A 44,664-nucleotide genomic window follows, 5' to 3' on the forward strand; every position below is an offset into this window, starting at 1 on the left:
GAAACGACGGCAATGACCAAATCACAAATTCTATCGCAAGCGTCAAGCTCAATCCTTGCGCAAGCGAAACAAGCGCCAAACTCAGCGCTAAGTCTGCTAGGTTAATTTCAAACCTAAGACGAGAACCTCATTGGCTCGTGGTGAGAGATGAGCGAGTAAACCCAGCTTCGGCTGGGTTTTTTTCTGTCTTTTGGGCCCCCAGGATTTCTGCGAATCACGACATTAGAGCTTCATCACATTTCAGTAAGCCAAAGAAAATAATCGCAAAAAATTGAAAATTTCTTCTAAAGGATATTCATCGGTCGCCGTTAAAGGGACTGAGAGAAATGAGATGTACCTAAGTGAGGTGAGAGACACGACGGTACATTCACTAAAGCCTTAAGGAGATCAATTATGGCGATTAACGTTAATACTAACGTTTCTGCGATGACTGCACAGCGTTACCTAAACCAGGCAGCTGACGGTCAACAAAAATCAATGGAGCGTTTGTCTTCGGGTTATAAAATCAATAGCGCGAAAGACGATGCTGCAGGTCTACAGATTTCAAACCGCTTGAATGCACAAAGCCGTGGCCTAGACATGGCAGTGAAAAACGCAAACGACGGTATTTCTATTGCACAGGTTGCTGAAGGTGCAATGAATGAATCTACCAACATCCTACAACGTATGCGTGATCTTTCGCTTCAATCGGCGAACGGCTCTAACTCAAAAGCAGAACGTGTAGCGATCCAAGAAGAAGTAACAGCGCTAAACGACGAGCTAAACCGTATTGCTGAAACTACCTCTTTCGGTGGTAACAAGCTTCTAAACGGTACTTACGGTACTCAGTCTTTCCAAATCGGGGCGGATTCAGGTGAAGCAGTGATGCTTTCTATGGGTAACCTACGCTCAGACACTTCAGCAATGGGTGGTAAGAGCTACGCAGCAGAAGAGGGTAAAGACGCATCTTGGACTGTTGGTGAGAAAACAGAGTTCAAAATGAGCTACACCAACAAGCAGGGTGAAGAGAAAGAGCTATCAATCAGCGCTAAGCAAGGCGATGATATTGAACAGCTAGCGACATACATCAACGGTCAAAACGATGATGTAAAAGCCTCTGTTGGCGAAGATGGCAAACTACAAGTATTTGCTTCTTCTCAAAAAGTTGAAGGTGATGTTGAGTTTTCTGGCAACCTAGCAGACGAGATCGGCTTTGGTGGTCCGAAAGACGTAACAGTGAAAGACATCGACGTAACCACAGTAGCTGGCTCTCAAGAAGCAGTAGCGGTTATCGACGGCGCTCTTAAGTCCGTAGACAGCCAACGAGCTTCACTCGGTGCTTTCCAAAACCGCTTCAACCACGCAATCAGCAACCTAGACAACATTAACGAGAACGTTAACGCGTCTAAAAGCCGTATTAAAGATACTGATTACGCGAAGGAAACCACTGCGATGACTAAGTCGCAAATTCTTCAGCAAGCAAGTACTTCAATCCTGGCTCAAGCGAAGCAGTCTCCATCTGCAGCGCTAAGCTTGTTGGGCTAAGTGGTAAACCCAGCCTGAGGTCAACACCTTAGTGCTGGGGCACCAAAGCGATAGATTCTATCGTTAGCCCATAAGGTGGAAGGGAGATTGTAATGGATATATCCTCCTACGCATCGAACATCCAGCCTTACGGCACGCCAAATGGCACAAAGTTTGCAAATAAAAATGGCAATGATATAGGCACGTCTAGCCCAGCAAATTCAAATGGTGAGATTTCGCCGCAAAAAGCGAAAAACACCGAATACGACTTCTCTGTTCAAGCTGCGATCGAGATGGCTGAAAGCCGTCAAGAACTGAACAAAGAAGAACGTGAAAAATTGGTCGCACAAATGAATGAATTTGTCACGTCCATAAACAAAGGAGTCGCATTTCGAGTGGATGAAGAATCCGGACGAGATGTGGTGACGATTTATGAAGCCAATACCGGTGACGTGATTCGTCAAATTCCTGATGAAGAAATGCTAGTGGTATTGCGTCGCCTAGCTGAGCACACAGCCAACAGCGGGTTGTTGACTGAAAAAGTGTAAGTCGTTTTTAGAGGTGATTTGATGAGTTTAGGCCCTTTGGGGATGTCTGGCGGCATGGATATTAATTCCATGGTCAGCAAAATTGTGGATGCCGAACGCGTACCAAAGCAGCAACGCATCGACAACGAACGCACGACAATTAATGCCAGTATCAGTGCTTACGGACGACTCAGAGAATCATTGGATACGATGAAAAATCTCATGGCGAACTTTCGTCAGGAGAAAGCATTTGCCGTTCGCACCGTCGAAACGACCAATGACAATATTGTATCTGCCACGGCAACCACAGATGCTATCGCTGGCAAATATGCTATCGATGTGTTGCAGCTTGCTCAGAGCCATAAAGTCGCTTCTGACGTATTGCCAGAAGACGCAAAATTTGGCCCTGGTAAGCTGCAGATTTCGCTTGGTGATGAGCGTTTTAATATCGATGTTCGTTCCCGATCTAAGCTCATCGATGTCGTACGTGGCATCAATGGCGCTAAAGATAACCCTGGCGTTCGTGCATCTCTTATTAACGACGTCGAAGGTCCACGCCTTATCCTTGCTTCTAACCTCTCTGGTAAGGATCATCAAATCAGAGTCAGTGTGGAGGCAGAAAAAGGCAACCCTCTTAAATATTTCGAATACCAAACACTTGAAGACCGCGTCAACGCGCTTGAAGAAGCTCGTTCAGCGGCGGAAGATGTCTTAGGTCCTCTTAAATTTCCGGAACAACCAGCAGAAGAGCTGGATGCAAACGGCAATCCTCTACCTCCAGAAGAGCAAAAAGCGGCAGACGATGTACAAGATGATGCATCGCAAGCGCCAATCTCTGCGGCGGGTGCAGAAGCAGCCAAAGCTGGTCAAGAAGCCATTGATGAAGCCAACCGACGCGCGAGTTTACGCCCTGAAGACAGAATTCCAGGGTGGACAGAAACTGCGTCAGGTACTTTGTTGGACTCTTATGAAGAACCAGAGCTCGAACTCGACGAAAAGGCAATAGAGAAGGCACCAGATGTTCCAGGCTGGAATAATGCCGCATCGGGCACCCTAACCGATTCTTACGTTACGACGAAAGAGGCTAAGCAGCTTCTTGAGCAAGAAAAAGCGGAAATCGAGCAAAAAATTGCGAGTGAAAAGCAAGCGTTAGACGAAAAAGTGGCACGTGGTGAACTTTCCGAAGCGCAAGCTAAGCAAATTCATCGCGCTAAACTTGATCCTCAAGAACGTGAGCGTCTGGAAAAAATTGATGAAGCAGAAGCGAAAATCGCAAAGGCACAATCTGCTTTTGAAGAATACCTTGGGATGACAGAAGTACAAGCAGGGCAAGATTCAGAAGTTCTGCTTGATGGAGTGGCAAAGCTATCTAGCCACAACAATGTGATTGAAGATGCGATCGAAGGTGTTGATTTAACGCTAAAAGGCAAATCAGAACCGAATAAACCGCCTGCTGAAATTGGTGTCGAGTACGACCGTCAAAGTGTACGCAACGATATCGAAAACTTTGTGGCAGCGTATAACTCGTTTTATCAAACCTCCCAAGCGTTGGCGAGTGTGGATCCGGTAACTGGTCAAAAAGGGCCGTTGTCAGGTGACAGCACCGTACGCAGTGCAGATTCACGATTAAAATCGGTCTTTTCTACTCGAATCGATAAAGCACCTGAAAACCTAAAGTCCTTAACAGAATTTGGCATTACGACCACACGTCAAGGCACCCTAGAAATCAACTATGACATGCTAGATCGCCAGTTGAACAATAACTTCAACGAGTTAGAAAAGTTCTTCGGTGGCAACACAGGTTTTGCTAAACGAGTAGAAGATGCGATTCACGGTATCACAGGTATTACAGGCAGTATTCGTACTCGAGAAAAAAGTCTCACAGAACAAAACTACCGTTTGAGTGACGATCAAGCGGCATTAGATCGCCGCATGGAAAGCCTAGAGAAGCGTACTCATGCGAAGTTTACCGCGATGCAAGATGCAACCGGTAAAATGCAAGGCCAGTTAGGCGCTTTGATGAGTGCGTTGGGTTAATAAATGCAAAAAGAACTCATGGAAATTAGTGATATAGATCAACTAATTACGCAAGAATTAGAAAAAATTGATTTTAATGCTGAAGAAATTCTTCGCTTGGTCGATATCAGGGAACGGTTATTGCAAAACCTGTTACCAATTATTCATCAAAATCCTTTGGTTAAGCAGGATGCAGAGTGGCAAGCGTTGCTAACTCGTACCAAAAGAATTGTCGAGCTGATGCAATCGGAAACGTCAAAGGTCGGAAAAGAGCTCCATAAGTTTCGTTATGGCCAGCGTTCACTTCAGCAGTACAAAAAATTTATTTAAAAGAGGATTACTATGCGCGGTTCTTTGCAAGCATACAAAAAGGTATCAGTCGACAGCCAGCTTAGCGCGGCTTCTCCGCACAAAGTCATTCAAATGCTTATGGCTGGTGCGATTGAGCGCCTTATTCAAGGTAAAGCAGCCATGCAAGCAGGCAATATTCCAGCAAAAGGTGAGCGCTTGGGTAAAGCGTTAGACATCATTATCGCGCTACGCAGCTGTCTATCTATGGATGACGGTGGTGATATTGCTTCAAACTTAGATTCACTGTATGAGTTTATGATCACGCAAATTTCTGCTGCTAACCATCAAAATGAGCCTCAGCTGATCGATGACGTTATCGACATTATCCGTGAGATCAAGTCCGCTTGGGACCAAATCCCAACAGAGTTTCATAATCTTACCGCTGCTGAAGTTGGTATTTAATAGTCAAAACAATGCGTTAAGATACTAGACGAATATATTTGTCAATTGCGCAACGAGTTGTGTAGCAAAGTTTCTATCAAGCTCACACCTCTCCATTGCTTGGTTGCCTTATTTTTATATTCAAATAAAATAGAAGCCATTAGTAGCCCTAATGGCTTTTTTGTTGCTGATTTTCCTATTTTGTCTATCGTAAATTGAGTGTGGTGGTTCTGCCTTCTTTAGCACCCAATTGCGCAAATCAAGGTTTGGCCGCAACGCACCTAAAATAAAGGCAATCATTCTTACTTATGCATGGTTTGGCAAAGCTGCTTGTAATTGATGATGACGCATCAAGTCGTTTAAATTTAAGCAATATATTGGAATTTGTTGGAGAAAATTGCGAAGCGGTCAGTTCTGATCAGCTCAGCGATGTTGATTGGTCTAGCGTATGGTCGTGCTGTATTGTTGGTAATATTCCAGCAGGTCAAGCGGCGAGTACGGTTATCTCTCATTTAAACAGCGCTTACCACATCCCTCTTCTAGTCATGGGCCGTTTTCCTTTGCCTGTTGATGATCTTCCAAATTTTGTTGGTGAACTAGAGCTGCCGCTTAATTACCCACAGCTTAGTGAAGCGTTACGCCACTGCAAAGATTTTCTGGGGCGAAAAGGAGTGAATGTTGTTGCTAGTGCACGCAAAAACACGCTTTTTCGCAGCTTAGTTGGTCAAAGTAGAGGTATTCAAGAAGTTCGACACCTGATTGAGCAAGTATCAAACACGGAAGCAAACGTGTTGATCTTAGGTGAGTCCGGTACGGGTAAAGAAGTTGTTGCGCGTAACATCCACTATCATTCTTCATACCGCGATGGCGCATTTGTACCTATTAACTGTGGTGCAATACCGCCTGAGCTCCTAGAAAGCGAATTATTTGGTCACGAAAAAGGCGCGTTTACTGGTGCGTTAACTGCCCGTAAAGGTCGATTTGAGCTCGCAGACGGTGGCACGATCTTTCTTGATGAGATTGGCGATATGCCAATGTCGATGCAAGTAAAGTTGCTTCGTGTATTGCAAGAACGCTGCTTTGAACGTGTAGGTGGCAATAGTACCATCAAGGTAAATGTTCGAGTGGTGGCGGCGACACACCGTAATCTAGAAAATATGATTGAAGAAGGCACGTTCCGAGAAGACTTGTTCTATCGCCTGAACGTGTTTCCAATTGAGATGCCAGCGCTGAAAGAGCGCAAACAAGATATACCATTGCTGCTGCAAGAACTGATGACACGTTTAGAGGCGGAAGGCGGACAACCTATCTGCTTTACACCTCGTGCAATCAACTCACTTATGGAGCATAACTGGCCGGGCAACGTACGCGAGTTGGCTAATCTTGTTGAGCGAATGATTATTCTGTATCCAAATAGCTTGGTGGATGTAAACCATCTACCAACCAAATATCGCTACAGTGACATCCCAGAGTTCCAACCAGAGAGCAATCCATTTGTTTCGGTGGAAGAGCAAGAGCGTGATGTATTCCAAGATATCTTCTCTGAAGATTTTAGCTTTGAAGATCAAGACGACCTTGATCACAGCATGAACGCCCCGCAAGCGCTGCCACCGGAAGGGGTTAATTTGAAAGAACTGCTAGCTGATTTAGAAGTTAATATGATCAGCCAAGCATTAGAAGCGCAGGGTGGCGTTGTAGCAAGAGCGGCCGACATGCTGGGTATGCGACGTACTACGCTGGTGGAAAAAATGCGTAAGTACAACTTACAGCGCTAGGTAAAGTGAAGTTTTAAGACGATATCTGAATTATCACTTGTGCTAGTTAACATCGTTTTTCTGGCATCCAAAACCGTTATCTCTGAGTGTCAACTTATTGTCGATAGCTTAACGTCCTGATAAATATAGAAAATAGCTTGGTACGCTAATTGCTTACCAAGCTATTTTAGTTTTAGCGGCGATATTTCGACAGGCAGTAATGGATAACAACACCAATCAATCCCATTTAGATTCCGTAGAGAATCAGGTTGAGCGCTACAAACAGGTGCTCGATGTGATGCCTGCTGGAGTGATTTTGCTCGATACGTACGGAGTAGTGCGTGAAGCAAATCCAGAAGCGCACCGAATTCTTGAGATTCCACTGGTTAACGAAAAATGGTTCAACGTTATCCAGGCGGTGTTTGACCCACGTGAAGATGATGGCCATGAAGTTTCCCTGCGGAATGGCCGTAAAGTTCGACTCGCCATCTCGGCGTCCACAACAGGTCAATTGATCCTGATTACCGATTTAACCGAAACCCGTTTACTTCAAGCTCGTGTCAGTGATTTACAGCGCTTATCGTCGTTAGGACGTATGGTTGCGTCGCTTGCTCACCAAGTAAGAACGCCGCTGTCGAGCGCTATGTTATATGCATCCAATTTGGGAGCGCCAAATCTTCCTCCAGCGACAAAAGATCGCTTCCAAACCAAATTAATGGATCGACTGCACGATTTGGAAAAGCAGGTTAATGATATGCTGCTTTTTGCTAAAGGTGGTGATAATAAAGTCATTAAGCCATTCACGATTGCCCAGTTGGTAGCGGAATATCAGCCGATGGTCGAAACCGCGCTAAAAAACAACAGTATTGATTACTGCCTAGAAGTTGAAGAAGAACAAACTGAGCTACTAGGCAATGCGAACGCCATTGCATCTGCATTAAGTAATCTGGTCATGAATGCGATTCAAATGTCTGGTAAAGAATCGCAAGTCGATATTTTTTTCCGCCCGGTAAATGGTGAGTTACGCATTTCTGTGCAAGACAGCGGACCGGGTGTGCCCGAAGAACTGCAAGCCAAAATCATGGAGCCATTTTTTACCACACGTTCTCAAGGAACTGGATTAGGGTTGGCAGTTGTTCAAATGGTTTGCCGTGCCCATGACGGTCGATTGGAACTTATTTCAGAGCAGGGTGATGGAGCCTGCTTCACCATGTGCATTCCGCTAGAGCGAGTGCAAACAGAAGCGCAATAAGCGGCTTTTGGTAATAACAATTTCTGGAGAATCATAATGGCGCAAAGCAAAGTGCTGATCGTAGAAGACGATGAAGGTCTTCGTGAAGCCCTAGTCGATACTCTGGCTCTGGCAGGGTATGAGTGGTTGGAAGCGGACTGTGCTGAAGATGCACTGTTAAAGCTGAAATCGAATACGGTTGATATCGTCGTTTCTGATGTGCAAATGGCGGGTATGGGTGGCTTAGCTCTGCTCAAAAGCATCAAGCAGAATTGGCCTAACTTACCAGTATTGCTAATGACGGCGTACGCCAATATTGAAGATGCCGTGTCTGCAATGAAAGATGGCGCGATCGACTACATGGCGAAACCATTTGCACCAGAAGTGTTGCTAAATATGGTCAGTCGTTATGCACCGATAAAAAGTGATGACAACGGTGACGCTATCGTTGCTGATGAGAAAAGTCTACGTTTACTCGCGTTGGCCGATAAAGTGGCACGTACAGATGCGAATGTTATGGTGCTAGGTCCGAGTGGCTCAGGTAAAGAAGTGATGTCGCGCTATATTCACAACGCGTCAAATCGTAAAAATGGTCCTTTTGTCGCAATTAACTGTGCCGCGATTCCTGACAATATGCTCGAAGCAACACTGTTTGGCTATGAAAAGGGCGCATTTACTGGTGCTGTTCAGGCATGCCCAGGAAAGTTCGAACAAGCGCAAGGTGGCACAATCTTGCTTGATGAAATCAGCGAAATGGACTTGAACCTGCAAGCGAAGTTATTGCGTGTTCTACAAGAGCGCGAAGTAGAGCGCCTAGGCAGTCGCAAAAGCATCAAGTTAGATGTTCGTGTGTTAGCGACGAGTAACCGTGATCTTAAGCAATACGTGTCAGAAGGAAACTTCAGAGAGGACTTATATTACCGCCTGAATGTATTCCCAATTGCGTGGCCTGCACTTAAAGAACGTAAAGGCGATATTGCACCGCTTGCCAAGCATCTTGCTGAGCGTCATTGCAGCAAAATGGGCATGCCAGTGCCTCAATTCTCGACCGTTGCGTTAGAAAAACTATTGCAATACCCTTGGCCGGGTAATGTTCGTGAATTGGATAACGTGGTTCAACGAGCGCTGATATTAAGTGAAAATGGCGACATCGATGCAGAGCACATTTTGCTCGAGGGCGTAGATTGGCAAGATGCCAATAGCTTGCAACACGTGGTGCAAAATGCAGATATGGTCGTGCCCAATGTTAAGCCAGTTGCGCAAGCTGAGAGTGTCAGCCGCCCAGTAACTGGTGGAGAAGGCTTAGGCAGCGAGCTGCGCGATCAAGAATACGCCATTATTTTGGAGACTTTGGTTGAGTGTAATGGTCGACGCAAAGAAATGGCGGAGAAACTGGGTATAAGCCCTCGAACCTTGCGCTATAAGCTTGCCAAAATGCGTGATGCTGGTATAGATATCCCGAATTAACACAGACAACGGCCATAAGACAAAAAGTGTAAGTAAATTGATTGCTAATGTCTTATGGCACGTTAATTGCTGTGTCAATAATCAGTTTTGTTAATAGTCAATCTTTTGGCTTAGAGGTGCTAATGAAAATTGATGGTATTCAGGCAGAAATGCGCGCCATGATGGTAGAAGCAACCAATACGGCTCCTACTGCAAGTGGGGCGAAAGTTGGAGCAGATTTTAACGATCTCCTAACTAAAGCCATCAATAACGTAAACACACTTCAAAAAGCATCTGGTGATTTACAAACCCGTTTTGATCGTGGTGATGCCGATGTATCCCTTTCTGACGTTATGATCGCTCGTAACAAGTCTAGTGTCGCTTTTGATGCGACGGTTCAAATTCGCAATAAACTCGTTGAGGCATATAAAGATCTCATGAACATGCCAGTGTAATTTAGGTAATAAGTGTGGCAGACAAGTCTACAGATTTAACCGTCACTGAAGGCGGCTCAGATGGTGCACTGGTAGCAAGTTCCGATGTGGATGTGGAGAGTCAAAATCCAGATCTAGAGGAGCGTAGTGCGTCAAAATTCGATATGGCAGTGGGCGACCTCGATTTACTTCGTCAGGTTGTGCTTGTGCTGTCGATATCCATCTGTGTCGCATTGATCGTGATGCTGTTCTTTTGGGTCAAAGAACCGGAAATGCGCCCACTTGGTGCGTATGAGACCGAAGAATTGATCCCCGTTCTGGATTATCTGGACCAGCAGAAAATCAATTATAAGCTTGATGGCAATACTGTTTCTGTTGAATCGAGTGAGTACAACTCGATCAAACTTGGCATGGTTCGTTCCGGCGTTAACCAAGCTACAGAAGCGGGCGATGATATTTTGCTGCAAGACATGGGTTTTGGTGTTTCACAACGTCTCGAGCAAGAGCGTCTCAAACTCAGTCGAGAGCGCCAATTGGCTCAAGCAATTGAAGAAATGAAGCAAGTTCGCAAAGCACGAGTGTTATTGGCACTGCCAAAGCACAGCGTGTTTGTGCGTCATAACCAAGAAGCGTCTGCGTCGGTATTTTTGACATTGTCGACAGGCACGAACCTTAAGCAACAAGAAGTGGATTCTATTGTCGACATGGTGGCTAGTGCTGTGCCGGGAATGAAAACTTCTCGAATTACCGTCACAGATCAGCATGGCCGCTTACTCAGCTCAGGCTCCCAAGATCCCGCTTCTGCGGCGCGACGCAAAGAACAAGAATTAGAACGCAGCCAAGAGCAAGCGCTGCGCGAAAAAATTGATTCCGTACTATTACCCATTTTAGGTTATGGCAACTATACGGCGCAGGTTGATATCCAAATGGACTTCAGTGCGGTTGAACAAACCCGCAAACGCTTTGATCCAAACACCCCTGCGACTCGCAGTGAGTACGCACTCGAAGATTACAATAACGGTAACATGGTAGCGGGTATTCCGGGTGCGTTGAGTAATCAGCCTCCAGCGGATGCCTCAATTCCGCAAGATGTGGCTCAAATGAAAGATGGTTCTGTCATGGGGCAGGGTTCAGTTCGTAAAGAATCCACGCGTAACTTTGAACTTGATACGACCATCAGCCACGAGCGAAAGCAGACCGGGACAGTGGCTCGTCAGACCGTTTCTGTTGCGATTAAAGACCGTCGTCAAGTTAACCCTGATACGGGTGAAGTGACTTATACCCCAATGTCCGAATCTGAAATCAATGCCATTCGCCAAGTATTAATTGGTACCGTTGGCTTTGATCAAGGCCGTGGCGATTTGCTGAATGTATTGAGTGTAAAGTTTGCTGAGCCAGAGGCTGAGCAGCTAGAAGAACCACCAATTTGGGAGCACCCTAACTTCAGTGATTGGGTTCGTTGGTTCGCAAGTGCATTAGTGATTATTGTGGTTGTGTTGGTTCTGGTTCGCCCAGCAATGAAGAAATTGCTTAACCCTACCAGCGATGATGAAGACGAAATGTACGGACCAGACGGCTTGCCGATTGGTGCGGATGGTGAAACTAGCTTGATTGGCAGTGACATCGAAAGCAGCGAACTGTTCGAGTTTGGCTCAAGTATTGATTTGCCAAACCTTCATAAAGATGAAGATGTATTGAAAGCGGTTCGCGCTCTGGTTGCGAATGAACCTGAACTGGCTGCTCAAGTAGTGAAAAACTGGATGAATGACAATGGCTAACGATATCGTACCTCAAGATGACAACGCCGCGGGAATGCCAGTAGAGCTGGATGTTTCAACCATTACTGGCGAAGAAAAAGCGGCAATTTTGCTACTGAGCCTTAATGAACAAGATGCAGCTGGCATTATCCGTCACCTAGAACCAAAACAGGTTCAGCGTGTTGGTAGTGCGATGGCTCGCGCGAAGGATCTCAGCCAAGACAAGGTATCTGCTGTTCATCGTGCGTTTTTGGAGGATATCCAGAAATACACCAACATTGGTATGGGCAGCGAAGACTTTATGCGTAATGCATTGGTTGCCGCTCTTGGTGAAGACAAAGCCAACAACTTAGTTGACCAGATCCTACTTGGTACGGGCTCAAAGGGTTTGGATTCTTTGAAATGGATGGACCCACGCCAAGTGGCGAGCATTATTGTCAATGAACACCCACAGATTCAAACTATCGTACTGTCTTATTTAGAAGCAGACCAATCTGCAGAGATTTTGTCTCAGTTCCCTGAGCGCGTGCGTTTGGATCTGATGATGCGTATTGCCAACCTTGAAGAAGTTCAGCCATCAGCATTGGCAGAGCTGAACGAAATCATGGAGAAACAGTTCGCGGGTCAAGCGGGTGCACAAGCAGCCAAAATTGGCGGCCTGAAAGCAGCAGCGGAGATCATGAACTACCTAGACAACAACGTCGAAGGTTTGTTGATGGAACAAATTCGCGATCAGGACGAAGACATGGCGACGCAAATCCAAGACCTAATGTTTGTCTTCGAAAACTTAGTCGAGGTGGACGACCAAGGTATTCAGAAGTTGCTGCGTGACGTACCACAAGACGTGTTGCAAAAAGCACTCAAAGGTGCAGATGACTCGTTACGTGAGAAAGTCTTCAAGAATATGTCTAAACGTGCTGCTGATATGATGCGTGATGACATAGAAGCGATGCCGCCAGTACGAGTGGCAGATGTAGAAGCCGCTCAGAAAGAAATCTTAGCAATTGCCCGTCGAATGGCGGATGCTGGTGAGCTCATGCTATCTGGCGGTGCTGACGAATTCTTATAATTTCTATTGCTTCGCAATTATCCTATTGCGGAGCACCCTCACTTCTTAATCGAACACACAATAGGTAACCCATGGCTGGCGATAGAAAACGTGGATTTATCCGTCCTGATGAAGATGATTCGATGATCGAACCTCAACGTTGGGGGCTGCCTGATTATGGCGAGCCTAAAGCCAAACAAGCAAAACAAACCGCGTTCAACTATGACCCGGGATGGGTGCCGAATTTTGATGAGCCTGAAGAAGAGCAGCCACTTGCGCTAACCGAAGAGCAAATTGAACTGATTAAGCAAGGTGCTTATCAAGAAGGCTTACATCAAGGTCAGGAAGCTGGCTTTAAGCAAGGTTACGACAAAGGTAAAGAAGAAGGGTTGCAAGCCGGCCATGCTGAAGGTCTCGAGCTCGGAAAAGCTGAAGGGGTAACTGCAGGGCAAGAATACATTCAGCAGCAAGTTGAAACCTTCATGAACTTGGCCAATCAGTTTGCTCAACCTTTGGAGTTGATGAATGCTCAGGTTGAAAAGCAGCTAGTGGATATGGTGCTCTGTTTAGTCAAAGAAGTGGTGCACGTTGAAGTACAAACCAACCCTCAAATTATTTTAGATACAGTGAAGCAGTCGGTCGAAGCACTACCAATATCAGGCCACCCTATTACCTTGCACCTGAATCCAGAAGATGTCGCGATTATTCGTTCAGCTTATGGTGAAGAAGACCTTGATTGTCGCAACTGGACGTTAGTTGTTGAGCCATCGCTCAATCGAGGTGACGTCCAGATTGAAGCCGGTGAATCAAGCATTATTTATCGCATGGAAGAACGCGTCAAAAGCGTATTGCACAGCTTTTGTGGCGCAAACCGTCATCAAGAGGGTGAGTAATCCATGCAAGCACTCGCTGACCGCTTAAAAAGCTATAAAGTTGAAGGTCTTACGACACGCCCTGTCGCCTCTGGCAAACTGGTGCGTGTGGTTGGATTAACGTTGGAAGCGACCGGCTGTCGCGCACCGATTGGCAGTTTATGCTTAGTGGAAACCATGTCAGGTCAGATGGAAGCCGAGGTTGTCGGCTTTTCAGGTGGCAACCTATTTTTAATGCCAAGCGAACAAATTACGGGCATTTTACCTGGCGCGAGAGTCACCCCTTTAACCAGTGACGCTGGTTTGCCTGTCGGCATGGAGTTACTTGGGCGCGTGATAGACGGGGTTGGGAATCCACTTGATGGACTTGGCCCTTTGTATACCGATCACCGTGCCTCTTTTAATGCTGAGCCGATCAACCCGTTGGCTCGAAAACCAATTTCTGAACCGCTCGATGTTGGCCTAAAAGCCATCAATGGTTTGTTGACGGTTGGTAAAGGTCAGCGTATCGGTCTGTTTGCAGGTTCTGGTGTGGGTAAATCGGTCACGCTTGGCATGATGACGCGAGGCACCACCGCACAGGTTGTGGTCGTCGGCCTGATAGGTGAGCGTGGACGTGAAGTTAAAGAGTTCATCGAAGAGATCTTGGGTGAGGACGGTCGTCGCCGCTCAGTGGTGGTCGCGGCGCCTGCCGATGCTTCACCTCTAATGCGCTTAAAGGGGTGCCAAACGGCATTAACGATTGCTGAATACTTCAGGGACCAAGGGTTAGATGTTCTGCTATTGATGGACTCGTTGACTCGTTTTGCACAAGCACAGCGTGAAATCGCACTTTCTGTTGGTGAGCCGCCAGCGACGAAAGGTTACCCGCCTTCTGTATTTGCCAAGCTGCCAGCGCTGGTCGAGCGAGCGGGTAATGGAAGTGCCGAACAAGGCTCGATTACGGCGTTCTTTACCGTGTTGACCGAAGGGGATGATTTGCAAGATCCGATAGCGGACGCATCGCGAGCCATTCTTGATGGCCATATTGTACTTTCTCGTGAAATGGCGGATGCAGGCCATTATCCGGCGATTGATGTCGAGAAGTCGGTGAGCCGTGTTATGCCGCAAATCACGACCGAAGAGCACGTTCTGATGTCAAAAGCGGTGCGACAGGTCTTGTCTATTTGTCGCAAGAATCAAGATTTGGTCTCGATTGGAGCGTACAAACCGGGTACCGATCCTGCTATTGATGGCGCATTTACTTTGAAACCGAAGTTAGACGAATACTTGCAGCAGAGCATGAAAGAATCGGTGCCATACGATATGTGCGTCAATATGCTTAGAAACATTTTGGGTGGGTGATAGCGCATGAATAATGCGATGGAGTTTCTACTTGAGCAAACTAAGGATCGTGAAGACCAAGCTGTGCTTGCACTGAACAAAGCGCGTTCTGAACTCGAAGATTATTACCGTCAGGTTGAACAAATTGAAAAGTATCGGCTTGATTATTGCCAGCAACTCGTCGACCGTGGTCAGGCGGGCCTAACGGCAAGTCAATATGGACACTTAAATCGATTCCTTACCCAGCTAGATGAAACTTTATCTAAGCAAAAGCAAGCAGAAAGTCATTTCAAAGAGCAGGTTGAAAACTGTAAAGAATATTGGTTAACCGTGCGTAAAGAACGCAAATCCTATGAGTGGATGATAGACAAACGCGAAAAAGAGAAACAACTTGCTGAAGCTAAGCGCGAACAAAAGCAAATGGACGAGTTTTCCACCTTACTTTACAGTCGAAAACCACATCGTTTCTAAAGGTTATCGGTTCGATATTTCATTACGGTGTTGCAGCTGACTACATCTCTACCGATTCAAGTAAGGTAACTTTGATTGAGTCTTGTTCAATTAACTCAAACACCTTCGGTCGAATCTCGCGAACCCACCACTCGTTGTATGTTTTTTCGTAGAGAGCCTGGCGTGCTTGTTCATTGTCGAACTCTCTAAGCCAAACAAAATAGTCATGTCCATCATCACCAGTGTGGACGTAAGTATTCAGTACACGCATGCCTTGTGAACGTTGATAGGGCAACAGTTCTTCCTTCATCCAACTTAGCCACTGTTCTGTTTTGCCTGCTTTGATTCTATATTGGCGTAATTCTGTGATCTTCAAAGTGATTCCTTAATTGTTAAGCCAAGTGTCTGTTTACACTTATCGTTTTTCAAAGTCAATCAAGTAGCTGTACATCATGTTAGGAACCAGGTTCTCGGATAGTACTGTTGATGTTTGTTCCATAAACATGCCATCTATTAGCTTACCGAGAATTGACTCAATATTGTGGTGTGATTTTTGCATTTTAGCTGTCAGTGTCGGGTCTTTTTGACCTTTGTTTGCCGCCAGTATTGCTGTCTGTCAGCGATACGCTCAGAGCCACGAGAACGAGAGTTTCTAAATGAGTGTGAATTTGTCCCATGTATCTGCGACTACCAAGACGCCAGTTTCTGATGTGTCCGCTAAAGCGTCCGCAGAGAGCACTGAGAGCAAGGGATTTTTAGAAACGTTAACCGATGCGTTTGCTGGTAAACAAAAGCCCGAAAAAGTAGCAACAGAATCGACAGTGGTTGAAGAAAAAGAAAGAGCGGATGTAGGCAGTACTTCTTCTGCTAACGTCTCGGACGAATTGTTGGCGCAAGAAAGCCAAGAATCCGTCAGTGACGAGACCCATGGTTTTGATGAAATATCAGCAAACAAACCGAATGCAACCTTAAGTGAAGAAGCAAGTTTACAAAAGGCGGGTAACAGCACACCTTTGGAGAATGATGTTGAAGCTATTGAAAAAGTGAAATCAACATCAATCGATACGAGCAACCCATCAAATACAATGGACGTAAAAAGCACTATGGGCGAAGGACAACAGCTTCTTGGCCGAATTGAACAAGCGAATCAAACCCTGAATGCGAGTAATGCATCCATCAATAGTGGCAAAGTTTTGCCTCAGAGCGCGAATTTAGTGCATTCGTTCCACGAGCAAGCAACCGTTTCGACAAACCTTGATGAGCTGGCTTTGAATGAAACGCCATCAGTTCATTCTCTTGAACAAGCACAGCTGATCCCAGGGCAAGACTTAGAGCCAATTTTAGATAAGAATGGTCAACCTATCGATGTCGACAAACTCTCGTCTGAGTTTGCTGCTTGGCAAGAGCTAGCGAAACAAGCCAGCCATCCGACGACTAAGAGCGCAGTCAGTGGTGAAGTAGCTAATGATCTGTCGCCGTTGTTAACAGATGTTGATTGTTCCAACATCGACGCGCTTCCACGAGTATCCTTGGATGAACTTGAAGTTATAGATACTAAGTTGGCGCAAGGAAAACCACTGACTCAGCAAGAAGCTCAGATCATTGAAGGGTTGAAACAAGGAAGGATCACGGCGGATATTCCTGATCAAGACCTTGCCCAATTTGTTGCGCTCCCTAATGACATTAAACAGATTCTCGCAGAGCAACAAGTACAACATAATTTAACTCGCCAGGCTGGACCTATGGCAGTGTCTCAGCAAATCCAGCATACAGCGGCTCAAGTACCCCAGCCACAAACTGCTCATAGTGGAGAAAAAGTCGCATTATCTCCAACGCCTGATACGTTGATAGCCGCGCAAGTGCCGACGTCGCTTCAAGGTGTGAAAGACGGAGAGATTAGCCAGAAAGTGATGAACGCAGCATTGGAGACTGGTGCGCTAAAGGCGACTGCGGATAAACAAGATAAGCCGGACCTCCAACATGGCTTCGCTGGACAACTTCAGGCTATGGCAGGTCAGCAAGGAATTAATGTGCAGCAACAAGCGCGTATTGATGCTGCACAACAAGCTCAGCTTCCGTTGCAACTAACTAAAGAGCTAGCCAACGAGCAAGTTGCGGAAAAAGTGCAAATGATGATGTCGAAGAATCTGAAAAATCTCGATATTCGTCTTGATCCACCAGAGTTAGGTCGTATGCAAATTCGTATGACCATGAATAACGACGTTGCCAATGTACATTTTACAGTGAACAACCCGCAAGCTCGTGACATTATTGAACAGACGCTCCCTCGTTTGAGAGAAATGCTAGCGCAACAAGGTATGCAGCTGGCTGATTCTTCCGTCCAGCAACAAAACAGCGGGCAACAGCAAGGTAGGTATACTGCTGAACAACATGGTCAAAGCGCGCAAAGTGGCGGTTTTTCTGGACAGTCCGAAGAGGGTTTTGAATCTGATGTCAATCTGGATTTGAATGTCGCTTCAAAGCGTGATGGAATTAGTTTTTACGCATAAAAGGCCGTTTAACGGCAATGGCATACGGTTACCAAGCAACTCACTAAAACGTCTTGGTAACTCAAAAGAACAATAAGAGACAAGAATGGCAGAAGAACAGTTACAAGGGGCCGATGCGCCGAAAGGAAAAAGCAAGTTACTTATCATCATCATCGCTGTTGTAGTATTACTACTTGGTGGCGGGGCAGCGGCATTTTTTCTAATGGGCTCTGATGAACCTGCTCAGGCTGAATCGTCTCAACAGGCTCAAGTGAAGGCATCGGATGCTGCGCCCATCGCGTATGTGAATCTTCCTCAGGCATTTGTATTTAACGTTACTGGGGATAGCCGCGATAGGTTGGTTCAAATTAAAGCGCAGTTAATGGTTCGCGGTGCAGAAAATGAAGAGTTGGCGCGGTATCACTCGCCACTGATTGAAAGCTCTATGCTATCAACATTTGCTTCCGCGACGGTTGATCAATTGCGCTCTCCTACAGGACGAGTGGAATTGCGCGATCGTGCTTCCGAAGATATCAAAGCAGCGCTGAATGCTGCGGTCGGTAAGCCAGTGATTGAAAAAGTACTGTTTACAGATTTTGTTATTCAATAGGTAAAACGTGACCGATCTATTAAGCCAAGACGAAATTGATGCGCTATTGCATGGGGTTGACGATGTTGATGACGTCGATGAACCGATAGAAAACGACACTGAGGGCGCCGTCAATTTTGATTTCTCGTCGCAAGACAGAATCGTACGTGGTCGAATGCCGACGCTCGAACTTATCAACGAGCGCTTCGCACGGCACATGCGTATTAGTCTGTTTAATATGCTGCGTAAAACGGCAGAGGTGTCGATCAATGGCGTGCAGATGATGAAGTTTGGTGAATACCAGAACACATTGTACGTGCCAACCAGTTTGAACATGGTGCGTTTTCGTCCGTTAAAAGGCACTGCGTTGATCACCATGGAGGCTCGTTTAGTCTTTATTCTGGTAGAAAACTTCTTTGGCGGTGATGGTCGATTCCACGCCAAAATAGAAGGCCGTGAATTTACCCCAACGGAACGCCGCATCATTCAGTTGTTACTGAAAATTGTATTTGAAGATTATAAAGAAGCGTGGTCGCCAGTGATGGGGGTAGAGTTCGAATATCTCGACTCTGAAGTAAACCCAAGCATGGCAAACATTGTCAGCCCGACAGAAGTGATTGTCGTGAGTTCATTCCATATAGAAGTTGACGGCGGTGGCGGCGATTTTCATGTCGTTATGCCTTACTCCATGGTTGAGCCTATCCGTGAACTATTGGATGCAGGTGTTCAGTCCGACAAGATGGAAACGGACGTTCGCTGGAGCTCAGCACTACGTGAAGAGATCATGGATTGTCCGGTTAACTTCCGTGTGAACTTGCTCGAAAAAGACATTTCTTTGCGTGATCTCATGGAGCTGCAACCGGGCGATATCATCCCGATTGAAATGCCAGAACATGCGACGATGTTTGTAGAAGACCTACCGACCTATCGCGTAAAAATGGGTCGTTCGGAAGATAAATTAGCGGTGCAAATTTCTGAGGAAATTGAGCGCCCACATGTCGTCAAAACAGATTTAGCTTTCTTAGGTAAAGACATCATGTCCGAGCTTGAGAGTGAAGACGATATAGACCATTAAGATACCTTATTAAACAGACATGCTATGGCATGAGTAAGGCGTAACACAGGATAGAAAAATGGAACCAAGTGACGATCAAAAGCTAGCAGACGAATGGGCAGCCGCTCTTGGCGAAGACCCGTCTGCCCCTTCTGTAGACGTAGATGAAGTATTGGCTGCGCCACTGGAAGAGCTAAAAGACACTTCAAGCCCAATTAGCGAAGATGAGCGTCGTAAACTCGACACTATTATGGATATCCCGGTGACGATTTCGATGGAAGTCGGTCGTTCTCAAATTAGCATTCGGAACCTGTTGCAGCTTAACCAAGGTTCGGTTGTTGAATTGGATCGTCTAGCCGGTGAGTCGCTCGACGTATTGGTTAACGGTACTTTGATTGCTCACGGCGAAGTCGTGGTCGTCAACGATAAGTTTGGTATCCGTTTGACGGATGTGATCAGCCAAACTGAACGAATTAAGAAGCTGCGTTAAGATGAGTCGTTCAATCAAAATGCGATTGAAGCAAATCACTGGAGCACTGAGCTTAATACTAAGTGCTCCTTATGCATTTGCTGCCGCACCAAATAATCTAGATCTTGCGACGACACTTGGCTCGCTTGTGCTTGTAATCGGCGTGATTCTTTTGCTGGCTTGGTTGCTGAAACGTATGCAAGTGCCAGCGATGGGACAACAAAAGGGCTTGCGTATAGTGAGTCAGTTGCCAGTGGGTACAAAAGAAAGAATCGCAGTAGTTCAAGTGGGTGAAGAACAGTTTTTGGTTGGGATTACTAGCCAATCGATCCAAACTTTAGCCAAGTTAGATAAGCCACTGAAAGAGGAAGAGTTGGCGACCAATGCTTTTGCGACTCAATTTAGCCAGCTGATCAAAAAACATGACAAAGGGTAATCCAATTCGTTTGCTCCTGAGTACGTTGTTACTTTTTGTCGGCGTGCTGTTTTCTTCATTTACCTTTGCTGAAGCAGAGGAGTCAGCGCTGCCAGATAACTTAGCCGATGGAAGTAGTGTTACAGTTCAGGCTATGCAAAGTGATACTGGTGCTAGCCGTGCTATGTCCGTTTCTAGTGGCGGTGGTATTCCAGCATTCACCATGACCACGAACCCTGATGGCAGTGAAGACTACTCGGTTACACTACAAATTTTAGCGTTAATGACCATGCTTGGCTTCTTGCCTGCCATGGTGATTCTGATGACCTCGTTCACTCGAATTGTGGTGGTGATGTCGATATTGCGTCAGGCAATGGGTTTGCAACAAACGCCTTCTAATCAGGTTATTATTGGTATTGCGCTGTTTTTGACCTTTTTTGTTATGTCCCCTGTCCTGAACGAAATCAACGACAAAGCTGTTCAGCCTTATTTGAACGAGCAAGTCACGGCGCGAGAAGCGTTTGATGCTGCACAAGCGCCAATGAAAGCATTTATGCTTAAGCAGACCCGAATCAAAGACTTGGAGACGTTCGTAACCATGTCAGGAGAGCAAGTCGAGAATCCAGAAGATGTGTCGATGGCGGTGTTGATTCCGGCTTTTATCACCTCAGAGCTAAAAACTGCATTCCAAATTGGCTTTATGCTCTTCTTGCCGTTTTTGATTATTGACCTTGTAGTCGCTTCGGTACTGATGGCAATGGGTATGATGATGTTGTCACCAATGATTGTTTCGTTGCCGTTCAAGTTGATGTTGTTCGTATTGGTCGATGGTTGGAACTTGATACTCTCGACACTTGCGGGCAGCTTTGCCCTTTAGATAAGCGCAGATAGAGGATAAGACATGACACCAGAAATGTTTGTCGAGCTTTTCCGTGAAGCACTTTGGATGGTGCTTATCATGGTCTGCGCTATTATCATCCCAAGCTTGCTTATCGGCCTTGTAGTCGCGATTTTTCAAGCTGCGACATCCATCAACGAACAAACGTTGAGCTTCTTACCGCGTTTGATTGTCACGCTTTTGGCCCTGATGCTGTTTGGGCATTGGATGACGCAAATGTTGATGGAATATTTCTATGGCTTGATTGAACGCTTACCTCAGGTGCTTTATTAGAGGCGCCTATGGAGTACCCCACTAGCGTTGTCTTAGATTGGATCGCAAACTACTTCTGGCCCTATGTTCGTATCTCATCCATGTTGATGGTGATGACAGTAACCGGGGCCCGATTTGTTTCGCCAAGAATCCGCCTTTACCTCGGTTTAGCCATCACTTTCGCTGTCATGCCAGCTATCCCCGCCGTACCTCAAGACATTGAGCTACTCTCGTTTCGTGGCTTCATGACCATTGCCGAGCAAATGATCATCGGCATAGCGATGGGTATGGTTACTCAATTTATGATTCAAACCTTTGTCCTGCTGGGTCAAATATTGGGTATGCAATCAAGTTTGGGCTTTGCTTCTATGGTCGATCCCGCAAATGGTCAGAACACGCCATTGCTTGGTCAGTTATTCATGTTCTTAACGACAATGTTTTTCCTTGCCACCGATGGACACTTAAAAATGCTGCAATTGGTGGTGTTCAGTTTTAAAACTTTGCCGATTGGCTCCGGCTCGCTCAACGCGGTTGATTTCCGTGAAATGGCAGGCTGGCTTGGTATTATGTTCCAAACGGCATTGAGTATGTCTCTATCCGGCATTATTGCACTACTGACCATTAACTTGTCGTTTGGTGTAATGACCCGTGCCGCACCACAGCTGAATATCTTCTCGCTTGGTTTTGCTTTTGCTTTGATGGTGGGTCTATTACTTTGTTGGTACATACTGGCTGGTCTATACAGTCATTATGAAATGTTCTGGACAGTGGGTGAGGCGCAGATTTGTCGGCTTATTCGCTTGGAGTGCTAAGATTTGGCAGAATCAGACGGTCAGGAACGCACCGAAGAAGCCACGCCCCGACGGTTACAACAAGCCAGAGAAAAGGGGCAGGTCGCTCGATCTAAAGAGCTTGCATCAGCATCTGTGCTGATCGTTGGCGCCATTTCATTGATGTGGTTTGGCGAGGCGTTAGCACGTTCATTGTTTTCCATCATGAGCCGTTTATTTGATCTTCAACGAGAAGAGATTTTCGATACTGCAAAACTGTTTGATATCGCTTTGGGCGCGATGAGTGATTTGTTGTTCCCACTATTTTTGGTGTTAGCGACATTGTTTACCGCCGCCATGATTGGAGCAGCAGGTGTGGGAGGAATCAGTTTTTCTGCCCAAGCGGCCATGCCCAAGCTGTCGAAAATGAATCCGCTTAGCGGCTTAAAGCGAATGGTTGGCATGCAAAGCTGGGTAGAGTTGATCAAATCAATCCTTAAAGTGGTTCTGGTCACTGGTGTCGCCATCTATTTGATCCAAGCATCACAGGCCGATCTGATTCAATTGAGCATGGATGTGTATCCGCAAAACATCTTCCATGCTTTAGATATTTTGCTGAACTTTATTTTGCTGATCAGTTGCTCGCTATTGATTGTGGTTGCCATCGATATTCCATTTCAAATTTGGCAGCACGCCGATCAGTTAAAAATGACCAAGCAAGAAGTCAAAGACGAATACAAAGAGACTGAAGGTAAGCCGGAAGTGAAAGGCCGTATTCGTATGTTGCAAAGGGAAGCGGCTCAACGTCGAATGATGGCGGACGTTCCTCAAGCTGATGTTATTGTTACTAACCCAGAGCACTTCTCGGTAGCGCTTCGTTATAAACAGAAGACAGACCGTGCGCCAGTCGTGATCGCTAAAGGTACTGACCACATGGCGATGAAGATTCGAGAAGTCGCCCGCGAACATGACATTACGATTGTGCCCGCACCACCTTTGGCTCGTGCGTTGTACCACACGACAGAGCTCGAGCAAGAGATCCCCGATGGGTTATTTACTGCCGTCGCTCAGGTTTTGGCATTTGTATTCCAATTGAAGCAATACCGAAAACGAGGTGGACAGCGCCCGAAAATTCAAGATTATGATTTGCCAATCCCGCCCGAGCACCGTCATTGATACGAAAAGCTGTAAAGCCTTAAAAAAGCTCGTTTGATCAAAAGCTAAGCTCTATTTGAGTGTTTAGTCATTATTTTGGCGCTAATTATGGTACATAGATTGCTTAAAACGCTTTAATTATCAACCCTACCTAAACTTTTAGGCTAAAGCGGTCGCGTATTAATAGTAAGAGCTTACGTGACGCTTCAATCGATTGAGATCTCTCGCAGTATGAAGTTAAGCCTGCCGTTTGCAGATAAATTGCCACGAATCCCTCAACGTGAAATGCCAGCTATTGGTGCTCCGGTGATGGTTTTGGCCACCCTAGCGATGGTGGTACTGCCGATTCCAGCATTTTTGCTGGATATGTTCTTCACCTTTAACATCGCGCTGTCGATGGTGGTGTTGTTAGTGACCGTTTACACACGTCGCCCTTTGGACTTCGCTGCTTTTCCAACGGTATTGCTGATCGCCACGTTGCTCCGCTTGGCTTTGAACGTTGCCTCGACTCGTGTCGTCTTACTGCATGGTCATGAAGGCGGTAATGCGGCAGGTAACGTAATTGAGGCGTTCGGTAACGTCGTTATTGGTGGTAACTACGCGGTCGGCCTAGTGGTTTTCCTCATCTTAATGATCATCAACTTTATGGTGGTGACCAAAGGTGCGGGTCGTATCTCTGAGGTAAGTGCTCGCTTTACGCTTGATGCGTTGCCGGGTAAGCAAATGGCGATTGATGCGGACTTGAATGCCGGATTGATAGACCAAGAGCAGGCAAGAGTTCGTCGTTTTGAAGTGACCAAAGAAGCGGATTTCTATGGCTCGATGGATGGTGCCTCGAAGTTCGTAAAAGGTGACGCGATTGCCGGTATTTTGATTCTGTTTATCAACATCGTCGGCGGTCTGTCGATCGGTATGGCGCAGTATGGATTGGGTTTCGGTGAAGCGATTGAAATCTATACCTTACTGACAATCGGTGATGGTTTGGTCGCACAAATCCCATCGCTATTGCTGTCGATTGCAGCGGCAATGATGGTGACGCGCCAAAACACCGATGAAGACATGGGGGAACAACTGGTCTTCCAGATGTTCGACAACCCAAAAGCGCTGATGATTACTGCGGCTATTCTTGGTGTGATGGGCATCGTACCGGGCATGCCACACTTTGCGTTTTTGAGCCTGGCAGTCGCGGCCGGTGCAGCGGCATATTTCATCGACAAACGGCAGAAGCAGAAAGCGAAAGAGCCCGCTTTACCAGCAACAGCAGACGAAGGTACAGAACCTTCCTCACAGCGCGAACTGTCTTGGGATGACGTCCAGCCAGTCGATATTATTGGCTTGGAAGTCGGTTATCGCTTAATCCCTTTGGTGGACAGAGACCAAGGTGGGGAACTGTTAGAGCGCGTAAAAGGCGTGCGTAAAAAGTTATCGCAAGATTTTGGGTTCCTAATTCCAGCGGTTCATATTCGTGACAATCTTGAGCTGACCCCAAACAGTTACCGAATTACATTGATGGGGGTTGCGGTGGGCGAAGCAGAGATTCGTCCGGATCAAGAGCTAGCGATTAACCCAGGTCAGGTGTATGGCATGATTGATGGTGAGCCAACCATTGACCCTGCTTTTGGACTGGAAGCCGTATGGATCCGAGAAGATCAGCGTGAGCACGCGCAGGCTCTGGGTTATACGGTTGTTGATTCATCAACGGTATTAGCGACGCACCTAAGCCAGCTATTGACCAACAACGCATCACAGCTAATTGGTCATGAAGAAGTAGAGAATTTATTAGAAATGTTGGGACGCAGCGCGCCTAAGTTGGTCGAGAACTTTGTTCCTGACCAATTACCATTAGGTGTGGTGGTGAAAGTCCTACAAAACTTGTTAAACGAGGCCATTCCAATCCGCGATATTCGCACGATTGTTCAAACTTTGGCTGAGTACTCAAGTAAGAGTCAAGAAGCTGACATATTGACGGCAGCAGTTCGAATTAGTCTTAAACGTCTAATTGTTCAAGAAATCAATGGTATAGAGCCTGAGTTACCAGTGATTACTTTGATACCCGAACTGGAACAAATATTGCATCAAACTATGCAAGCATCAGGAGGCGAATCTGCGGGGATTGAACCGGGACTCGCTGAGCGATTGCAGTCTTCACTAAGCCAAGCGACACAGGAACAAGAACTGAAAGGCGAACCTGCCGTTCTGCTTACTTCCGGCGTATTACGCTCGACGTTGGCGAAATTTGTGAAGAACACAATACCTAATCTCCGGGTACTGTCTTACCAAGAAATCCCGGATGAAAAACAGATCAGAATTGTGCAAGCCGTGGGTAACTGATCTCACGCATCATTAATGGATTCATAGTTTGAAAATAAAGCGATTTTTTGCCAAAGACATGAGAACGGCGCTGCTCCAAGTGAAAGAGGAGTTAGGCGCGGAAGCGGTGATCATGTCAAACAAGAAAGTGGCTGGTGGAGTAGCGATTGTTGCGGCGATAGATAGTGAATCTAATCCGTCTCAAGCAAGCGCAGCGTCACAGCAAAATCGCGGTGCTTCTCAATCGAATCGCTATAACGAACATCGTCAAATGTCATCGTCTTCTGCTGATCGTTACCAAGATCGTCATTTAGATGAAGATAAAATTAGCCTGAACAGTAATAACAGTAACAATGAAAAAACAGGCTCAATGACGCAGCGATTCGCTAATATGCTTAAGCAATATAGCGGTGGTGCAGCAGATGCTGACGACCACGTAGCGGAAAATGAAGATTCGCTCTCTGCTTTGCTGCAACGCCAAAATAAGCATCGCGACGGCTACAACCAAGAAAAGCCAGCGCCATATCAACCAGATTCACCTTTGGCGAAGCTAATCGCACAGGACAATCGATTTGAACGTCCGACGCCCAAGCTGGACCCGACGCGCTATGACCGACGTCGCCCAAGTGATGAGCGTGACGAATCGGCCGATGAGCTAGAAAGCATGCGCGAAGAGATGACGTCAATTCGTCGTCTGTTGGAGCACCAAGTTTCTGGTCTGATGTGGCAAGAAGTAGAACGTCGTGAGCCACTAAGAGCAATGCTGATTAAGCGCTTAGAGCGAATGGGCGTTTCTCCGGAGTTAGCAGACCAGATGGCCTGTTATATCCCGGAAGATACAAAGCCAGCGCGAGCGTGGAAAGCGTTATTGTCGCTGGTGGCGGATCAAATCAATATTCCTAAACAGGACATTTTAAAACGTGGTGGCGTAGTCGCATTGTTGGGTCCGACGGGGGTTGGGAAAACAACAACCGTAGCGAAACTCGCAGCACGCGCAGCCATGGAATACGGTGCCGACAATGTGGCCCTTGTGACAACAGATACATATCGCATAGGTGCACATGAGCAACTCTCAATTTATGGAAGAATTATGGGTTGTCCCGTAAGAGTTGCTAAAGATTCTAACGAGTTAGCCGATGTTATATATCAGCTAAGAAACAGAAGACTGATTTTGGTCGATACGGCAGGGATGGGGCAACGAGATGTGAGGCTTTCCGAGCAGCTCGACACTCTAATGCAAGAGAGCGGGGAAGTGATTCACAGCTACCTTGTTTTGCCGGCTACCGCACAACGTCGTGTTCTACAAGAAACGCTGGATCACTTCCGACGTATACCACTTTCGGGTTGTATTATGACGAAGCTTGATGAGTCATTAAGCCTAGGCGAATTCATCAGTGTAGTGATTCAAAACGCAATGCCAGTAGCTTACATCGCTAATGGTCAGCGCGTACCAGAAGACATTGTGATAGCGCAACCAAAATATATGCTTGCGAAAGCAAATGAACTGTTAGAGAAGTCGACAGAGAACGAACCTCACTTTTGGAACAGTGACAGTGAAGGACTCTAAGGCGGCGGACTACTATGACTGAGAATATGATACACGATCAAGCAAGCGGCCTCCGTCGCTTAACACAACCATCGTTGACCAAAGTGATTGCTGTTACTGGCGGCAAAGGTGGTGTGGGGAAATCAAACGTAACACTGGGTCTGGCGATTTGTATGGCTCGCCAAGGCAAGAAGGTGATGGTTCTCGACGCTGATTTAGGTCTGGCCAATGTGGACGTGATGCTCGGAATTCGTGCAAAACGTAATCTAGGACATGTCTTAGCGGGTGAATGTGAGCTAAAAGATGCGATTGTCGAAGGGCCTTATGGTATAAAGATAATTCCTGCAACTTCTGGCACACAGAGCATGACAGAGCTTTCTCACGCTCAGCATGCTGGACTCATTCGAGCATTTGGTAGTCTTGAAGACGAAATGGATGTCCTGCTGATTGATACCGCTGCTGGTATCTCTGACATGGTAATCAGTTTTTCGCGAGCAGCTCAAGATGTGGTTGTAGTTGTGTGTGATGAACCGACGTCAATCACAGATGCCTATGCATTAATCAAGCTGTTGAGTAAAGAACACCAAGTTCAACGCTTTAAAGTTGTAGCAAATATGGTCAGAAGCTACCGTGAAGGGCGAGAATTGTTTGCAAAGTTGACACTAGTCACAGAGCGATTCTTGAATGTTAGCCTTGAACTCGTAGCATGTATTCCATTAGATGATAAAGTACGACAGGCTGTAAAAAGACAAAAAATTGTCGTTGATGCGTTCCCACGCTCGCCTGCCGCTTTAGCTATCAGCTCACTAGCAAACAAAGCGTTGACGTGGCCACTACCGAAAACACCAAGTGGACACTTGGAATTTTTTGTGGAAAGGTTGCTAAATCGTACCGAATTCGCAGAGGACCCTTTTGGTGAATAAAGCGATAACCTATGACCAACATGGCAAATTTAATAGCCAGCAGGCGTTCATTGAACGTTATTCAGTGTTGGTTAAGCGCATTGCTCACCACCTACTAGGCCGTTTACCGCCGAGTGTTCAGGTAGAGGATTTAATTCAGGCCGGCATGATCGGTCTTATCGAAGCTCAGCAGAATTATGATGGTTCTAAAGGTGCGAGCTTTGAAACTTATGCAGGTATCCGTATTCGTGGCGCAATGTTAGATGACATGCGTAAAGGCGATTGGGTACCGCGTTCTGTTCATAAAAATAATCGAGAGATTAACCAAGCGATTGCGGAGCTGGAAGGCGAATTAAATCGAGATCCTACTGATTCTGAAGTAGCCACGCATCTCGGTATGACACTGGATCAATATCATAGTGCTCTTACCGATATCAACTGCTCAAAATTAGTCGGTATTGAAGATTTAGGCGTTTCTGATGATGTGATTTCACCGGCGGATGAAACCGATGACAGCAACCCATTCAAAGGGGTAGTTGATGAATCATTTCGAAAAGCACTGGTTGAATCAATAAAACAGCTTCCAGAGCGTGAAGCTTTGGTTCTTTCGCTTTATTATGATGAAGAACTCAATTTGAAAGAAATTGGCGATGTGTTAGGCGTAAGCGAATCTCGCGTAAGTCAAATACTGAGTCAAGCGATGCAACGTTTACGTACCAAGCTCAGTGCGTGGACACAAAATGACTAAAAACACTGATTTTACGATTCAGTGGAGGCAATTTTGAATAAAAACATGAAGATCCTTATTGTTGATGATTTCTCAACAATGCGCCGTATTGTTAAAAACCTGCTTCGTGACTTGGGTTTCAATAACACTCAAGAAGCGGACGATGGTTTAACCGCATTACCAATGCTGAAAAAAGGTGACTTCGATTTTGTTGTAACTGACTGGAACATGCCAGGTATGCAAGGCATCGATTTGCTTAAACACATCCGCGCGGATGCAGAACTTAAGCATCTGCCAGTTCTAATGATCACGGCTGAAGCGAAGCGTGAGCAGATCATTGAAGCTGCTCAAGCAGGTGTAAACGGCTACATTGTTAAGCCATTTACTGCTGCAACATTAAAAGAAAAATTAGATAAAATTTTCGAGCGTTTATAACTCTCTCTTTCTCTTTGTTATTCGAGTCATTCATACCAATTATTAAATACCTATTAAATGACTCGTTTAGCGTTTTCAAAGTGATAAGAAGAACTAAACGTAAAAGGGTCTATTCAGAATGATCTCACTAGAGCAGGCGAAGTCACTCGTTCAAATGCTAGAAAACGGGGAACAAGACCAAGCCAATATGCTTGTTGCCTCGATCTACGAAGGTGCCGATAACCCAATGCTGCAAGAAATTGGAGCGTTAACTCGAGACCTTCACGAATCACTCAAGCAGTTCAGTCTCGATCAGCGCATGACCGAAATTGCGAAAGACGAAATCCCTAACGCTAGGGATCGTCTCAATTATGTGATCGAGAAGACAGAGCTTGCAGCCAACAAAACAATGGATGCGGTCGACTGCTGCCTTCCTATCGCTGATAACCTGCATGATTGCCTTCTAAAAGTTCGTCCTCAATGGAATGAACTCATGCACGGGCGCATAGAATTAAGCGAATTTAAAGCACTGTGCCACCGAATTGACGGGCTATTAGTGCAAGTCGAAGGTGACAGCACTGAATTGCGCGGCCAATTGACCGAAATTCTCATGGCGCAAGACTTCCAAGACCTAACTGGCCAAATCATTCGCCGCGTAATTACGTTGGTTAATGAAGTTGAAGGCCGCTTAGTGGAAATCCTAACCGTATTCTCTGGAAATAAACTTGAAGAACACATTCAAGTTTTGTCAGAACCGGCAGATAAAAAGAATACACAAACAAGCGAAGCCGAAGGCCCGATTCTTCATCCAGAACTGAGAGAAGATGCGGTTTCATCGCAGGACGAAGTCGATGACTTGTTGTCCAGTCTTGGATTTTAAAGGTAACGTATGAGCTACGATTTAGACGAAGATATTCTTCAGGACTTTCTCATTGAGGCTGGGGAAATTCTCGAGCTGCTTTCTGAGCAGTTGGTTGAATTGGAAAATAACCCAGAAGACAAAGACTTACTTAATGCTATTTTCCGCGGGTTTCATACCGTAAAAGGCGGTGCCGGCTTCCTTTCATTGGCAGAGCTAGTCGATACTTGTCATGGTGCGGAGAACGTGTTCGACGTTTTACGAAACGGTCAACGCACGGTAACGCAAAACTTAATGGATACGATGCTAAAAGCCTTGGATACGGTTAATACCCAGTTCCAGGCTGTTCAAGATCGTGAGCCGTTAGAAGCTGCGGACCCTGAGCTTCTTGAAGAACTTCATCGTCTATGCAAACCTGAGTCAGAAGATGAAGTAGCGGCAACCGTAGTTGAAGAACCAGTGGCTACTCCAGAGCCTATTATTCCCGAGCCTATCATCGAAGAACCTGCTGCGCCGTCAGCACCATCAAGTGTCGGCTCTGTTGATGAAATTACCCAAGACGAATTCGAAAAGCTACTTGATGAGCTTCATGGTAAAGGTTCAGCGCCAGGCACCTCAATGTCTGCGACACCTACAACGCCATCTGAACCGCCTCAATCGAGTGCACCATCAGTTGAAAGTGGTGATATCACTGATGATGAGTTTGAACGTTTACTCGATGAACTGCACGGTGTAGGAAAAAGCCCTTCTACGGCAGAGGCTGCTGCATCTGCATCCGTACCAGTAGAGCCACCTAAAGCGGCAGAGCCTTCCGCTCCAGTGGCATCTTCATCAAATCAAGACAGTGACTTAATGACGGACGAAGAGTTCGAAAAGTTACTCGATGAGCTACATGGTTCAGGTAAAGGTCCAACGCTAGAAGAATTGGATATGGCAACGAAGCCAGCGTCAGCAAACGTAGAGCAAAGCCCTGCGAAACCTGAGCCTGTTGCTAAGCCAGCACCCGTTCAAGCAGCGCCAGCACCAAAACCAGAATCTAAACCAGTCGCGGTAAAAGAAGAAGCCAAAGCACCAGCGGTTAAAAAACCTCAGGCTGAAGCAACCGTTCGTGTTGATACCTCGACACTTGATACCATCATGAACATGGTGGGTGAGCTCGTATTGGTTCGAAACCGCCTATTAAGCCTTGGTTTGAATAGCGACAACGAAGAGATGTCCAAAGCGGTCGCTAACCTTGACGTGGTAACTGCGGATCTACAAGGCGCGGTAATGAAAACGCGTATGCAGCCAATTAAGAAAGTGTTTGGCCGCTTCCCACGCGTTGTTCGTGACTTGGCTCGTAACCTAAATAAAGACATCGTGCTAGAAATGCGCGGTGAAGAAACCGATCTCGATAAGAACCTTGTAGAAGCATTGGCCGATCCGTTGATTCACTTGGTACGTAACTCGGTTGATCACGGTATTGAAATGCCAGACGCACGCGCGAAGGCCGGCAAATCACGCACAGGTAAAGTGATTTTGTCAGCATCGCAAGAAGGGGACCATATTGAACTATCCATCGTAGATGATGGTGGCGGTATGGACCCGAACAAACTGCGTGGCATCGCGGTGAAGCGTGGCATGATGGATGAAGATGCGGCGGCACGTTTAACAGATAAAGAGTGCTTCAACCTTATCTTCGCACCTGGTTTCTCAAGTAAAGATAAAATTTCTGACATCTCTGGTCGTGGTGTGGGTATGGATGTGGTTAAGACGGCGATCAATACCTTAAACGGTTCAATCGATATCGATTCTGAGCTAGGCAAGGGCACTAAGATTACGATCAAAGTACCACTAACGTTAGCGATTTTACCGACTCTGATGGTTGGTGTTGGCGGTCATCCTTTTGCTCTACCACTGGCTTCGGTGAGTGAAATTTTCCACTTGGATCTTAGTCGTACAAACGTGGTAGATGGTCAGCTGACGATTATTGTGCGTGAGAAATCTATCCCACTATTTTACTTACAAAACTGGTTGGCATCCAAATCGCAAAACGTCCAAGAGCGTACTGGTCACGGTCACGTGGTGATTGTACAGATTGGTAACCAGCGCGTTGGTTTTGTTGTGGATACGCTTATTGGTCAAGAAGAAGTGGTTATTAAGCCACTCGATAATCTATTACAGGGCACTCCAGGTATGGCTGGTGCGACAATTACTAGCGATGGCCATATTGCATTAATTCTAGATGTGCCTGATTTACTTAAGCGATATGCTGCGGCTTCACGCCTTTAAGCAAAGCTGACGTTATTAAAAGGAATAAGATGGCGATTAAAGTACTAGTCGTTGATGATTCGAGTTTTTTCCGACGTCGCGTGAGCGAAATCATCAACTCAGAATCGCGCCTAGAAGTGATTGACGTTGCGGTAAATGGTAGAGAGGCGGTTGAGAAAGCCAAATCTCTCAAACCTGACGTCATCACGATGGATATTGAAATGCCAGTGATGGATGGCATTACAGCTGTACGTGAAATAATGGCCGCTGCTCCAACGCCAATTCTAATGTTTTCGTCCCTGACCCACGACGGGGCGAAAGCTACGCTTGATGCGCTAGATGCGGGCGCATTGGACTTCTTACCGAAAAAGTTTGAGGACATTGCGCGTAACCGTGAAGAAGCGGTGTCATTACTTCAACAGCGTGTGATTCAGATTGCCTCGAAGCGCGCTTTCATGCGTCGACCTATCGCTCGCCCAACAGCGAGTACCAGCACGACTACTCGACCATTAGGTTCAAGAACGGCTTCACCTGTGACTCCAACACCAACTCGACCTGCTGCGACAAAGTACCGTGCTTCTGGTAAGAAGTATCAACTGACGGCAATTGGAACATCAACAGGTGGCCCCGTTGCTCTACAAAAAATTCTGACGCGTTTGCCGATGAACTATCCGCATCCGATTGTATTGATTCAACACATGCCAGCAACGTTTACTGCTGCGTTTGCCAGTCGTTTGAACACCTTGTGTAAGATTCAAGTGAAAGAAGCACAAGATGGCGATGTGTTACAGCCCGGTGTGGCATACCTTGCACCAGGTGGGAAACAAATGATGGTGGATGGACGAGCGGGCGCTGCTCGTCTTCGCATTATTGATGGCGGCGACCGCATGAACTACAAACCATGTGTGGATGTGACTTTTGGTTCTGCCGCAAAAGTATATGGCGACAAAGTGCTCTCTTTAGTGTTGACAGGCATGGGTGCAGACGGTCGTGAGGGCGCTCGCATGTTGAAGTCTTCAGGCTCAACAATTTGGGCACAAGATGAAGAAAGTTGTGTTGTTTATGGCATGCCCCAAGCGGTTGCTAAAGCAGGCATTTCTTCAGAAGATTTACCGCTTGACCGCATTGCTGAACGCATGTTGGTGGAAGTTGGCCTAGCTTAGGATTCATCATGATTGTTTGGAGTGTAGCTAACCAGAAAGGAGGCGTGGGTAAAACCACCTCAACAGTGACATTGGCGGGCTTATTGAGCCAGAAAGGCCATCGAGTATTGATGGTTGATACTGATCCTCACGCCTCACTGACTACTTATCTCGGTTATGATCCTGATGCAGTAACTTCGAGCCTATTTGATTTATTCCAGTTGAAGACGTTTTCTCGTGAGACGGTTAAGCCGTTGATTTTAGAAACAGAGCTGGAAGGAATGGATATCATTCCCGCGCATATGTCCCTTGCCACGCTTGATCGCGTAATGGGTAATCGCAGTGGTATGGGATTAATCTTAAAACGGGCGCTGCAAACTGTCTCACAAGACTATGACTATGTGTTGATTGACTGTCCGCCAATCCTTGGCGTGATGATGGTGAACGCGTTGGCAGCCAGTGACCGAATTTTGATTCCTGTTCAAACAGAGTTTTTGGCGATGAAAGGTCTAGAGCGCATGATGCGTACGCTAACCATTATGCAAAAATCTCGCCCGGGCGGTTTCAAAGTGACTATCGTCCCAACCATGTACGATAAGCGCACGAAAGCGTCATTGCAGACATTGATGCAACTGAAAAAAGATTACCCAAATCAAGTGTGGACCTCAGCGGTGCCTATTGATACCAAGTTCCGCGATGCCAGTTTAAAGCACTTGCCAGCTTCGCATTTTGCATCTGGTAGCCGTGGTGTGTTTGCCTATAAACAGCTACTGATTTACCTGGAGAGGTTGGCGTTCGATGAGCAGTAATGATGTGCTGTCCAGTGAACAAGCACTTGATGACTACTTTAATGCATTACTGGATGATGAAACTGAAATAACGACTCTTGAGGAAGACCTTGACCTGTTGGCTCAAGAGGTATCATCTGCAGAGCCAGAGCCAGAGCCAGAGCCAGAGCCAGAGCCAGAGCCAGAGCCAGAGCCAGAATTGCAGCTACAATACTCGGAGCCAGAAACGTACCAGTTTCAAGAAACATATCCGCCAGAGTTGGAAGCTCCAAACCTGGAAGATGTTCAAAGGCTATTAAGTCAGCTTGAAGCAAGCAACCCAGTGGCTGAGTTGGATATTGATAGTATTCTTGAACAAAATACGATTGATATTGCAGCAGAGATAAAAGCGGCTGAGCCTGAGGTACAAACCTTTAGTGAGGTGCCTGAGCTTCAGGGTGTTGAGGAAATACAGGACTGGGTGATTGATGAGCCAGTTTTTGAGGAAGCTCAACCAGAGGTGGATGAACCTCACGCAGTGATCGAACAAAGTATCAATATAGAATCGAACGTCGATACTGAACTCGAAACACAAGCAGATTCCGATATACCAACGGTCTGGGAAAGCACGAAGCGAAGTGAGGACTTCCAAGTTCTTTACTTTGATGTGAATGGTGTCACGTTTGCTGTACCTCTTGATGAGTTAGGTGGTATTCATCGCATTAGCGAGCTTAACCATTTGATAGGAAAACCCGCCTGGTATTTGGGGCTACAAACAAATCGCGAGCAACAGTTTGATGTCGTCGATACCGCGAAATGGGTGATGGCAGATAAGCTTCGTGATGATAGCTATAAAGATAACTACCAATATGTCGTCATGCTTGGTGAGAGCATGTGGGGGTTGGCCAGTAACCAATTAATGGGGACTGAAACGCTTAATATCGACAAGGTTCGCTGGCGTGAGCAGGCGGGTAAACGCCCTTGGCTAGCGGGCATGGTAAAAGAAAAAATGTGTGCCTTAATTCATGTCCAGGCGCTCATTGACATGCTAAACGCCGGTTTAGATGTCAAATCACTGAATTAGATTTAAGTCGGGAACGACATTAACGAGGATTAACTATGTCTCAAGCTTTTGAAGTAGAAGTGAAGAAAGATGCATCGAATGACGAAGTTCTTCAGTGGGTGACGTTCCAGCTAGAAGAAGAAACGTACGGCATCAACGTAATGCAAGTTCGTGAAGTACTTCGTTATACTGAAATTGCCCCTGTTCCAGGTGCACCAGATTATGTACTTGGTATCATCAACCTACGCGGTAATGTAGTTACTGTTATCGATACACGTTCACGTTTTGGCCTGATGGAAGGCGAAGTCACCGACAACACTCGTATTATTGTGATCGAGTCTGAGCGTCAAGTGATTGGTATCTTAGTAGATAGCGTGGCAGAAGTCGTTTATCTGCGTTCTTCTGAAATTGATACGACGCCTTCAGTTGGTACCGACGAGAGTGCGAAGTTCATCCAGGGTGTGAGCAACCGTGACGGCAAGCTTCTTATCCTTGTGGATTTGAACAAGCTGCTAACAGATGACGAGTGGGACGAGATGGCTCACCTTTAATGGCTGAATGATGATGGCTGAAGAGACTCTTTTATCTGCTCCATTCCTTGCGGGTGGCGTCGCTTTTATCGTGTTAGTATTGGTTGTTTTGCAACTGCGGATTCGCTCGGGGTTACAAAAGCAGTTAGACCAACAACGAGCTCAATCTCGACACGCAGATAAAGAAGTGCAAAAGTTGAGTAAGCAGTTACTCGAAGTGCGCTCGGTTGTCGTTGGTCTTGGACAAAAAGTGACGGAGCAACAAGACATTATTCAGCACTTAAACGAGAGAATTCGCGAACTCGAACACGCTGATACTGATGGTCGCTTGTATAGTCGTGCTTCTAAAATGGTACAGCTTGGCGCTGATATCAACGAGCTGATTGAAGAGTGCGAACTACCAAAAGCCGAAGCTGAGTTGATGCTTTCACTGCAGAAGAAACTGGCGGGGAAAGAGAAGATTCCACCATTAAGTGGTCAACCATCAGATGACGCAGAATATCCAACGCGTGGACGTCGTCGACGCTAAAGGTTATCAAGCGATAAAAAAGAGGCGTTATTACGCCTCTTTTTTTGTTTTTAGCCGCTAATGCTCTTCTTCAATACAACCCTAGATAACCTTCAGTCGTTCTTGCTCTTAGCTCTGGCCTCTCAAATTCAAAATGAGCGCTTATAACTACTTATAGTTAATTTTATTAAAGTGTGATGATTAATTAACAAAAATACATGAACTTACATGTAACCTAGCCCTCTTATCCTGTTTTGTCATAACTAAGCTGTGCTAATATAGCGGCTCGTTCATTTTTTAGTTGAAGCTCTATGTTAGAAGTGTCTAACCTGACAGCAATCCGTGATGAAAGGGTTCTGTTTGAAAACCTGCAGTTTGAAATTAAGCCTGGTGAATTGGTCCAGATCGAAGGGCGTAATGGTACTGGTAAAACTACATTGCTACGGATTGTGACAGGGTTAGGTGATAGAGAAGAAGGTGTAATTAAATGGAAAGGCGAAGAGGTTGAAAAATCTCGTGATGTTTTCCATCAAGATCTGCTTTTCTTAGGACATCAAACAGGAGTGAAACGAGAGCTTACCGCATTAGAAAACTTACGTTTTTATCAATCTATTCAAAATAATCGCTCTTCAGACGAAGAAATCTTTATCGCTTTGACTCAAGTAGGATTAGCTGGTCGAGAAGATGTGCCTGTAGCACAACTTTCCGCAGGTCAGCAACGACGAGTCGCATTGGCAAGGTTATGGCTCAGTAAGCAAATTTTATGGATTTTAGATGAGCCGTTGACTGCCATTGATAAGCAAGGCGTCAAGGTGCTTGAATCTTTGTTCGCAAGTCATGCTGATAATGGCGGTATTGTTGTGTTGACGACGCATCAAGATATGTTTGCGGACAGCCCGAAACTTAGAAAAATAAAGCTGGGTGACTGATATGATTTCCTCGATGACCACCATCATTCGTCGTGAGCTCCTAATCGCATTTCGCCGTCAGGCAGACATTCTAAACCCGCTGTGGTTCTTTATTATTGTCATTACTCTCTTTCCTCTGAGTATTGGACCAGAACCTAATTTGTTAGCACGTATTGCAGCGGGCATCGTTTGGGTTGCCGCATTGCTGTCCGCCTTATTATCATTAGAGCGTCTATTTCGTGATGATTTTCAAGACGGTGCACTAGAACAAATGATGCTAATGCCGATTCCATTGCAACTTGTAGTGGTTTCAAAGGTCATAGCACATTGGTTGTTAACAGGGTTACCTCTGATTTTAATTAGCCCATTATTGGCGGTTTTACTTTCGCTCGACTTCAATACTTGGCTATCGGTTGTATTAACCTTGATGATCGGTACACCAACACTAAGTTTTATTGGCGCCATTGGTGTGGCGTTGACTGTTGGGTTGCAAAAGGGTGGCGTTCTTTTGAGTTTGCTTATTCTTCCGCTCTACATCCCAATTTTGATTTTCGCAACATCGGCAATTGATGCTGCCGCACTCGGTATGGCGTATAACGGTCAACTAGCGATTTTAGGTGCGATGCTAATGGGGGCGATGACATTAACGCCTTTTGCCATCAGTGCCGCATTGCGAGTTAGTGTTAACTAACTCAATAAAGTGCCAATGAAGCGGCGCTTGATCAAAGAATTATTATTAAAGCACTGCTACGGTCTCAACCCTTTAGACAGTGTCCCTGAAGTAAGAGTGAGAACAAAACATGTGGAAATGGCTACATCCTTATGCCAAGCCAGAAGCAGCTTATCGTTTGAGTGGTAAGTTTCTGCCTTGGTTTTCTGTATTGGCCCTCGTATGCTTATCGGTTGGTACGGTTTGGGGGCTTGCATTTGCGCCTTCAGATTACCAACAAGGTGACAGTTTCCGAATCATCTACATTCATGTCCCATCAGCTATTTGGTCTATGGGCGTTTATATGTCGATGGCGATCGCTGCATTTATTGGCCTAGTATGGCAAGTTCGCCTATCTGATATGGCGGCACTTGCGATGGCTCCGATTGGTGCAGTATTTACTTTTATTGCTCTACTTACAGGTGCTGTTTGGGGCAAGCCTATGTGGGGCACTTGGTGGGTATGGGATGCCCGTCTTACATCTGAATTGATTCTGCTATTTCTCTACCTTGGTGTGATTGCGCTCTACCATGCGTTTGACGATCAAAAAACCGCTGCAAAAGCCGCTGGTATCTTAGCGATCGTAGGCGTAGTAAACCTACCTATCATTCACTTTTCCGTGGAATGGTGGAACACGCTTCATCAAGGTGCGACGATCACGAAATTTGAGCAACCTTCTATTTCATCCGACATGCTTTGGCCGTTATTGCTGAACATCTTTGGCTTTGCGTTCTTCTTTGGTGCCGTGACGATGGTCCGTTTTCGTAACGAAATCATCAGTAAAGAAAGTCACCGCCCTTGGGTGCGCAAACTCGCAACAGAACAAACTCAGTGAGGTAACTGATTATGCATTTTGAATCTCTGAGCGACTTTTTTGCCATGGGTGGCTACGCATCATACGTATGGAGTGCGTTTGGTATTACTTTCTTATCCATGCTGATTCTTCTGATCACTAGCCTTCGCCGCGGTGATGCATTATTGAAAGAAGTGAAAGCAAAAATTGACCGTCAAGCTCGTATCGACGCAGCGAAGAACATGGAGAACACCTTATGAACCCGAGACGTAAAAAGAGGCTAGGTATTGTACTAGCGATCTTTATCGGTATTAGTGCCACCATTGGTTTGATACTTTATGCGCTTAACCAAAATATGGACCTTTTCTACACTCCAACGGAATTGGTTAATGGTAAGCCAGATGGCACCAAGCCAGAAGTAGGCCAGCGTCTGCGTATCGGTGGAATGGTGGTTGTGGGCTCAGTTCGTCGAGATCCTAATTCTTTGAAAGTGAGTTTTGACCTGCACGATGTCGGTCCGAAAGTGACGATTACCTATGACGGTATTCTTCCTGACTTGTTCCGTGAAGGGCAGGGTATTGTTGCTCAAGGTGTACTGAAAGATGCCACGACAGTTGAGGCATTTGAGGTCCTAGCGAAGCACGATGAAGAATACATGCCACCAGAAATTGCAGAAGCGATGAAGAAAACGCATGAACCGCTTCAATACAGCACCGAACAGAAACAAGGAAGCGGCCAATGATTGCTGAAATCGGTCACTTTGCTCTCATTCTTTCGCTTGCAATGGCAGTGCTGTTGAGCGTATTGCCATTGTGGGGAGCATCGAATAATAACACCATGCTCATGAACACAGCGCGACCGCTATCTTGGTCTATGTTCCTGATGCTGTTGTTCTCTTTCGCCATTTTATGTTGGGGATTTTATACCAACGACTTCACGTTACAGTATGTAGCGAGCAACTCGAATAGTCAGCTTCCTTGGTACTACCGTTTAACCGCAGTATGGGGTGCACACGAAGGTTCACTGTTGCTATGGGTGTTAATCCAAGCTGCTTGGACTGTCGCTGTAGCGACGTTTAGTCGTGGTATGCCGCAAGAGTCGGTTGCACGTGTACTTGCTGTTATGGGCATGATCTCAGTGGGTTTCCTACTGTTTATCATCCTAACGTCAAATCCATTCCTACGTACGTTACCGTTCTTCCCGGTTGACGGACGTGACTTGAACCCTTTGCTTCAAGACCCTGGTTTAATTGTTCACCCGCCAATGCTTTACATGGGCTATGTTGGTTTCTCGGTTGCGTTCTCTTTTGCGATCGCATCCCTAATGACTGGACGCCTTGACACGGCTTGGGCTCGTTGGTCTCGTCCTTGGACAACCGCTGCATGGGTATTTTTAACACTTGGTATCGCACTAGGTTCTTGGTGGGCTTACTACGAACTTGGCTGGGGTGGCTGGTGGTTCTGGGACCCAGTAGAAAACGCATCATTCATGCCTTGGTTAGCGGGTACCGCATTAATGCACTCTCTTGCCGTGACAGAAAAACGCGGCACATTTAAAGCGTGGACGGTACTATTGGCAATCTCTGCATTTTCGTTGAGTTTGTTGGGCACCTTCTTAGTCCGTTCCGGTATTTTAGTATCGGTGCACGCGTTCGCGTCTGACCCGTCGCGCGGTATGTTTATTCTAGGCTTCCTCGTTTTCGTTATCGGTGGCTCTTTATTGCTGTTTGCCGTAAAAGGGGCAGCAGTGCGTGTACGAGGTAACTTCGACTTAGTCTCACGTGAAAATGCGCTCTTAGCCAACAACGTATTACTTATCGCCGCTCTTGTTGTGGTGTTAGTGGGGACACTGTTGCCGCTCGTACACAAGCAGCTTGGTTTGGGGTCGGTTTCTATCGGTGCGCCATTCTTTGACATGCTGTTTGCGTGGTTAATGATGCCATTCGCTTTCCTGCTTGGTATTGGTCCTCTTATTCGTTGGAAGCGAGACAATTTATCTAAACTTGTGAAACCAATGCTCGTTTCAGGTGTGCTTGCTTTCGCCTTGGCCGCGCTATGCGTGTACCTGTTTGCCGATTTCTTCTCAACCATGGCTTACATTGGTTGGGTGATGGCGATTTGGATTATTGCGATGCATGGCTTTGAACTGTACGAGCGCGCAACGCACCGTCATAGCTTTAGTGAAGGTGTTCGCAAGCTGCAACGTAGCCACTGGGCAATGATGTTGGGTCATGTTGGTCTGGCGGTATCTGTTATCGGTATTGCGATGGTACAGAACTACAGCATCGAGCGTGATGTACGTTTAGCACCTGGCGAACACTTCCAAATTCAAGGCTATGATTTCTACTTCTCAGGCTTGCGTGATAAAGATGGTCCAAACTACGATGGCTACATCGCAGACTTTGAGATCACACACGATGGCAAATACGTGAATACGCTTCACGCAGAGAAGCGCTTCTACCGTACGGCTAAGTCTATGATGACTGAAGCAGCCATTGACCGTGGTATTAGCCGCGACTTATACATTGCAATGGGTGAACGTTTAGACGACAACCGATCTTGGGCTGTTCGTATTTACTATAAACCGTTCGTTCGTTGGATTTGGGCTGGCTCTTTGATTATGGCATTAGGCGGCGCACTAGCGATTTCTGATAAACGCTACCGCTTCCGTAAATCGCCGAAGAAAAATGCGAAGTCAAAAGAGCAGGAGGCATAACATGAATAAGAAAATCTTATTTATTCCGCTTGTCGCTTTCATGATTCTAGCGGGCATTTTCGCAACCCAATTAATGCGTAACCAAGAGGGCGATGATCCAACTAAATTGGAGTCGGTTTTGGTTGGCAAGCCAGTTCCTGAATTTCATTTAGAAGACCTGGCTGAGCCTGGAAAACAGTACGACCAATCAATTTTTAAAGGTGAACCGTTGCTCTTGAACGTTTGGGCAACGTGGTGCCCAACGTGTTATGCAGAGCATAAATACCTAAACGAATTGGCGGGTAAGGGCGTTAAGATCATCGGTATGAATTACAAAGATGATCGCAATAAAGCAATAGGTTGGCTGAATGATCTCGGCAACCCGTACTTGATCAGCCTATTTGATGGCAGTGGTATGCTTGGCCTTGACCTTGGCGTTTATGGTGCTCCAGAAACATTCATTATTGATGCAAATGGTGTGATTCGCTATCGCCATGTAGGGGATGTAAACCCACGTAATTGGTCAGAAACACTGGAGCCGCTTTACAACAAATTGGTTGAGGAGGCGAAGCAATGAGAAAGCTAATTCTTGCCGTTTTTGCTGCGATGACATTATCTCTTGCTGCTCATGCGGCCATTGAAGTGTACGAGTTTGATAATTTGGAACAAGAACAGCAGTTCAAAGAGTTAAGCCATACGCTCCGTTGCCCTAAATGTCAGAACAACACGATCTCGGATTCTAACGCTGAACTTGCTCAGGACTTACGCCATAAGGTGTACGAAATGACCAAAGAAGGTAAGTCCAAAGATGAGATTGTTGATTACATGATCGCCCGTTACGGTAACTTCGTGACTTACAACCCACCATTTACGGTCGCGACTGCGATTTTGTGGCTAGGGCCACTCGCTGTAGTACTGGGTGGTTTTGGTTTGATTGTGCTGCGTAGCCGTAAATCTAAAGTTAAGGCAAAAGCGAGCAGTGACGAGCAATGGGATGAGCAAAAAGAAGCTCGTTTAAAAGCATTGCTTGAAGAAGAGAACAACGGAGATAAGAAGTAATGACACTATTTTGGATTTCCACCGTTGCTCTCACGCTTATTGCTTGTGCGCTGGTGGCTTTGCCGCTGCTTAAACAAAAAGCGAACAATGATGATGTGTTACGCGATGAGCTCAACAAGGCATTTTATAAAGACCGACTATCTGAGCTTGCAGAAGAAACTGACGAAGGTCTGGTTGAAAGTGAAGACGAACTGATTTCTGATCTAAAGCAATCACTGCTTGACGATATCCCTGGTGATAGAGCGCAAAAAGAAACCAAGGTTTCTCCAATCGCAGTTTTAGTTCCATCGGTAATTCTGACGGTGGTGCTGAGCTATGGTTTGTATTATAAATTTGGCGCGTCAGACGATATTGTTCAATGGCAAGAAGTGTCTGCAAATCTACCTGAGTTATCGAAAAAGCTGATGTCGGCTTCTTCTGAGCCGCTGAGTGACGATGAAATGGCGGATTTGACCCTTGCCCTTCGAACTCGCTTACATTACCAGCCGGAAGATTCGACAGGTTGGTTACTGCTAGGTCGTATTGCGTTAGCAAATCGTGATGTCACCACAGCTATCGATGCGATGGAAAAATCATACCGCCTAGAGCCCAAAGATCCTGATGTGATGTTGGGTTATGCACAAGCTCTGATGCTGTCTCAAGAGGAAATGGATCAAGCGACGGCTCGCTCATTACTCGGCAAGCTGATGCAGCAAGACTATGTCGATCTGCGTGTGTTTTCTTTGTTAGCGTTCGATGCGTTTGAGCGTCAAGACTTCCCGGCAGCCATCAAGTACTGGGGAATCATGCAGCAAATGATTGGTCCAGAAGATAGCCGCTACGAGATGTTGTCACGCAGTATTGAGAGTGCTCGTAAGCAAATGGGCGAAGCGGTTTTACCGGATAAGAGTGTAGCTGTGACAATTAATGTGGCACCAAATGCTCAGTTGGATCCAAACGCAGTTCTGATTGTGTCAGTACATCGTTCAGATGGCTCTCCAATGCCTGTGGCTGCTGCTCGTTATCCGCTAGGTACTTTCCCTCGCACAGTCGTATTAGATGATGGCAATGCCATGATGCAAGGGCAAAAGTTATCTTCACTCGATAAGCTAATCGTCCGTGTGCGTGTAGATTCTGACGGTAACGTAGCAACGCGTGATCAAGATTGGCACGGAGAAAGTGACGTCGTTGAATTTGGCGCACCAGTAGAAGTGACCATTGATCAGCAGTATTAATTGTTAACATCTGTCTCTGAAACATGACAACGAGGTAGAGTCAGTTGCCTTTAGTGGTATGACTCTAAACGATCGAGTAGAATACCGAAGGCCAGCGATTGCTGGCCTTTATTTATTCCCATATCTGAGTCATCTTTACTATGTATCCTGCTCAACATACGTACAATGGTTAATCGGGGTGACTTAGGTACATTAATAGTCGTTATGGAAAATAAAATGTATAACAAGGGTAAATCTACCTTCTTGTTGCTGTTAGCCGTTGGACTGGTTGGCTGTTCAAGTGCGCCTGATGAAGCAGTAACAGGACAAGAAACAAATCAAACGACTTCTGATGTGTATGACCCGTTGGAAGGCTTTAACCGAACCATGTGGGAACTCAACTACGAATATTTAGATCCGTATTTGGTTCGTCCTGTATCACTTGCGTATGTAGAATACACGCCAGTTCCTATTCGTTCTGGTATCGCTAACTTCTTATCGAACTTAGATGAGCCAGCAAGCATGGTTAATAACTTAATCATGGGTAATGGTACGAAAGCCGTGGACCACTTTAACCGTTTTTGGATTAACTCGACGTTCGGTATTTTCGGTTTATTCGATATTGCAAGTGCCGCGGGTATTACGAAGTACGACGAGAAAGCGTTCAGTGATGCAGTAGGCCACTATGGTGTTGGAAATGGTCCTTACTTCATGGTTCCAGGTTATGGTCCGTATACCTTACGTGAAGTGACAGATACCGTAGATAGTACGTATTTACCCCTCTCTTATCTCAACTTCTGGGCGAGTTTGGGAAAGTGGGCGTTTGAAGGAATGGAGAAGCGTGCTTTATTAGTACCGCAAGAAGCGCAGCTAGACTCGTCGCCGGATCCATATATTCTAACTCGCGATGTTTATATCCAGCGTCAAAACTTTAAAGCAGAAGTTGAAACGGTAGAAGAAGTTAACATCGAAGAAGAAGAGTATTTAGATGAATATCTAGAAGACTTTTAAGCGTTGTTCTTCACAATAGAGTGACCCGTCCTGATATGGGTTGACACTTTTTAACTAAAACGCTCGATGTACTTCATCGGGCGTTTTGTATTTTA

The 44,664-nt window shown here is 46.1% G+C and carries 47 protein-coding genes; 46 read left to right on the forward strand and 1 reads right to left on the reverse strand.

Going from position 1 to position 44,664, the window contains the following annotated elements:
• From R7093_RS22595 to fliJ, 15 genes are all read left to right on the forward strand, one after another.
• The coding region (locus R7093_RS22595) for a flagellin (RefSeq protein ID WP_254661342.1) at window positions 1–105 on the forward strand (105 nt) is incomplete at its 5' end.
• Between the two features lie 288 nt (window positions 106–393).
• Window positions 394–1,524, forward strand: a complete 1,131-nt coding sequence (locus R7093_RS22600; RefSeq protein WP_005380449.1) for a flagellin — start codon at window positions 394–396, stop codon at window positions 1,522–1,524.
• 92 nt (window positions 1,525–1,616) lie between these two features.
• On the forward strand, window positions 1,617–2,051 hold the full coding sequence (gene flaG, locus R7093_RS22605; RefSeq protein ID WP_005384493.1) for a flagellar protein FlaG: 435 nt from the start codon (window positions 1,617–1,619) through the stop codon (window positions 2,049–2,051).
• 21 nt (window positions 2,052–2,072) lie between these two features.
• Window positions 2,073–4,067, forward strand: a complete 1,995-nt coding sequence (gene fliD / locus R7093_RS22610) for a flagellar filament capping protein FliD (RefSeq protein WP_047102855.1) — start codon at window positions 2,073–2,075, stop codon at window positions 4,065–4,067.
• Between the two features lie 3 nt (window positions 4,068–4,070).
• A complete protein-coding gene (locus R7093_RS22615; RefSeq protein WP_005380456.1) occupies window positions 4,071–4,376 on the forward strand; it encodes a flagellar protein FliT in 306 nt (101 codons plus the stop codon).
• 12 nt (window positions 4,377–4,388) lie between these two features.
• Window positions 4,389–4,799 (forward strand): flagellar export chaperone FliS, encoded by a 411-nt coding sequence (gene fliS / locus R7093_RS22620; RefSeq protein WP_005380457.1) that lies wholly within the window; start codon window positions 4,389–4,391, stop codon window positions 4,797–4,799.
• Between the two features lie 287 nt (window positions 4,800–5,086).
• A complete protein-coding gene (locus R7093_RS22625) occupies window positions 5,087–6,553 on the forward strand; it encodes a sigma-54 dependent transcriptional regulator (RefSeq protein ID WP_005384490.1) in 1,467 nt (488 codons plus the stop codon).
• Between the two features lie 199 nt (window positions 6,554–6,752).
• Complete coding sequence (locus R7093_RS22630; protein ID WP_005380459.1) at window positions 6,753–7,784, forward strand: sensor histidine kinase; 1,032 nt, start codon at window positions 6,753–6,755, stop codon at window positions 7,782–7,784.
• A 36-nt stretch (window positions 7,785–7,820) separates the two neighbouring features.
• Window positions 7,821–9,230 carry a sigma-54-dependent transcriptional regulator gene (locus tag R7093_RS22635; RefSeq protein ID WP_005394318.1) on the forward strand — a complete coding sequence of 470 codons (1,410 nt, stop codon included), beginning with the start codon at window positions 7,821–7,823 and terminating at the stop codon, window positions 9,228–9,230.
• Between the two features lie 122 nt (window positions 9,231–9,352).
• On the forward strand, window positions 9,353–9,664 hold the full coding sequence (fliE, locus tag R7093_RS22640; RefSeq protein ID WP_005384482.1) for a flagellar hook-basal body complex protein FliE: 312 nt from the start codon (window positions 9,353–9,355) through the stop codon (window positions 9,662–9,664).
• 14 nt (window positions 9,665–9,678) lie between these two features.
• Window positions 9,679–11,421, forward strand: coding sequence for a flagellar basal-body MS-ring/collar protein FliF (gene fliF, locus R7093_RS22645; protein ID WP_005380462.1), 1,743 nt, complete (start codon window positions 9,679–9,681; stop codon window positions 11,419–11,421).
• Window positions 11,414–12,469, forward strand: coding sequence for a flagellar motor switch protein FliG (fliG, locus tag R7093_RS22650; protein WP_005380470.1), 1,056 nt, complete (start codon window positions 11,414–11,416; stop codon window positions 12,467–12,469). Before fliF ends, fliG begins: the two co-directional genes overlap by 8 nt.
• Before the next feature lie 71 nt (window positions 12,470–12,540).
• Window positions 12,541–13,341, forward strand: coding sequence for a flagellar assembly protein FliH (fliH, locus tag R7093_RS22655; protein WP_047102856.1), 801 nt, complete (start codon window positions 12,541–12,543; stop codon window positions 13,339–13,341).
• Between the two features lie 3 nt (window positions 13,342–13,344).
• Window positions 13,345–14,664, forward strand: coding sequence for a flagellar protein export ATPase FliI (gene fliI, locus R7093_RS22660; RefSeq protein ID WP_047102857.1), 1,320 nt, complete (start codon window positions 13,345–13,347; stop codon window positions 14,662–14,664).
• 6 nt (window positions 14,665–14,670) lie between these two features.
• Complete coding sequence (fliJ, locus tag R7093_RS22665; protein ID WP_005380474.1) at window positions 14,671–15,114, forward strand: flagellar export protein FliJ; 444 nt, start codon at window positions 14,671–14,673, stop codon at window positions 15,112–15,114.
• 40 nt (window positions 15,115–15,154) lie between these two features.
• On the opposite strand, the gene R7093_RS22670 is transcribed toward fliJ, so the two are convergent.
• Window positions 15,155–15,469 (reverse strand): NIPSNAP family protein, encoded by a 315-nt coding sequence (locus tag R7093_RS22670; RefSeq protein ID WP_017635953.1) that lies wholly within the window; start codon window positions 15,467–15,469, stop codon window positions 15,155–15,157.
• Window positions 15,470–15,749: 280 nt separating this feature from the next.
• Here R7093_RS22670 and R7093_RS22675 point away from each other — a divergent pair, with 280 nt between their 5' ends.
• The 31 genes from R7093_RS22675 (at window position 15,750) to R7093_RS22825 (ending at window position 44,569) form a co-directional block, all read left to right on the forward strand.
• Window positions 15,750–17,603: a flagellar hook-length control protein FliK gene (locus R7093_RS22675; RefSeq protein WP_047102858.1), complete on the forward strand. Its 1,854-nt coding sequence runs from the start codon at window positions 15,750–15,752 to the stop codon at window positions 17,601–17,603.
• Between the two features lie 85 nt (window positions 17,604–17,688).
• Entirely contained in the window at window positions 17,689–18,192 is a 504-nt protein-coding gene (gene fliL / locus R7093_RS22680; RefSeq protein ID WP_005380477.1) for a flagellar basal body-associated protein FliL, read from the forward strand.
• Window positions 18,193–18,199: 7 nt separating this feature from the next.
• Window positions 18,200–19,246 carry a flagellar motor switch protein FliM gene (fliM, locus tag R7093_RS22685; RefSeq protein ID WP_005380478.1) on the forward strand — a complete coding sequence of 349 codons (1,047 nt, stop codon included), beginning with the start codon at window positions 18,200–18,202 and terminating at the stop codon, window positions 19,244–19,246.
• A gap of 58 nt (window positions 19,247–19,304) precedes the next feature.
• The gene (gene fliN, locus R7093_RS22690; protein ID WP_005380479.1) at window positions 19,305–19,715 is read left to right on the forward strand and encodes a flagellar motor switch protein FliN; all 411 of its coding nucleotides are present in this window, start codon (window positions 19,305–19,307) and stop codon (window positions 19,713–19,715) included.
• Between the two features lies 1 nt (window position 19,716).
• Window positions 19,717–20,130 (forward strand): flagellar biosynthetic protein FliO, encoded by a 414-nt coding sequence (gene fliO, locus R7093_RS22695; protein WP_017820812.1) that lies wholly within the window; start codon window positions 19,717–19,719, stop codon window positions 20,128–20,130.
• A complete protein-coding gene (gene fliP / locus R7093_RS22700) occupies window positions 20,117–20,986 on the forward strand; it encodes a flagellar type III secretion system pore protein FliP (protein WP_005380487.1) in 870 nt (289 codons plus the stop codon). Before fliO ends, fliP begins: the two co-directional genes overlap by 14 nt.
• Before the next feature lie 24 nt (window positions 20,987–21,010).
• Window positions 21,011–21,280 carry a flagellar biosynthesis protein FliQ gene (gene fliQ, locus R7093_RS22705; protein WP_005380488.1) on the forward strand — a complete coding sequence of 90 codons (270 nt, stop codon included), beginning with the start codon at window positions 21,011–21,013 and terminating at the stop codon, window positions 21,278–21,280.
• Between the two features lie 8 nt (window positions 21,281–21,288).
• The gene (fliR, locus tag R7093_RS22710) at window positions 21,289–22,071 is read left to right on the forward strand and encodes a flagellar biosynthetic protein FliR (protein ID WP_005384463.1); all 783 of its coding nucleotides are present in this window, start codon (window positions 21,289–21,291) and stop codon (window positions 22,069–22,071) included.
• Between the two features lie 3 nt (window positions 22,072–22,074).
• A complete protein-coding gene (gene flhB, locus R7093_RS22715) occupies window positions 22,075–23,205 on the forward strand; it encodes a flagellar biosynthesis protein FlhB (protein WP_005380490.1) in 1,131 nt (376 codons plus the stop codon).
• Between the two features lie 210 nt (window positions 23,206–23,415).
• On the forward strand, window positions 23,416–25,515 hold the full coding sequence (flhA, locus tag R7093_RS22720) for a flagellar biosynthesis protein FlhA (protein ID WP_025998722.1): 2,100 nt from the start codon (window positions 23,416–23,418) through the stop codon (window positions 25,513–25,515).
• Window positions 25,516–25,543: 28 nt separating this feature from the next.
• The gene (flhF, locus tag R7093_RS22725) at window positions 25,544–27,061 is read left to right on the forward strand and encodes a flagellar biosynthesis protein FlhF (protein WP_033907111.1); all 1,518 of its coding nucleotides are present in this window, start codon (window positions 25,544–25,546) and stop codon (window positions 27,059–27,061) included.
• Window positions 27,062–27,075: 14 nt separating this feature from the next.
• On the forward strand, window positions 27,076–27,963 hold the full coding sequence (locus R7093_RS22730; RefSeq protein WP_005380498.1) for a MinD/ParA family protein: 888 nt from the start codon (window positions 27,076–27,078) through the stop codon (window positions 27,961–27,963).
• A complete protein-coding gene (locus tag R7093_RS22735) occupies window positions 27,956–28,690 on the forward strand; it encodes an RNA polymerase sigma factor FliA (RefSeq protein WP_005380499.1) in 735 nt (244 codons plus the stop codon). The genes R7093_RS22730 and R7093_RS22735 overlap by 8 nt, the downstream gene beginning before the upstream one ends.
• Before the next feature lie 45 nt (window positions 28,691–28,735).
• Window positions 28,736–29,104 (forward strand): chemotaxis response regulator CheY, encoded by a 369-nt coding sequence (gene cheY, locus R7093_RS22740; RefSeq protein WP_017635949.1) that lies wholly within the window; start codon window positions 28,736–28,738, stop codon window positions 29,102–29,104.
• A gap of 118 nt (window positions 29,105–29,222) precedes the next feature.
• Window positions 29,223–29,963, forward strand: a complete 741-nt coding sequence (locus R7093_RS22745) for a protein phosphatase CheZ (RefSeq protein ID WP_005380502.1) — start codon at window positions 29,223–29,225, stop codon at window positions 29,961–29,963.
• Window positions 29,964–29,972: 9 nt separating this feature from the next.
• Entirely contained in the window at window positions 29,973–32,213 is a 2,241-nt protein-coding gene (locus R7093_RS22750) for a chemotaxis protein CheA (protein WP_005384459.1), read from the forward strand.
• Window positions 32,214–32,242: 29 nt separating this feature from the next.
• Window positions 32,243–33,355: a chemotaxis response regulator protein-glutamate methylesterase gene (locus tag R7093_RS22755; protein WP_005384458.1), complete on the forward strand. Its 1,113-nt coding sequence runs from the start codon at window positions 32,243–32,245 to the stop codon at window positions 33,353–33,355.
• A gap of 8 nt (window positions 33,356–33,363) precedes the next feature.
• Window positions 33,364–34,143 (forward strand): ParA family protein, encoded by a 780-nt coding sequence (locus R7093_RS22760; protein WP_005380505.1) that lies wholly within the window; start codon window positions 33,364–33,366, stop codon window positions 34,141–34,143.
• A complete protein-coding gene (locus R7093_RS22765; protein ID WP_065274746.1) occupies window positions 34,133–35,185 on the forward strand; it encodes a chemotaxis protein CheW in 1,053 nt (350 codons plus the stop codon). Before R7093_RS22760 ends, R7093_RS22765 begins: the two co-directional genes overlap by 11 nt.
• 35 nt (window positions 35,186–35,220) lie before the next feature.
• Window positions 35,221–35,715 carry a chemotaxis protein CheW gene (locus R7093_RS22770; protein WP_005380507.1) on the forward strand — a complete coding sequence of 165 codons (495 nt, stop codon included), beginning with the start codon at window positions 35,221–35,223 and terminating at the stop codon, window positions 35,713–35,715.
• A 13-nt stretch (window positions 35,716–35,728) separates the two neighbouring features.
• Window positions 35,729–36,223 (forward strand): DUF2802 domain-containing protein, encoded by a 495-nt coding sequence (locus R7093_RS22775; RefSeq protein ID WP_031777229.1) that lies wholly within the window; start codon window positions 35,729–35,731, stop codon window positions 36,221–36,223.
• A 290-nt stretch (window positions 36,224–36,513) separates the two neighbouring features.
• Window positions 36,514–37,131, forward strand: coding sequence for a cytochrome c biogenesis heme-transporting ATPase CcmA (gene ccmA / locus R7093_RS22780; protein WP_005380511.1), 618 nt, complete (start codon window positions 36,514–36,516; stop codon window positions 37,129–37,131).
• Between the two features lies 1 nt (window position 37,132).
• Window positions 37,133–37,801: a heme exporter protein CcmB gene (gene ccmB, locus R7093_RS22785; protein ID WP_005380512.1), complete on the forward strand. Its 669-nt coding sequence runs from the start codon at window positions 37,133–37,135 to the stop codon at window positions 37,799–37,801.
• 109 nt (window positions 37,802–37,910) lie between these two features.
• Window positions 37,911–38,654 carry a heme ABC transporter permease gene (locus R7093_RS22790; protein ID WP_005380513.1) on the forward strand — a complete coding sequence of 248 codons (744 nt, stop codon included), beginning with the start codon at window positions 37,911–37,913 and terminating at the stop codon, window positions 38,652–38,654.
• Between the two features lie 11 nt (window positions 38,655–38,665).
• Entirely contained in the window at window positions 38,666–38,872 is a 207-nt protein-coding gene (gene ccmD, locus R7093_RS22795) for a heme exporter protein CcmD (protein WP_005380515.1), read from the forward strand.
• Window positions 38,869–39,354 (forward strand): cytochrome c maturation protein CcmE, encoded by a 486-nt coding sequence (gene ccmE / locus R7093_RS22800; protein ID WP_005380516.1) that lies wholly within the window; start codon window positions 38,869–38,871, stop codon window positions 39,352–39,354. The genes ccmD and ccmE overlap by 4 nt, the downstream gene beginning before the upstream one ends.
• Window positions 39,351–41,327, forward strand: a complete 1,977-nt coding sequence (locus R7093_RS22805; RefSeq protein WP_017635943.1) for a heme lyase CcmF/NrfE family subunit — start codon at window positions 39,351–39,353, stop codon at window positions 41,325–41,327. Before ccmE ends, R7093_RS22805 begins: the two co-directional genes overlap by 4 nt.
• Window position 41,328: 1 nt before the next feature.
• Entirely contained in the window at window positions 41,329–41,883 is a 555-nt protein-coding gene (locus R7093_RS22810) for a DsbE family thiol:disulfide interchange protein (RefSeq protein ID WP_005380518.1), read from the forward strand.
• Window positions 41,880–42,365 carry a cytochrome c-type biogenesis protein gene (locus R7093_RS22815; protein WP_005380519.1) on the forward strand — a complete coding sequence of 162 codons (486 nt, stop codon included), beginning with the start codon at window positions 41,880–41,882 and terminating at the stop codon, window positions 42,363–42,365. The genes R7093_RS22810 and R7093_RS22815 overlap by 4 nt, the downstream gene beginning before the upstream one ends.
• Window positions 42,365–43,579, forward strand: a complete 1,215-nt coding sequence (gene ccmI, locus R7093_RS22820; protein WP_033907114.1) for a c-type cytochrome biogenesis protein CcmI — start codon at window positions 42,365–42,367, stop codon at window positions 43,577–43,579. The genes R7093_RS22815 and ccmI overlap by 1 nt, the downstream gene beginning before the upstream one ends.
• Window positions 43,580–43,795: 216 nt before the next feature.
• Window positions 43,796–44,569, forward strand: a complete 774-nt coding sequence (locus tag R7093_RS22825) for a VacJ family lipoprotein (protein WP_005380523.1) — start codon at window positions 43,796–43,798, stop codon at window positions 44,567–44,569.
• Window positions 44,570–44,664 lie beyond the last annotated feature (95 nt).

Source organism: Vibrio sp. 1580 (assembly GCF_033340055.1).

Bases quoted from the DNA above. Each gene is read 5' to 3' on its own strand.
- flhA (WP_025998722.1), top strand. From the start codon at position 23,416: ATGAAGTTAAGCCTGCCGTTTGCAGATAAATTGCCACGAATCCCTCAA.
- R7093_RS22675 (WP_047102858.1), top strand. From the start codon at position 15,750: ATGAGTGTGAATTTGTCCCATGTATCTGCGACTACCAAGACGCCAGTT.
- R7093_RS22635 (WP_005394318.1), top strand. From the start codon at position 7,821: ATGGCGCAAAGCAAAGTGCTGATCGTAGAAGACGATGAAGGTCTTCGT.
- R7093_RS22805 (WP_017635943.1), top strand. From the start codon at position 39,351: ATGATTGCTGAAATCGGTCACTTTGCTCTCATTCTTTCGCTTGCAATG.
- R7093_RS22815 (WP_005380519.1), top strand. From the start codon at position 41,880: ATGAGAAAGCTAATTCTTGCCGTTTTTGCTGCGATGACATTATCTCTT.
- R7093_RS22775 (WP_031777229.1), top strand. From the start codon at position 35,729: ATGGCTGAAGAGACTCTTTTATCTGCTCCATTCCTTGCGGGTGGCGTC.
- R7093_RS22790 (WP_005380513.1), top strand. From the start codon at position 37,911: ATGTGGAAATGGCTACATCCTTATGCCAAGCCAGAAGCAGCTTATCGT.
- ccmE (WP_005380516.1), top strand. From the start codon at position 38,869: ATGAACCCGAGACGTAAAAAGAGGCTAGGTATTGTACTAGCGATCTTT.
- R7093_RS22730 (WP_005380498.1), top strand. From the start codon at position 27,076: ATGACTGAGAATATGATACACGATCAAGCAAGCGGCCTCCGTCGCTTA.
- R7093_RS22810 (WP_005380518.1), top strand. From the start codon at position 41,329: ATGAATAAGAAAATCTTATTTATTCCGCTTGTCGCTTTCATGATTCTA.
- fliN (WP_005380479.1), top strand. From the start codon at position 19,305: ATGGAACCAAGTGACGATCAAAAGCTAGCAGACGAATGGGCAGCCGCT.
- fliE (WP_005384482.1), top strand. From the start codon at position 9,353: ATGAAAATTGATGGTATTCAGGCAGAAATGCGCGCCATGATGGTAGAA.
- fliJ (WP_005380474.1), top strand. From the start codon at position 14,671: ATGAATAATGCGATGGAGTTTCTACTTGAGCAAACTAAGGATCGTGAA.
- fliL (WP_005380477.1), top strand. From the start codon at position 17,689: ATGGCAGAAGAACAGTTACAAGGGGCCGATGCGCCGAAAGGAAAAAGC.
- R7093_RS22745 (WP_005380502.1), top strand. From the start codon at position 29,223: ATGATCTCACTAGAGCAGGCGAAGTCACTCGTTCAAATGCTAGAAAAC.
- ccmD (WP_005380515.1), top strand. From the start codon at position 38,666: ATGCATTTTGAATCTCTGAGCGACTTTTTTGCCATGGGTGGCTACGCA.
- fliH (WP_047102856.1), top strand. From the start codon at position 12,541: ATGGCTGGCGATAGAAAACGTGGATTTATCCGTCCTGATGAAGATGAT.
- R7093_RS22825 (WP_005380523.1), top strand. From the start codon at position 43,796: ATGTATAACAAGGGTAAATCTACCTTCTTGTTGCTGTTAGCCGTTGGA.
- cheY (WP_017635949.1), top strand. From the start codon at position 28,736: ATGAAGATCCTTATTGTTGATGATTTCTCAACAATGCGCCGTATTGTT.
- R7093_RS22760 (WP_005380505.1), top strand. From the start codon at position 33,364: ATGATTGTTTGGAGTGTAGCTAACCAGAAAGGAGGCGTGGGTAAAACC.
- R7093_RS22765 (WP_065274746.1), top strand. From the start codon at position 34,133: ATGAGCAGTAATGATGTGCTGTCCAGTGAACAAGCACTTGATGACTAC.
- fliQ (WP_005380488.1), top strand. From the start codon at position 21,011: ATGACACCAGAAATGTTTGTCGAGCTTTTCCGTGAAGCACTTTGGATG.
- fliG (WP_005380470.1), top strand. From the start codon at position 11,414: ATGGCTAACGATATCGTACCTCAAGATGACAACGCCGCGGGAATGCCA.
- fliD (WP_047102855.1), top strand. From the start codon at position 2,073: ATGAGTTTAGGCCCTTTGGGGATGTCTGGCGGCATGGATATTAATTCC.
- R7093_RS22615 (WP_005380456.1), top strand. From the start codon at position 4,071: ATGCAAAAAGAACTCATGGAAATTAGTGATATAGATCAACTAATTACG.
- fliS (WP_005380457.1), top strand. From the start codon at position 4,389: ATGCGCGGTTCTTTGCAAGCATACAAAAAGGTATCAGTCGACAGCCAG.
- ccmB (WP_005380512.1), top strand. From the start codon at position 37,133: ATGATTTCCTCGATGACCACCATCATTCGTCGTGAGCTCCTAATCGCA.
- ccmA (WP_005380511.1), top strand. From the start codon at position 36,514: ATGTTAGAAGTGTCTAACCTGACAGCAATCCGTGATGAAAGGGTTCTG.
- fliO (WP_017820812.1), top strand. From the start codon at position 19,717: ATGAGTCGTTCAATCAAAATGCGATTGAAGCAAATCACTGGAGCACTG.
- R7093_RS22600 (WP_005380449.1), top strand. From the start codon at position 394: ATGGCGATTAACGTTAATACTAACGTTTCTGCGATGACTGCACAGCGT.
- fliI (WP_047102857.1), top strand. From the start codon at position 13,345: ATGCAAGCACTCGCTGACCGCTTAAAAAGCTATAAAGTTGAAGGTCTT.
- R7093_RS22770 (WP_005380507.1), top strand. From the start codon at position 35,221: ATGTCTCAAGCTTTTGAAGTAGAAGTGAAGAAAGATGCATCGAATGAC.
- R7093_RS22630 (WP_005380459.1), top strand. From the start codon at position 6,753: ATGGATAACAACACCAATCAATCCCATTTAGATTCCGTAGAGAATCAG.
- flaG (WP_005384493.1), top strand. From the start codon at position 1,617: ATGGATATATCCTCCTACGCATCGAACATCCAGCCTTACGGCACGCCA.
- R7093_RS22755 (WP_005384458.1), top strand. From the start codon at position 32,243: ATGGCGATTAAAGTACTAGTCGTTGATGATTCGAGTTTTTTCCGACGT.
- ccmI (WP_033907114.1), top strand. From the start codon at position 42,365: ATGACACTATTTTGGATTTCCACCGTTGCTCTCACGCTTATTGCTTGT.
- fliP (WP_005380487.1), top strand. From the start codon at position 20,117: ATGACAAAGGGTAATCCAATTCGTTTGCTCCTGAGTACGTTGTTACTT.
- R7093_RS22750 (WP_005384459.1), top strand. From the start codon at position 29,973: ATGAGCTACGATTTAGACGAAGATATTCTTCAGGACTTTCTCATTGAG.
- fliR (WP_005384463.1), top strand. From the start codon at position 21,289: ATGGAGTACCCCACTAGCGTTGTCTTAGATTGGATCGCAAACTACTTC.
- R7093_RS22625 (WP_005384490.1), top strand. From the start codon at position 5,087: ATGCATGGTTTGGCAAAGCTGCTTGTAATTGATGATGACGCATCAAGT.